Annotated in this window: 42 protein-coding genes (1 of these 42 running past the window's edge); 23 read left to right on the forward strand and 19 right to left on the reverse strand. The window is 32.2% G+C overall.

Going from position 1 to position 57,671, the window contains the following annotated elements:
* The 3 genes from MRU_RS00005 (at position 1) to MRU_RS00015 (ending at position 4,775) form a co-directional block, all read left to right on the forward strand.
* Complete coding sequence (locus MRU_RS00005; protein ID WP_012954809.1) at positions 1–1,167, forward strand: Cdc6/Cdc18 family protein; 1,167 nt, start codon at positions 1–3, stop codon at positions 1,165–1,167.
* Positions 1,168–1,658: 491 nt separating this feature from the next.
* Complete coding sequence (locus tag MRU_RS00010; RefSeq protein WP_012954810.1) at positions 1,659–2,363, forward strand: ABC transporter ATP-binding protein; 705 nt, start codon at positions 1,659–1,661, stop codon at positions 2,361–2,363.
* A 144-nt stretch (positions 2,364–2,507) separates the two neighbouring features.
* Positions 2,508–4,775 (forward strand): ABC transporter permease, encoded by a 2,268-nt coding sequence (locus tag MRU_RS00015; RefSeq protein ID WP_012954811.1) that lies wholly within the window; start codon positions 2,508–2,510, stop codon positions 4,773–4,775.
* 457 nt (positions 4,776–5,232) lie between these two features.
* Here the strand turns inward: MRU_RS00015 and MRU_RS00020 are convergent, their stop codons facing one another.
* The 5 genes from MRU_RS00020 to MRU_RS00035 form a co-directional block, all read right to left on the reverse strand.
* Positions 5,233–7,470, reverse strand: coding sequence for an Ig-like domain-containing protein (locus tag MRU_RS00020; RefSeq protein ID WP_012954812.1), 2,238 nt, complete (start codon positions 7,468–7,470; stop codon positions 5,233–5,235).
* Between the two features lie 274 nt (positions 7,471–7,744).
* A complete protein-coding gene (gene pyrB / locus MRU_RS00025; RefSeq protein ID WP_012954813.1) occupies positions 7,745–8,704 on the reverse strand; it encodes an aspartate carbamoyltransferase in 960 nt (319 codons plus the stop codon).
* A gap of 140 nt (positions 8,705–8,844) precedes the next feature.
* On the reverse strand, positions 8,845–9,348 hold the full coding sequence (locus MRU_RS00030; RefSeq protein ID WP_012954814.1) for a flavodoxin domain-containing protein: 504 nt from the start codon (positions 9,346–9,348) through the stop codon (positions 8,845–8,847).
* A gap of 54 nt (positions 9,349–9,402) precedes the next feature.
* Positions 9,403–9,543 carry a DUF3985 family protein gene (locus MRU_RS11280; RefSeq protein WP_083777612.1) on the reverse strand — a complete coding sequence of 47 codons (141 nt, stop codon included), beginning with the start codon at positions 9,541–9,543 and terminating at the stop codon, positions 9,403–9,405.
* A 72-nt stretch (positions 9,544–9,615) separates the two neighbouring features.
* Positions 9,616–10,422, reverse strand: a complete 807-nt coding sequence (locus MRU_RS00035; RefSeq protein WP_012954815.1) for a fumarylacetoacetate hydrolase family protein — start codon at positions 10,420–10,422, stop codon at positions 9,616–9,618.
* A gap of 460 nt (positions 10,423–10,882) precedes the next feature.
* Between MRU_RS00035 and MRU_RS00040 the strand changes: the two genes are divergently transcribed.
* Positions 10,883–12,334, forward strand: a complete 1,452-nt coding sequence (locus tag MRU_RS00040; protein ID WP_012954816.1) for a sodium-dependent transporter — start codon at positions 10,883–10,885, stop codon at positions 12,332–12,334.
* A gap of 68 nt (positions 12,335–12,402) precedes the next feature.
* Here MRU_RS00040 and MRU_RS00045 read toward each other — a convergent pair whose 3' ends face one another.
* Positions 12,403–13,152 carry an EFR1 family ferrodoxin gene (locus MRU_RS00045; RefSeq protein WP_012954817.1) on the reverse strand — a complete coding sequence of 250 codons (750 nt, stop codon included), beginning with the start codon at positions 13,150–13,152 and terminating at the stop codon, positions 12,403–12,405.
* Positions 13,153–13,255: 103 nt separating this feature from the next.
* Entirely contained in the window at positions 13,256–14,119 is an 864-nt protein-coding gene (hisG, locus tag MRU_RS00050; RefSeq protein WP_012954818.1) for an ATP phosphoribosyltransferase, read from the reverse strand.
* Positions 14,120–14,767: 648 nt separating this feature from the next.
* On the opposite strand from hisG, the gene MRU_RS00055 reads away from it, so the two are divergent.
* The 16 genes from MRU_RS00055 (at position 14,768) to MRU_RS00130 (ending at position 37,233) form a co-directional block, all read left to right on the forward strand.
* Positions 14,768–14,974 carry a histone family protein gene (locus MRU_RS00055; protein ID WP_143714343.1) on the forward strand — a complete coding sequence of 69 codons (207 nt, stop codon included), beginning with the start codon at positions 14,768–14,770 and terminating at the stop codon, positions 14,972–14,974.
* 345 nt (positions 14,975–15,319) lie between these two features.
* On the forward strand, positions 15,320–16,339 hold the full coding sequence (locus MRU_RS00060; RefSeq protein WP_012954820.1) for an AP2 domain-containing protein: 1,020 nt from the start codon (positions 15,320–15,322) through the stop codon (positions 16,337–16,339).
* 583 nt (positions 16,340–16,922) lie between these two features.
* Positions 16,923–17,243 (forward strand): hypothetical protein, encoded by a 321-nt coding sequence (locus MRU_RS00065; RefSeq protein ID WP_012954821.1) that lies wholly within the window; start codon positions 16,923–16,925, stop codon positions 17,241–17,243.
* 783 nt (positions 17,244–18,026) lie between these two features.
* Positions 18,027–19,490 carry an ATP-binding protein gene (locus tag MRU_RS00070; RefSeq protein WP_012954822.1) on the forward strand — a complete coding sequence of 488 codons (1,464 nt, stop codon included), beginning with the start codon at positions 18,027–18,029 and terminating at the stop codon, positions 19,488–19,490.
* 318 nt (positions 19,491–19,808) lie between these two features.
* Entirely contained in the window at positions 19,809–23,654 is a 3,846-nt protein-coding gene (locus tag MRU_RS00075; protein ID WP_012954823.1) for a C1 family peptidase, read from the forward strand.
* 86 nt (positions 23,655–23,740) lie between these two features.
* Positions 23,741–24,247, forward strand: coding sequence for a hypothetical protein (locus tag MRU_RS00080; protein ID WP_012954824.1), 507 nt, complete (start codon positions 23,741–23,743; stop codon positions 24,245–24,247).
* Positions 24,244–25,182 carry a toll/interleukin-1 receptor domain-containing protein gene (locus MRU_RS00085; protein WP_012954825.1) on the forward strand — a complete coding sequence of 313 codons (939 nt, stop codon included), beginning with the start codon at positions 24,244–24,246 and terminating at the stop codon, positions 25,180–25,182. The genes MRU_RS00080 and MRU_RS00085 overlap by 4 nt, the downstream gene beginning before the upstream one ends.
* A gap of 27 nt (positions 25,183–25,209) precedes the next feature.
* On the forward strand, positions 25,210–26,085 hold the full coding sequence (locus tag MRU_RS00090; protein WP_012954826.1) for a toll/interleukin-1 receptor domain-containing protein: 876 nt from the start codon (positions 25,210–25,212) through the stop codon (positions 26,083–26,085).
* Between the two features lie 268 nt (positions 26,086–26,353).
* On the forward strand, positions 26,354–27,565 hold the full coding sequence (locus tag MRU_RS00095) for a DUF11 domain-containing protein (protein WP_048812321.1): 1,212 nt from the start codon (positions 26,354–26,356) through the stop codon (positions 27,563–27,565).
* Positions 27,566–27,734: 169 nt separating this feature from the next.
* Positions 27,735–33,740, forward strand: coding sequence for a lectin like domain-containing protein (locus MRU_RS00100; RefSeq protein WP_048812322.1), 6,006 nt, complete (start codon positions 27,735–27,737; stop codon positions 33,738–33,740).
* Between the two features lie 426 nt (positions 33,741–34,166).
* The gene (locus tag MRU_RS00105) at positions 34,167–34,724 is read left to right on the forward strand and encodes a YdeI/OmpD-associated family protein (protein ID WP_012954829.1); all 558 of its coding nucleotides are present in this window, start codon (positions 34,167–34,169) and stop codon (positions 34,722–34,724) included.
* A 100-nt stretch (positions 34,725–34,824) separates the two neighbouring features.
* On the forward strand, positions 34,825–35,079 hold the full coding sequence (locus tag MRU_RS00110; RefSeq protein WP_012954830.1) for a hypothetical protein: 255 nt from the start codon (positions 34,825–34,827) through the stop codon (positions 35,077–35,079).
* Between the two features lie 20 nt (positions 35,080–35,099).
* Entirely contained in the window at positions 35,100–35,543 is a 444-nt protein-coding gene (locus tag MRU_RS00115; protein ID WP_143714271.1) for a hypothetical protein, read from the forward strand.
* Between the two features lie 169 nt (positions 35,544–35,712).
* Positions 35,713–36,471: a hypothetical protein gene (locus tag MRU_RS00120; RefSeq protein WP_012954832.1), complete on the forward strand. Its 759-nt coding sequence runs from the start codon at positions 35,713–35,715 to the stop codon at positions 36,469–36,471.
* Positions 36,461–37,042, forward strand: coding sequence for a hypothetical protein (locus MRU_RS00125; protein WP_012954833.1), 582 nt, complete (start codon positions 36,461–36,463; stop codon positions 37,040–37,042). The genes MRU_RS00120 and MRU_RS00125 overlap by 11 nt, the downstream gene beginning before the upstream one ends.
* Entirely contained in the window at positions 37,039–37,233 is a 195-nt protein-coding gene (locus MRU_RS00130) for a hypothetical protein (protein ID WP_048812323.1), read from the forward strand. The genes MRU_RS00125 and MRU_RS00130 overlap by 4 nt, the downstream gene beginning before the upstream one ends.
* A gap of 4 nt (positions 37,234–37,237) precedes the next feature.
* Here MRU_RS00130 and MRU_RS00135 read toward each other — a convergent pair whose 3' ends face one another.
* The 3 genes from MRU_RS00135 to MRU_RS00145 are packed head-to-tail and all read right to left on the reverse strand — an operon-like array spanning position 37,238 to position 39,504.
* Positions 37,238–38,257 (reverse strand): DNA cytosine methyltransferase, encoded by a 1,020-nt coding sequence (locus tag MRU_RS00135; protein ID WP_012954834.1) that lies wholly within the window; start codon positions 38,255–38,257, stop codon positions 37,238–37,240.
* A gap of 12 nt (positions 38,258–38,269) precedes the next feature.
* A complete protein-coding gene (locus MRU_RS00140) occupies positions 38,270–39,298 on the reverse strand; it encodes a DNA cytosine methyltransferase (RefSeq protein WP_012954835.1) in 1,029 nt (342 codons plus the stop codon).
* Between the two features lie 20 nt (positions 39,299–39,318).
* Positions 39,319–39,504, reverse strand: coding sequence for a CopG family transcriptional regulator (locus tag MRU_RS00145; RefSeq protein WP_048812324.1), 186 nt, complete (start codon positions 39,502–39,504; stop codon positions 39,319–39,321).
* Between the two features lie 185 nt (positions 39,505–39,689).
* Here MRU_RS00145 and MRU_RS00150 point away from each other — a divergent pair, with 185 nt between their 5' ends.
* Positions 39,690–40,475, forward strand: a complete 786-nt coding sequence (locus MRU_RS00150) for a 5-methylcytosine restriction system specificity protein McrC (protein WP_083777613.1) — start codon at positions 39,690–39,692, stop codon at positions 40,473–40,475.
* A 609-nt stretch (positions 40,476–41,084) separates the two neighbouring features.
* Entirely contained in the window at positions 41,085–41,555 is a 471-nt protein-coding gene (locus MRU_RS00155) for a hypothetical protein (protein WP_012954838.1), read from the forward strand.
* Between the two features lie 306 nt (positions 41,556–41,861).
* Here MRU_RS00155 and MRU_RS00160 read toward each other — a convergent pair whose 3' ends face one another.
* The gene (locus MRU_RS00160) at positions 41,862–46,277 is read right to left on the reverse strand and encodes an Ig-like domain repeat protein (protein WP_012954839.1); all 4,416 of its coding nucleotides are present in this window, start codon (positions 46,275–46,277) and stop codon (positions 41,862–41,864) included.
* Between the two features lie 363 nt (positions 46,278–46,640).
* Positions 46,641–47,618 carry an adhesin-like protein gene (locus tag MRU_RS00165; RefSeq protein WP_012954840.1) on the reverse strand — a complete coding sequence of 326 codons (978 nt, stop codon included), beginning with the start codon at positions 47,616–47,618 and terminating at the stop codon, positions 46,641–46,643.
* A gap of 211 nt (positions 47,619–47,829) precedes the next feature.
* Between MRU_RS00165 and MRU_RS00170 the strand changes: the two genes are divergently transcribed.
* Positions 47,830–48,927 carry a hypothetical protein gene (locus MRU_RS00170; protein WP_012954841.1) on the forward strand — a complete coding sequence of 366 codons (1,098 nt, stop codon included), beginning with the start codon at positions 47,830–47,832 and terminating at the stop codon, positions 48,925–48,927.
* Positions 48,928–49,005: 78 nt separating this feature from the next.
* On the opposite strand, the gene MRU_RS00175 is transcribed toward MRU_RS00170, so the two are convergent.
* From MRU_RS00175 to MRU_RS00205, 7 genes are all read right to left on the reverse strand, one after another.
* Positions 49,006–49,281: a hypothetical protein gene (locus MRU_RS00175; RefSeq protein ID WP_012954842.1), complete on the reverse strand. Its 276-nt coding sequence runs from the start codon at positions 49,279–49,281 to the stop codon at positions 49,006–49,008.
* A 100-nt stretch (positions 49,282–49,381) separates the two neighbouring features.
* Positions 49,382–49,654: a zinc-ribbon domain-containing protein gene (locus MRU_RS00180; RefSeq protein WP_012954843.1), complete on the reverse strand. Its 273-nt coding sequence runs from the start codon at positions 49,652–49,654 to the stop codon at positions 49,382–49,384.
* A 398-nt stretch (positions 49,655–50,052) separates the two neighbouring features.
* The gene (locus tag MRU_RS00185) at positions 50,053–51,867 is read right to left on the reverse strand and encodes a BspA family leucine-rich repeat surface protein (protein WP_012954844.1); all 1,815 of its coding nucleotides are present in this window, start codon (positions 51,865–51,867) and stop codon (positions 50,053–50,055) included.
* 88 nt (positions 51,868–51,955) lie between these two features.
* A complete protein-coding gene (locus MRU_RS00190; RefSeq protein WP_012954845.1) occupies positions 51,956–53,299 on the reverse strand; it encodes a HEAT repeat domain-containing protein in 1,344 nt (447 codons plus the stop codon).
* A 269-nt stretch (positions 53,300–53,568) separates the two neighbouring features.
* Positions 53,569–55,485 carry a hypothetical protein gene (locus MRU_RS00195; RefSeq protein WP_012954846.1) on the reverse strand — a complete coding sequence of 639 codons (1,917 nt, stop codon included), beginning with the start codon at positions 55,483–55,485 and terminating at the stop codon, positions 53,569–53,571.
* Between the two features lie 22 nt (positions 55,486–55,507).
* Positions 55,508–56,857 (reverse strand): arsenate reductase/protein-tyrosine-phosphatase family protein, encoded by a 1,350-nt coding sequence (locus MRU_RS11155; RefSeq protein WP_012954847.1) that lies wholly within the window; start codon positions 56,855–56,857, stop codon positions 55,508–55,510.
* A 429-nt stretch (positions 56,858–57,286) separates the two neighbouring features.
* A protein-coding gene (locus MRU_RS00205) for an ATP-binding protein (protein ID WP_012954848.1) crosses the window boundary here: on the reverse strand, positions 57,287–57,671 show its 3' portion. 851 nt of this gene lie beyond the right edge of the window; 385 of the gene's 1,236 nt are visible here — the last part of the coding sequence; its start codon lies off the right edge, out of view — the gene reads right to left on this strand; the stop codon is at positions 57,287–57,289.

The following is a 57,671-nucleotide window of genomic DNA, read 5'->3' on the forward strand; positions in this document are numbered from 1 at the left end:
ATGACTAATATTTTTGAGGATTTACAGGAAGAAAGCGTGGGAGTGAGTATTTTTAAAGATAAAAAACCTTTAGATCATCGTTTTTTACCTGAAAATTTGCCTCATAGAAAGAAACAGATTACTGAAATTGCTAAACATTGGATTGAAGCATTAAATGGAAACACCCCTTCAAACATTACAATTTATGGTAAGACAGGAACTGGAAAGACTGCTGCTGCTAAATTCGCTAAAGAGCAGCTTATTGAAGCATCTAGAGATAAAAATGTCTTCATTAAAGTCGAATATATCAGATGTACAGACTTCACTACAGAATACCAGGTCCTTACCTATCTTTGTCAAAGGCTAGGCCGTGATGTTCCTAACCGTGGATGGACCAAGGGGGAGATTGTAAACACCTTTAGAGACATTTTAAGAAGAAATGCCTTTGGCAGAAATCTTATTTTAATTGTCATTTTAGATGAGATCGATATTCTTCTTGAAAAGGACGGCGACGGAATCTTATACACCCTTACAAGAACTGATAATATTGCCATTCTTTCAATAAGTAATTATCTTGACTTTAAGCAATTCATTAAGCCAAGGGTTGCAAGCAGCTTAAGGGATAAAGAAATAGTGTTCCCGCCTTATGATGCAGAGCAATTAGCTGATATTTTACATGAACGTTCTGAATTGGCATTTGAAGAAAATACACTTGAAGAAAGCGTTATTCCATTATGTTCAGCTATGGCTGCTAAGGAAGAAGGTGATGCAAGATATGCTCTTGACCTATTGGAGAACGCTGGAGACATTGCTGTTGAAGAAGGATCTGAAATCGTTAAGGGAAAATATGTGCGTCAAGCTAAGGATGTCATTGAGTATAATAAGGTTAAAGACGTTATTATTACACTTCCAACCCAACAGCAAAGGGTTCTTGCAGCTATAATGAAATTAACTCAAGACAATGAGGAAATCACTTCAGGTAAGCTCTTTGAAGTCTATAAAGATATTTCTAAAGGAGACAGTGTTACCTATAGAAGAATCTTTGATTTCATTAACGAATTGGAGATGTTAGGAATTATCTCTACCAACACCATATCCAGGGGCAGAGGTAAAGGCAGGACCAATATTATTAAGTTGCAGACTGATTCTAAGTTGATTCAAGATAACTTATCTGCTGTTCTTTATTAGATAGATTCCTTATAATCTGGTATAATACTTATTTTGATTTTTTTTTATTATATCAGGTTTTTTCTTTTTTTTTAATTATTTTTTCTTATTATTTTTGTTTTTCTTTTTTTTGGATGATTTTCATCTTTTTTTGTTTTTTATTGTTTTTGTGTGGTTTTCAATTTGTATTCTTTTCTTTTTTTGTTTTTTTTTTTAATTTTTCCCATTTTTTAACATCTTAATATTTTTCTTTTTCTTTTTTAGACACTCACCATCATAGATAATTATCCTAAAACTTAATGTTTGTAAATAAATCACAAATAATTTAATAAAAAATGAACATATATTATAATATTTGTATAAATAATCAATTATCGGTTTTTCATATTACTAATAACTTAAATATATTAAGATTAATCATTTTTTAAGATATCACTTTATTAATTAGCTATTTTTGTCTAGAATGAGAGGGTATTTTGAATTAATAGTAAAAAATTATTGAGGAAATTTAAATGACTAGACTTATTGAGTTTAAGAATGTGAACAAGGAGTATAAATCTGGAGATTACATTTTAAAAGCTATGGATAATGTGAACTTTACAATAGATGAAGGAGAGTTTGTAGTAATTCTTGGACCTTCAGGTGCAGGTAAGTCCACCCTTCTAAACCTTTTAGGAGGCCTTGATTCAGTTAGCTCAGGTGAAATAATCGTAAATGGCAGTCATATTGAATCATTCGATGACGATCAGCTTACAAACTATAGAGCCCGTAATGTAGGCTTTGTTTTCCAGTTCTATAACCTTATTCCTAACTTGACAGCCTTGGAAAACATTGAATTGATGAAGGACGTTGTTGATTTTGACATCAATGGATTGGCTGTATTGGATGCTGTTGGGCTAAAGGATCATGCCGATCATTTTCCAGCACAATTGTCCGGTGGAGAGCAACAAAGGGTGTCAATTGCAAGGGCAATTGCTAAGAGACCTAGTATGCTTTTGTGTGATGAGCCAACAGGAGCTCTTGATTCAAAAACAGGGGCTTTGATATTGGCTTTGCTTCAGGACATGTGCGAAAAGCTCAATACAACTGTTGTCATAGTTACTCATAATGCAATTCTATCAGAAGCTGCCAATAAGGTTATTAGGATAAAGAATGGACAGATTGAAAGTGTAATTGTAAATGAGATGCCTAAAAAGGTCTCTGAATTAGAATTGTGATTTTTATACTTTTAACTAGAAAGAAATCATGATTAAAAGTGCTTATGAATAATTTATTTGATTTATTTGATGATTTATTATTATTTTTATTGTAGTTAGTTTGGTATAAGCCGTAAATGTTTCTTGATTGGGATTTGTGATTATATGCTTAAAAGAAAGATGCTAAGAGATATTTGGAATTATAAAGTTCAATTTATATCCATTTTCATAATTGCATTCATAGGCGTATTTGTATTTGCCGGACTGACTGCAGAGGCAGATGGTTTTGAAGCCTCCATAGACTCATTTTACCAGAGGAGCAATTTAGCTGACGGATGGATATACTCAAACTATCTTGTTGATGACTTTCTAAAGCAGGTCTACTTGCTTGGCGCAACCACTAGTATGGAGAGACAGTTGGTTGTAGATTCCCAAGCTGAATTAGATGGCAAGCCCGATATTACGCTGCATTTTGTTGAAAACAACACCATATCTAAATATTATCCTCTTGAAGGCAATGAATTAAATATAAGCGATTCTGAAGGTGTATGGTTAGATAAAACTTTCGCTGATGCTCGAAATCTGAAGATAGGGGACACCATTGCATTTGAAAGCAATGGAATTAAAATAGAAAAGAAGATTAGGGGATTAGGCTATTCTCCAGAGAATGTTTATAGCTTAGTTCCCACTCAAACAGTTCCAAATTATACGGCAAGGGGCTTTGCTTATATGTCCTATAAGGCATTTCCATCAGACAATATAACTTATAATGTTCTTAATGTTAAGTTTGATGGACGCCCTGAAATCTTCTCAGAGCTATTGTCCTATCGTTTAGATGGATATTATGAATTGTATCTGCCCCAATCAAATCAATATAGCGTAAATGCGGTTTCAGATTCAATCGCTCATCAAAGTTCATTAAACGCTGTTTTCCCAATTCTTTTCACTTTGATTTCAATGCTGATGCTTTCAGTGACTATGAAAAGAATCATCTCTAATCAAAGAACTCAAATCGGTGTTCTTAAGGCTAATGGATTTAGCAATAGGTCAATAGCTATCCATTATATGTCCTTTGGCTTTTTATTAGTCACATCAGGGTCAATATTAGGTGCAATTTTAGGGCCGATCGTATTCCATTTCGTTGTTCATGAATCCAGAATTTATTATTTTAAGTTCCCTGTTTGGGCTTATGTGGGACTTGAGAGATTCATATTTGTAATTGTTATAATATCATTGATTTCACTTATTGTTTCATATCTTTCAATTAAAAGCATTGTCAATGAGCCTCCATCTCAAATAATAAAGCCTAAGCCTCCAAAAATGGTCAGTTCTGGTTTCATTGAAAAGCTAGCAATCTGGAAAAGGCTTTCATTTAACATAAGGTGGAATTATAGGGATATCAAAAGAAACAGGTTCAAATCACTAATGACAATCGTTGGCGTGATGGGATGCACTATACTTTTGATTTCAGGCTTTGCAGTTTATGAGCAGATGGAAATTTCAAAGGATTGGTATTTCAATGACGTTAATCATTTTGAATCCAAGCTGGTGATTGATGATAATACAGACTTATCTCAAATAGATTCAATAGCCCATAAGGTTAATGGGGATGAGATAATGGAGTCCTCCATTGAAATATTAAAGGGTGATGCCAATTTTGCTTCCCTTTTGGTTTTAAATGACACCGATCTTATCACAATGACCAATGACAATCGTGAGAAGATAGATATTCCAAAAAATGAGGTTTCAATTTCAAAGAAGATGGCTGATATTCTGGATTTAAAGGTTGGAGATACTATAGATTGCCATCTATTAGATTCCAATAAGCTTGTTAAGATTAGGATTGATAGGATTCATTCAACCCCATTTACTCAGGGCCTTGTCATGTCTGCCGATAAATATGAAGAGTTAGGCTTTAATTTTACTCCAACAAGCATAATCACTTCAGAGCATGTCAATAAGTCTTATGATGGAGTCAAATCCACAATCTATTCAGAAGATATGGTTCGAGGATGGGACCAGATGCAGAAAACCAGCATGATGATAATAACTTCAATATTGTTTTTAGCTATTGTTTTAGCTGTTGTGATTCTTTATAATATGAATCTTCTTTCTTTCATAGAGATGGAGAATGATATTGCAACACTTAAGGTTTTAGGATTTAAGAGCAAGTATCTCACTAAATTGCTAGCTACTCAGGGCTTTTTCTTTATTATTGTTGGTTTTATTTTAGGTCTTCCTGTAGCTTATTATATTTTAACATTGTTGATGCCTGCATTTGGAAATAAGATCTATTTGATTCCTAATATTTCTGTTTTGAATATGGCCTTTAGCTTTTTGATAATTGTATCTGTGTTTATTGTTATGAATTTATATTTCTCTAGGAAGATTAGAAAGCTAGACATGGTTGATGCTCTTAAGACTTTTGAGTAGTCTTTTAGGCATATTAGGCATATATTTTCTTAATTTGATTAGAGGATTTTTTGTCCTCTTACTTTTTTTATTCTTGATTTTTTAATTAATTCGGTGTTCTATAATTATATCATGGGTATCCATATATTATATTTTCCAAATTAATATATTTTGACGAATTAAAACAACAAACTCTTCTTTTATTTTAATAGTTTAACTTTTTCTCTTAATTTAATTGCTCGTATTTTTAATAATTTTTTAGTTAATTAATCTTATCCTTGAGATTATTGTAAAAATGCATTTTAAGGGCTTAATTTGATGATGAATGGAAAGATTTATAAAAAGAGTTTTTGAATGATCATTCGATTTAAAAATTGTAAGATTAGAGTAAAAAGAGTTTTTGGAATTATAGATATTTGCTTAGAAAAAAAAAGAAAAAGTGATTTTGAGCCATACAGCTCAAAATACTAATTTAAACTTATTTTATAGTAAGTTTTTTACTTGCACTGGTAATAGTTGCATAAGTATCGTCGCCTGCGTATTTAGCAGTGAAAGCATAAGTGCCTTTATTGGTAATGCTTACTTTAACTTTAGCAACACCTTTTGCATCGGTCTTAGCAGTGTAAGTTTTCTTATTGATGGTAAAGGTTATTTTCTTACCGGCTATTGGACTGCCTGCAGTTGTCTTAAAGGTAGCGCTGATGTATTTGTTTTTAGCGGATGCTTTGTAGCTAGCGGCAGTTCCGGTTAATTTAGCCTTTTGTTTTTTGACAGTAATTTTTGCAACTGCAAATGATCCGTTGGTTTTTTCATCACCGAGGAAACAAATAGCAAAGGTGTAATCACCTTTATATCCAAGGTTTATTTGCAATTTGACTGTACCGTTTTCATCACTGGTTCTGTTGTAGATTCTACCATTGAATCCGATTTGTACAAACTTGTCTGATAAGGCTTTGCCCTTGTCATCGGTTAATTTTACTACGAAGTATTTACCGATTCTGCCATCAATTTTAGAGTCGAAAGCAGTTGTGGTCATATCTTCATAGTTGATGACACTCACAGTCTTTTCTTCTTTAAGGAACTTGTTAATTAAATCTTTGACTGCAGTGGTAAGGTTATCAACGAATGGACTGATATCATCAATTAATGAAGTGATGTTATCAATTAATGAAGTATCGTTTCCTAAGATTTTGGTCCAGTTGATAGTTAGGGTTTCTCCTCCTAATAGGTCTGTCCAGTTGATGGTGAAGCTGTCTCCACCGAGGAGGTCTGTCCAGTTGACTGTTAGGCTGTCTCTGCCGAGGAGGTCTGTCCAGTTGATGGTTGTGCTGTTTCCTAAAAGATCTGTCCAGTTGATGGTGAAGCTGTCTCCGCCTAATAGTTCTGTCCAGTTAAGTGTTAGGCTTTCGCCACCTAATAGTTCTGTCCAATTGAGGGTTGAACTTTCTCCAAAGAGGTCAGTCAAGTTAAGTGTTAGGCTTTCTCCGAGGATTTTTGATATGTTAAGTGTAGAACCTTCTCCAAGGAGATCTGTCCAGTTGATGGTTGTGCTTTCGCCTAATATATTTGAAAGATTGAATATGGAATCGTCTCCGAAGATGTCTGACATGTTAAGAGCTAAGTCTTCTCCAAAGAGATCTGTCATGTTAATTGTGAAATCGTCTCCGAAGAGTTCTTCTAGTTTGTTTGTTAAGTTTTCTCCAAAGATTGCTGTTAAGTTATCTCCAAAGATGTTTGTTAGGTTAAGTTTGAAATCTTCTCCTAAAAGGCTTGTCATATTAAGGTTAAAGTCTTCTCCTAAAAGGCTTGACATATTGAATGTTAAATTGTCACCTAACAGTTCTGTCCAGTTGATGGTTGTGCTTTCGCCACCTAAAAGGCTTGACATATTGAGTGTTAGGTTATCTCCTAATAGGTCTGTCCAGTTGAAGGTTAAGCTGTCTCCGTTAAGAAGGTCTGTCCAGTTGACTGTTAGGCTGTCTCCTCCTAATAGGTCTGTCCAGTTGACTGTTAGGCTGTCTCTACCTAATAGGTCTGTCAAATTAAGGGTAAAGTCTTCTCCGAGAAGGTCTGTCCAGTTGACTGTTAGGCTGTCTCTACCTAATAGGTCTGTCCAGTTGAGGGTTGTGCTTTCTCCTCCAAGTAGGTCTGTCCAGTTGACTGTTAGGCTGTCTCCTCCTAATAGGTCTGTCCAGTTAAGGGTGAAGCTATCTCCACTTAAGAGTTCGCTCCAGTTAAGGTTTAAGTTGTCTCCACTTAAGAGTTTGCTCAAATTAAGGTTTAAGTTGTCTCCACTTAAGAGTTTGCTCAAATTAAGGCTTGAGCTTTCTCCTCCAAGTAGGTCTGTTAAATTGATGCTAAAGCCAAGCAAACCGTCTTGGACGATTTTTTCATCATTAGCGATTTGAACCTTTTCTTCAGATATGATAGTTTCATCTGTAATTTCGGTTTCGTCTTTTATTTCAGTTTCAGCTGTTTCATTTATGACTTCATCGTCAGCAGCTTCCACCTCTTCAATATTATTTGTATCGGTTTCTATTTCTTCAAGGTTATTATCAACCGTTTCTATTTCTTGGATTTCACTATCAACTGTTACTACTTCATCAGCAGCAGGTGCTTCAATTGTATCAGTTATGTCTTCAGATGCGCTTGCCGCACCGATAGCGAGTAATGAAATAAGGAATAGTGAAATAATTAAAATCATACGATTTTTCATAAAATGTTTCCTCCATTATTTTAAAGGTATATATAATTATTATAAATATTTTTATAACTTTTTTTAAAACTCGATAGTATATTATTAAAAAAATTCTAATTTTATATGGTATTAGTGTGATTTTGTTAAAATTTTTCTAATTTTCTATGATTTTTGATGTATTTTTTTTGATTTTGTTCAATAGTTTTGTTTATGAGTTTTGATGTATTTTTTTTGATTTTGTTCAATAGTTTTGTTTATGAGTTTTGATGTATTTTTTTGTTCAAAATTTGAGCTATTCGTATCTGTGCCTAATGAGATTCTTTAATATGGCCATTCTTACAGGAATTGCATTTGCAGCCTGTTCAAAGTACTTATTGTATTTTGTATTGTCAACATCATAGTCTATCTCATCTACTCTAGGCAATGGGTGCATTACAATCAGTTCCTTGCCTTCGAGCAAGTCTTTGTTGATAAGATAAGCTCCTTTGATCTTTTCATACTCTTCAATATCCGGAAATCTTTCCTTTTGAATCCTTGTGACATACAATACATCAATCTCATCTATGATGTCTTTCAGGTTTGATGTTTCCTTATATTTTATATTGTTCTTTTCAAGGTCAAGGAGGTTTTCCTTAGGCATCTTTAGCTCTTCAGGGGATACGAATGTCATTTTAACATCATACATCCCTAAAGCATATGAAAGTGAGTGTACGGTACGGCCGTATTTTAAGTCTCCAAGAAGTGCTATGTTAAGGCCATCGATCTTGCCGAAGTGCTTTCTGATGGTGTATAAGTCTAATAGGGTTTGGGTAGGGTGTTGGCCTGCACCGTCTCCTGCATTTATGATTGGAACGTCTATTACATCAGATAAAAATCGTGAAACACCTTCAAGGTCGTGTCTTATTACGATTGCATCGCAGTAGCTTTCAAACATCTTTGCAGTGTCTGCAATGCTTTCTCCTTTGGCTACACTGCTGTTTGAAGTTTCTCCAAGTGAGATGCAGTCTCCGCCTAATCTTTTCATGGCGGTTTCAAAGGACAATCTGGTTCTTGTTGAAGGTTCGTAGAATAATAGTCCGAGTATCTTTCCAGAGAGCTCTTCTGATTTTTCTTTTGATTGAGCGATGTCTTCAAGCTTTTCAGCTTCATCTAGGATGAATTTTATATCTTCCTTTTCAAAGTCTTTTATTGAAATTACATTATTATGGCCAAAAATAATATTACACTCCTTAAGTTTACACTTGAAATACAAGTCTTATATTTAGTTTGTATTATTTGATTTAAAATTCTTTTTATTTCTTATTTGAAAAATATGAAAAGGGAATTATTTTTAGATAGTTGAGCATATATTTTTTAAATCATTGATTCTTTCTTATTGATTTTTGCTAGTTGTTATTTCTTTTTTATTGTTCTTTTATTGATTTTATCTGCAAATTCATCTACAAGCTCCCAATCAATACTTGGTGGCTCCTTATTTTCCTTTTTAAACCTTTTTAAATTGGAATTTATTATGCGTTTAGTAATCATGTCTCCCTTATTGGGGTTTATTTCAGCTCCAAAGCATGCAGTTACAAATGCTGATTTTACTATCTCCTCTGAAAATGATTTGTTCAGATATTCTTCAGCCTTGCCTTGGTTTGTGCAAGTGATATATAGGCCGTAATTTATTCCTTGCAATGTTTTATAGTTTTTATTTACAAAGGATTTTATTTCCCCTTGAATGCGGCCGTAATGGATGGATCCTGCTATGATTACAAAGTCGTATTTTAAAAGACAGGCTGATTTGGCTCTAGCTATTGGTATTGTTAGGACTTCTCCATCTATCTTGTCCACTAAGGCCTTTGCAATCTTTTTAGTAGTTCCAGTTTTGCTTGCATAAATAATGGCTGTTTTCATTCTATCAGTTTATTTCTTTGTTTTTTTGATAATTATTCTATTATTTTAGATTGTTTAAATAATTCCAAGTAGGCATAATATGAGGAAAATAATAAGTAAGAGAGCTATTATTTTTATTCCTTCTTTAGCTACTTTGAATAATACATAGATTAAAAGTATAATGAGTAATATTTCAATTATTGTTGCAATTAGCATTTAATCACCTAAATTGAGTTTATTTTTACTATATTTTTATATTATTGATTTAAATTCATTCTAATGAGTTTTTTATTCTTCTTTTATTAAATAGTTCTTTAAGATTCCTATCTCTTCAATAGAGACTTCTACAGTTGAACCAGCATCCATTGGACCTACACCTGGAGGTGTGCCGGTTGCAATTATATCTCCTGGATTGAGGGTAGTTGTCTGTGATATGAATTCAATTATCTCCTGTGGGGAGAAGATCATCATGGAAGTGTTGGAATTCTGCTTTATCTCTCCGTTTACCTTTGTTACGATTCTTTGATTTAATGGGTCAAGGTCTGTTTCAATAAAAGGCCCTATTGGGGCAAATCCATCACAGCTTTTTCCTCTTGTCCATTGGCCATCTCCAAGGGTGAAATCCCTTGCGGTGACATCGTTTATGATTGTGTAGCCGAATATATAATCATCAGCCTCTTCTTTAGATACCTTTTTTGTTGCCTTTCCAATGACAACTGCCAATTCCCCTTCATAATCCACTTGCTTTGAAATGTTAGGGAAGATTATATTCTTTTCTGTACTGTTTAATGCAGAATTTGGCTTTATGAAAATTACAGGCTTTTTTGGAAGCTCTAAATTTAATTCTTTGGCATGGTCTTTGTAGTTTAGGCCAATGCATATGATTTTAGATGGATTTACTGGAGCTTCTATTTCTATATCTTCTAGACTATATGATTCTATCATATTTTCCTTTATTTCATCTAGATTAGAGTTAAAATAGTCTAATATGTCTCCTTTAAGTTCGATTATCTTTTCTCCATCGTAGAATCCTATTTTGATTGAATTGTCTTTGCCCAATTCATTGATTTTCTTTTTGAATCTTAAAAACTTCATTTAATCACGGCTATAAAACTAATTAATTTTTAAGCATTTCCATTTTTATTTTATTTTTAATATTATTTACATTTGTTTATATGATTGGGTGGTAGTTAAATTTATATTTCTTGTGTGATTCATTTTGTTGAACTAGTTCATTTGATTTTATTTTTGTGGTGTGGTTCTTGGTTGAACTGGTTCATTTGATTTAATTGTTCCTTTTTAAGAAATTAATTTATTAATTAACAAGGCAATGTTTTATTTTTTTCTCTTTTGTTCATTTTTTTTAATTTATTTTATATATTTTAAAACAAAAGTTATTATTGTAAGTTGTTTATTTAGGAATGATAATTTTTACTATTTTTCAATGTTTTTAATTTTTAAAAAAGGATATTAGATTATCATACTTAAAGTACCTTAAAATAATCAAATATTTATATTAATTAAATAACAATTTAAAAAGCATTTAAGTGATAGAATGAATCAAAATGCCCAGTGGAATTCAATTATAACATTTATATTGGCAATGATTGGCCTTACCATAGGCATAGGGAATATTTGGCGTTTCAGCTATGTATTATACTCTAATGGAGGAGGATCCTTCTTCATACCTTATTTTATTGCAATAATGGTTATGGGAATTCCTTTCTTGATTTTAGAGTATGGATTAGGCTTTAGCCTAAAGAAGAGTTTTTCAAAGCTGATGCATGATATACGCCCGGAATTTGAGGTAATTGCTTGGATGTTGGTCATATTCGTATTCATCGTTGTAATTTACTATATGGTTATCATAGGCTGGGATTTTGTATATTTCCTAAACAGCTTTAGCTTCGGTTGGGGAAGCGATCCCAATTCATTCTTCATGACTTATGTTGGTGGAACTAGGGAGATATCCCAGATTGGAAGGCTTCTTCTTCCTACATTAATTTGCACAACAGTCTTATGGATTATTTTTTGGTTTGTATCCAATCGTGATGTGGATGAAGGAATCGGAAAGATTTCAACCATTCTAATGCCTTTGCTATTTATAATAATGATTTTTATCTTTTTATACTCATTCACATTGCCAGGATTTGACATTGGAATAAAGACATTGCTTAAGCCTAATTGGTCTCTTCTTTTAGACATTCACATCTGGCTTGCAGCATTCGGACAGACAATATTCACCTTAAGCATAGGCCAGGCAATGGTCTATACCTATGCAAGCTATTTGCCTAGGAATTCCAAATTGGTCGATGAAGTATTGCTTGTGGTTATTACAAACACCTTATATGAGGTTTTCATTGCCATTGGGGTCTTTTCAATACTTGGATATATGTCCCTAAAGTCATCAATACCTATAGAAAAACTAATCAGTGAAGGAACTGGACTGATATTTGTTGTATTTCCAAAGATATTTAGTGAGATGGGTTTTGTAGGTCAGATTATAGGTCCATTGCTATTTTTATCAATACTATTTGCAGGATTTACTTCCGCATTGGCATTGTTTGAGCCTTTCCTATCATCCTTATGTGATAAGTTTAATTTAAGTAGACGCAAAGGGGTTACAATACTTGTAATTGTTGCAGTGATTTGCTCCATTCCTTTTTCAACAGGAATAAGCAGCTATTTGGTTGGGATTGTTGACAAGTTTGTAAATGACTTTGGAATATTGATTTTGATTGGTGTGCAGGCCATTATATTTGGATGGTTCTATGGTGTTGAAAAGGTCATGCCCGTTTTAAATGAGCTTTCTACTTTTAAGGTAGGCAAATCATGGGTTTTTACAATAAAATATCTATTGCCTGTTCTTATTATTATCATTTGGGTAAATGGTGTTGTGGGACTGTTCAGTAATACCAATAGCTTTGAATTGATTGTAGATTTGATTATTACTTTTGTTGTGGTTGGATTCTCTGTTTTGTTTACTAAATTAGGTGTTAAAGAGTAATTTAAGTGGTTTTAGGTCTTTAAAATAATTTTTTTATATTTTAAACCTTATGATGGGTAATTTAGATATTATAATTTAACGTTAGGATTTAAATACTGGCCATGCTCTATAGACCTTTTTCCATAGTGAATGGCAAATTGAGGACATCTATGTAGACAAGCAAAGCACATGTCACACTTTTTTCTCTTCCAGACAGGCCGTTTATTCTCTATTTTTATTGTATTGGTTGGACAATTGTTTCTGCATATTCCGCAGCCTATACAATTGTCATCTAGCTTAAAATTGCTTGTATTACGGATGAAGTCATATCCAACCTTGTATATGAATCCGCTGAATATTTTATTTTCATTTTCAAGGTATTTTCCTGTTTTTCTTAAGAGTATTAGATTGTTCACTTCCTCTAATCTTTTCTCTCCATATTCTTCAGCCTGTTTTATGTAGTTTTGGTCTGTTAGATCAAATTTAGGAACCCAATTGTCTACCATCTTTACATTGAAGAATCCATCTATCTTTTTAAAGTATTTTGAAACTATGCTTTTAATGTTTCCAACAGTGCTTCCATATGTGGCTACAAGGAAGATATATGGCTTTTTATTATAGTTAAGGCGGAGTTTCTTAAGGAATATTCTAACAGAATCTGGTATTCCTAGCGAATAGATTGGGCATACAAATCCTATTATTTCATCTTCTTTCACGTCAAATGTGAATTTGTTTTCCCTTATGCAGTCTGGGATTGAGATAATCTCTTCTTCATTGCTTTTAGCTATTGTCTCTGCTACATATTTGCTGTTTCCAGTTCCTGTATAGTAGAATATCATTTATTTCCTCTAGTTTAGTGGATTATTAAGATGTATGGCTTTTTTAAGTTTAACTATATGATTTTTTAATTCAATTCGGTAATTATCTTTTTTTAATTTACGATTATTGAATAATCCTTTCTATAGGAACTACCAAGATATCACGTGCGCCAGCATTTCTAAGCTTGTTAACTAGGTCAAAGACTTCATCCTCTCCAACCACTGCTTGTACGGCCATGGTTTCCTCTTCGGAAAGCACTTGAGATATAGTAGGTCCGCTCATTGCCGGCATGACCTTTTGAACCTCACAAAGGTTTTCCTTTGCGACGTTCATCATAACCAGTTTCTTTCTTTCCGCTTCAAGCACACCTTGAATGCTGGTGCTAACCGCTTCTACAAGGTTATTTTTTTCTGTGTATGAATTTTTGTTAGCTATCAATTTAATTGAGCTTTCAAGGATGACATCAACTATCTTCAAATGATTCATATTTAGTGTTGTTCCTGTGCTTGTAAGGTCTGTTATAGCATCTGCTATTCCAATGAATGGAGCTATTTCAGTAGATCCTGTAAGCTTTACTATCTTTATGTTCAGATTGTTTTCTTCAAGGTATTTTCTTGTAAGGTTTGGAAATTCTGTAGCTATTGTCATTCCATCCTTCAAATCATCTTTTGTGTTTATTTCGGAGTTTTCAGGAGAAGCTAAAACAAGCTTTGTTGCACCGAATTGGAGGTCTGTTAATATTTTAACATCTGCTCCTGCCTCTTCTATCAGGTCATAGCCTGATATTCCCATATCACAAATTCCTTCGTCTACAAATTCTGGAATGTCTGCTGCACGGGCAAACATCACGTCTATATTTTCATTGTAAGTTGATGAGAATAATTTTCTGTTTGTTGAATCCTTTAAGCCTAGTCCTGCCTTTTCTAGTATTTTTATGGAAGGTTCACTTATTCTTCCTTTGGAAGGGACTGCTATTTTGATTTTCATTTTATTCACCTATTGCTTTAGTTAATGATTTTATAAATCTTTTAAAGTTTTAAAATTGTTTTATTTCTATTACTTTTATTTTAATTTTAGTATTATTTAATTATTTAGTTTATTTTTGATTATTTTCATTTTATTTGGTCATCTTTTCATTGATTTTGGGATTTTTTTTATTATTTTTGTTCATCTTTTCTTTGATTTTTTTTATTATTTTTGTTCATATTTCACTATTTTTAATAATCGTTTTCATAGTATTTTTTCATCAAAAATTATTTTTAAAAAAGCATATGGAATGTATGATAAAGTATATAAACTTTTTGTTTTTTGTTTTAAATAATCAATTTAACTTGAATTTAGATTTTATCATGTTTTTAGTCAAATTTTTTGATTTTATGCCCTTTTTAGCCAGTTTTTTAGAAAGTTTTAAATATAATGATGTTAATAAGAATAGTATGTGCTTATGAAATAAGGCGTCTAAGACAATATTTTTACAAAATATTTATTTAGATTCTTTATTTTTAAAATTTTTATATAAATATGATTTTTTAAAATTTTCTTTTGAAAAACCGAAATCTCATATTTTGAAATGATGATAATATAAAAATTTTTATAAGTATATATTTTTATTTAAAAAAAATTAAGGAGATGTTAATTATGAGTATTCCTGTAGCTCCTATTGGAAGAATCATTAAAGACGCTGGTGCTGAAAGAGTAAGCGAAGATGCTAAAAAAGAATTAAACGCATACGTAACCGCACAAGCTGAAGCTGTTGCTAAAAAAGCAATCGAATTCGCAGCTATGGCAAAAAGAAAAACCGTCAAAGCTGAAGATATCGAATTAGCAATCAAAAACTTATAATTAATAAAAAATAAGAAATAATTTTTTAATTATTTCATTTTTTATTTTTTTCTATTTTTATTATACTTTTACTTTAATCTTATTTTAACTTATTTTCTATTTTAAAAACTAATTTTTATCAAATTATTGATTTAACTTTAAAAAATTCCCTTTTGATTAAAACAAATATTTTTTTATATAATAATTTACAAATCTAAAATTATAGGATTATATAATCGATTATTTTTGGGCAATAAATTATTTTTAAAATCAATATATTAGAATTTGCCAGGTTTTAAATTCATTTTTAAGGATTTTATCATGGCTTTTAAATAAGAGTAAAAAAATTAAAATAAGGGATTTAAGATGGGAAGAAGAAAAAAACAAGATTCTACACTTGATTCTTATTTTCCAGATTCTGATTTGATAGAGGAAAAAAAGAAGAAGGATGAAGCATGCAAGATCTGTGGCAATCCTATAGAGGACGCCACCTTTCAAAGATGTCGCAAGTGCTTAAACAAGCTTGCACTGATAGATGACTTAAGGGAACTATTGGAATACGTTTCTCCAGGTGAAAGCTTTAGGGAAATTGACCTAATCAATAAAGGCTTTAAAAGCTTGAAACTCAACATTCTCATTTCTAAATTTTTAAAAGAACAGCTCATTTTAATTAATCTCGACGGTTTATTTACTCTTAACAATATTGATTTTTTAAATGCCTTTATTAAAAAATATGGCGAAAAGGAAAAGCCACTTAAGGAAACAGATTACTTAATAGTAAGGGATGACAAGTCTGCCTTTTATATTGATGTCAACAACTATTCAGATTATATAAAGATAAGGTTCAATCCTAGGATTAACAAGTGGCAGGTTGATTTCTTTAATGAAAACGGCCTCGCAAATACCAAGTCCTTTATTGATTCCAATGATGCAAATAAGGAAGCCATCTATTACATTAAGCAGTTAGGTGTTATCGGATCTTCAGCTGATGATAAGAAAGAGGAAAAGTCTGATAAAAGATTATACTCTTCTCATGAGGGAATCTATTACAGCCCTAGCCGTGGAATGTGGGGAGCTAAAGTCAAGGGATATAAGGGATTTAAGTTCATTGGACACTTCAGCAGCGAAGAGGAAGCTTATGAGGCAAGATGCAAGTATTTGGAAAATAAGGAAAGAACCAGACAAAAGTATATTTCTGAAAAGAGAGGATTGAAATCCGGCCTTAGGAATCAAAGCTCTGGAGAGCTGATTTACTTTAGCAAACAGAAGGGCAAATGGATTGTAAGGCTTAAAAATAAGGAAGGCCAAATTGTTAATGTAGGCCAGTTTGACACCGAAGAGGAAGCTAATAAAGCTAAAGAGGAGTTTATTAAGGATAATAGTTAATTATTAATTTCTTAATCTCTTATCATTTAATCTAATCAGATATTTCTTCTTTTAAATTTTTTATCACTTCTTCATCTAATTTGGTCAGTTCAGATATTTTTTCTACTGACATTTTTTTTAATAGCTTTTCAACCATTTCTATTTTTTCTAATATTTTTGATTTTAAAGAACCTTGATTTAACTTATTTTAATTTATTTGCATATATAAGTCTTTTTGAATAAAATAGACGGTTTACTATTTATTAACAATGGTTTACCAATTTTTAGAAAAGTTTATAAGATATGGTTTTAATAAAAAAAAGGTAATTACCTTTAAAAAATTTTTAAAAAATAGAAAAATTGATTTTTTTAAAGGCCATAATTATTAAAAATCGATAAAAGGATTTACTAGAAAGTTAAATATAATATTGTGTGAGAAAATAGATATGAAATTCTGTTTTAAGGTTTTAATTTTTAAAAAATTAAAAAGATTTGCTTTTTTACCGTTTAAAGGCAGGTCTTTAACAGTATTAAAATATTACTTTCTATAATGTATTTTAAAGAAGTTTTGGGGACTTTTTTTAAAAAATTATTGTAGGATAGCATGAGTGAATTAAAGTTGGATTTGGTATTCGATGACTATCAAATCAAAAGGGCAAAACCTGCAAGGGGTTCATCTGTTATTCATGTGAATAAGAGATGGATAGGAAAGGAAGTGTCCATAATTCCACTGCCATTTGACGTGGATGAAAAGTTTATTGATGAAACTAAAGGGGAAGACGGTTTATATCATTTAGAGTTGGCTGTTAAGGAGATCTTTTCCAAAACAGTATCAGATCGTAAAGATGTAGGATTCTTTTATCTTAAGGAGTCTTTGCTTGGATTGTTTTTCCTCATTATAGAAGCGCCTGATATTGTTTATTAGGGGCTTGTCAGTAATTGATACTTTCTATAAAATCATTTTTTTCTTTTTTTCTTTTTTTATTATATCTTGTTTCTATTTTTGTTATAGGCTTAGTTATTTATTATTATTTAGTTGTTTATGGGATGACTATTAGTTATCTATCGATTTATGAGATTTAGTTATTCTTTAATTATAGTTTATTCTCTTTTTAACTATCACTTTAATATAATATATTCACTATTTAACTACAACTTTACTATATTCTATCTACAAATTAACTATCATTTTCATATATGTTATTTATAATTTACTTCATAATTATCAATAACTTAGTTATAAATTTACCATATATTTAAATATCTTAATGAACATAATATATCATGTGAAATTTAATTTAAACTAAAAATTTAAATATTTAAAATTTCATAAAGAATGTATAGATAATTTAAATTATCTAATCATGTTTATAAAGCTTAATTAAGTTTTATAATTTTCACTAAAAATTAGTTCTTCTTTTTTTGGTGAATTTCAAATGTTCGTAAGCAACTTACTTTTTGTAAGTTGCTTTTTTTTATTGACTATTTTTCTTTTAGTACTCTTTTTAATTTGTTTTTATACAATTGGATAATAATTTTTCGATTTTTTCTATTTTTAGATATGCATTTATATCTTGGTGTCCAGTATATTGGATACCTCTTTATAAATAGGTGTTCAGTTTACTTGATATCCTTTTATAAATAGGTGTCCAGTATATTGGATACATTTATATATTAACAATTTTATATAATTTATTAGGTGAGAAAAATGTATGAAAAAGAAGATATTTTAATCGATTATATTAATAATGAAATTAACACTGTTCCATTCAGCTTAAATGATAAACTTAAAATAAGAAATGAGAAGTTTCGTTGTCGTGAGGAGTTTTATGAGATAAAAAATTATGTGGATGATTTTTTAGAAGGTAACTATACCAATAGATACATAGTGTTACCTGGACTAAGGGGTTTAGGTAAAACAACCATTATTTACCAGTTATATCAATATTTATTAAGAGAAAAGGAAATCAATCATAATCAAATTCTTTATATCTCCTGTGATGATTTAAATGACTATATGGATATTAATATTTTAGATGTCGTTAACTGCTTCTTGAAGCTTCATCATAATTCTAATTTAAGAACTTTAGATAAGAAGATCTTTATTTTTATTGACGAGTCACAGTATGATTCTAATTGGGCAGGGGCTGGTAAAAGAATTTATGATAAGACTAATAATGTTTTTTTAATATTTACTGGTTCATCTGCATTGAATTTAGAATATAATGCTGATTCTGCAAGAAGATTATTGAAAAAAAGCATCACTCCTTTAAATTACGGTCATTTTTTAAAATTAAAATATGGTTTTCACTATGATGAATTCTCTGATGCATTAAGTGACCTGATATTTTTAGGTGATGAGAAGAAAGCCATTCAATGTGAAAGGGAAGTTTATTCTAAATTGTATAATTTAGAAGGCTATAATGATAATGTATGGGATGATTTTTTAAGAAATGGAGGATTTCCCATATCCTTTTATGAGAAAAATGATGATAATGTTTCTCAAAGGTTAAGGGAAGTAGTTAAAAAAGTCTTAATAAGCGATATTGCTAATATTTCCACTATTTCAAGTGAAAAGTATATTAACAGCATTAGGCTATTAAATTTTTTAGCGGTGCAAAAGCCAGGGGACATTTCACAAAATAAATTAGCTAATTTTTTAAATGTATCTCCTACAACTGTTAAGGGTATAATAGACCTTTTGGAAAAGACACATTTGATATTTCATACAGAGCCTTATGGTTCTGCCGCCAAAAGATCTAAAAAATCATGGAAATATTTTTTTGCTAGTTCTTCCCTAAAACATGCTTTAGTTAAGGATTTAGGTAGTTCTATGAGAGATGTAAAATCTTATGAAGGTATCTTATTAGAAAATCTTGTAGCATCCACTTTCTTTAATTGGACAAATAGGAAAAATATTTCCTTCAATCTATTTTATGATGCAAATGATGATGAAAAAAATAAGACTACTGTTGATTTTATTATTAAGGAAGGTTTTAATAAGCCAATTCCTATAGAAGTAGGTATTGGAAAAAAAGGCGATAAGCAAATTTCCAAGTCTATTAGTGATTATAGGGCTGATTATGGTATTGTTATATCTAATAAGACCAAGTTTATAGAAAGACAGGGAAATGTTATTTATTTGCCTCCAAGAAGCTTTTCTTTTTTATGAGATTGCTTTTGGGAAGCTTTTCTTTTTTATAAGATTGCCTTTGGGAAGCTTTTCTTTTTTCTATTTCTAAAACTTCTATCTTTTTTTCTTTCATTATTTTTCAAATCTTAGCTTATATTGATTAAATTTGATGCAAAATTATTGATAAAAATTCATAAAAACTTCCTAATAAATTAACATTATTCCAAATTAAATATATTTATATTATATATAAGAACTTACAAAATATTTAATAATTATAAAACAATTTATTGACTAAATAAAAAATTATTAAAAAACCTTTCAATAAGTTAATTAAATATAATTTTGGGGATTTTTATGAAATTATATAAAAATAGCATAATCATTTTATTATTAATTTTAATTTTATCGATTGGAGCAGCTGCAGCTGTAGAAAATGATTATTCTAATGCCGATTTAGATATTTCTAATGATTTTGTTTTAAGTGATAATTCTAATGAAATTTTAATAGATTCTTCTGGCTCTTTAGATGATTCTTCTAGTGCCTTAGTTTCAGAAGGTTCTTCTAATGGATTGGATTCATATTATTCTAATGATTTGGTTTTAAATGATTCTTTATCTTCTAGATCATCTGTGATTGAAGACTCTTGTTCTATTGACTCAACTACTATTGAAGATAAGGCCTTAGAAAAAAGCTTGTCTTCAAATGAATTGGCTGAAGGCACAAAGACATATACAGACCTGCTAAAGGATATAAAGAGTGCTAAGAATGTGCTTAACTTAAAATACGACTATATATACGATAGCACTATTGACAAAAGTCTTAAAAAAGGAATCGTATTAACCTTTGATGAAGACTATGAGCTTACAATCAATGGAAACGGCCATATTATAGATGGAAATGGAATTGCTGGTGGATTTAACTTTGAAAATGGTGAATTTGTCATAAATAACCTTAGCTTTCAAAACTGTAAGATATCCTCTCTAATCTTAACTAGCTGTGATTTCACTACAAATTATGTCACTTTTTCAAACAATTATGACAAGAGCTCTGGTGCATGCGTATATCTTGACAACTCTTATTTCTACAGCAGTCATGATAATTTTATAGATAACTATGCGCCTTCAGGATCAGCCATCTATGGCGAATGCAGTGTAATAGATGTTTATGATGGCTTATTTGAGTCTCAAAAACCGATTGACTGGTCCTTTATCTATGGATGGGATGAGACTGAAATATATATAGAAGACTGTTTGTTTAGAAACACCGTATCCAATTACTCAACTGCAGTATATGGCGATTATATAATAGAAATCTCCAACTCTCATTTTACTAATCTATTCTCCAAATTCACAGGAGGAGCCATTGGAGTAAGGAATGCTAGCCTTACCGTTGAAAAATCTGAATTTAACAATGTCTCCTCTTTAAGAAATGGCGGAGTCATTTATGCAGACATGAATGTGGATGAGGAAAAATCCAGCGAAGAGACAATCATTAAGGATTCTAGCTTTGTAAATTCCAAGTCTGACTTTGGAGGAGCTGTATTGCAGCTTGGAGGTAAATTAAAGATATACAGATCAAATTTTACAGAGAATACTGCCAACTACTATGGTGGTGCCATTTATACTTCCAATGTCAGCTTTTACACCAGTAAAAGCAAATTTTCAAATAATGTAGCAAATGAAATGAAAGGCTCTGCAATCTATTTTGACAATGGAGACTTGAAAATCGAAAATTCTAATGTCTTAAGCAATCCTTCCTGCGAAGGAGCCATTTATATTTACGATAGCTTTTATAATATAAGTGGCAGTACGTTTTCAAACAATGATGTGGCAATACATTCATTCTTTGACCGCACAAGAACTGTAAAAAATTCTAAAACAGGTAAAAGCACCACTGTAAAGTCCTCTCTAAATAATAATACTTGGGGCGGCGATAGAAATAAGTTAAACAATGTGGAATATCCTTATTTTGTATCCAATCTTGGTCAAGACATTATATTGAATCCAGTTAAAATTAATGCCACTATCAAGGACAAATACTTTAATCTGGTTGATTTGGGATTGGTGACACCTGTTAAGGACCAAGGAGACAGCGGAGCATGCTGGGCATTTGGAGGAGCAGCGGCCCTTGAGTCAGCAATCTTAAAGGCAACTGGAGTAAGCTTAGACATATCTGAAAACAATATACAGTCTGCAGGATTAAGATATAGCCTTTATGGAAAGCCTTCCCTTACCGAAGGAGGCTATGACTATACCGCCCTTGCATACTACTTAAGCTGGCTAGGTCCTAATAATAGCTCTATCGATGAGTATGACCAATTCGGTAAGATATCCCCTCAATTGTTCTCTGAAGATAATTATCATATCTTGGATGTGATTTTCCTAGACCCTGCAAATACAAGCTCAATAAAGGATGGATTAATCAAATATGGGGCATTGTCTGCCTCAGCAAATGGTGCAGATTCAGATTCCAATGACTTTTTCAATGAAAAGACCTATGCCCAATACTGCAATGATGATGAGGCTTCCGCCAATCACATCATAAGCATTGTGGGATGGGATGACAACTATTCCAAAAACAATTTCCTCATTACCCCTAAGGGAAATGGGGCATGGATTGTAAAGAATAGCTGGGGATCTGACTGGGGAAAGAATGGATACTATTATATCTCCTACTATGACGAAAGCCTAAGGTCCTGCTATGCAGTAGCCTATCTATTAAATAATACTCTTCGCTACAATAAGCTTTATCAATATGACTTGACTAATTACGATGACTTTGATGACGGCGATTATGATGGGGTTATCTATTCCAATAAGTTCACCTCAAATGGGGATGACCTGATTGCCGCTGTTGGAACCTACTTTGAATATGAGGATGACGACTATGTCATTTCAGTTTATGTAAATGGCAAAAAGGCCTATCAGCAAAAGGGCACATCTGCATTTGTAGGATACAATACCATTAAATTGAATAAGTATATCGCTGTAAATAAGGGAGAAACATTTACAGTTGCCATCAGCTCATCTGCCATGCCTTATGTTGATGATACTAGGATCCATCTTCCTAAGGGAAGCTCATTTTTAACCGTTGACGGCGAACAGATTGACTTAAGCCAAAGAGGCCAAATAGCTTGCATTAAGGTATATACCTTTAATGACACAAAGATAACTAGAGACCAAAGCACTTATTACGGTTCAGATAAGAAGCTAGCTATTGAATCTGAGCTTGAAGGTACTACAATCAGCCTAACAGATTCAAATTGTAAGAGCTTAGGCTCTGCTAAGGTCGTAGATGGAGTGGCTCAATTCGATTTGGTATTAGGCCCTGGAACTTATTTCTACACAAGCTCATATGCTGGAGAGAAAATAATAAATAGCTTTAAAGTCTTCAGCACAATCGGAGGAGTTTCTAATAAGAACATAGGATATAAGGCTACAGCAAGCTTTAGCCTATCCTTTAAAGATGAAAATGGAGAGATTTTAAACAATAGTCAATTCACTTACACATTGGATGGAAAGTCAAAGACTTTAACCACATTGGATGATGGAACTTATAATATCTCCTTTAAGAATTTGGCCATTGGAACACATAAGTTGTCTGTCAAGAACCTTATAAGCGGCCAGGTTTCCAATGCCACAATCAAGGTTGTCTCAAGATTCAGCGGCGCTAAAGACATTAGCATGTTCTATTTCGATGGCACATGCTATAAGGTTAGAATAATGGGTAATGATGCTAAGGCAGTTGGAAAGGGACAGACAGTAACTGTAGTTCTCAATAAGAAGACCTACAAGCTAAAGACAGATGCAAACGGATATATCAGCCTTAAGATACCTAATACATTAACTCCAAATGGCGCAAAGGCCAAGGTATACTCAATTAAGATGACTTATGCTGGTCAAAGCCTGTCCAAGAAGATAACTGTAAAGCAGGTCTTAAAGACCAATAGTCTCACTGTCAAGAAGAAAGCAAAGAGCTTTTCAATTAAAGTCACACTTAAGGGAAAAACAGTTCTTAAGTATAAGGTGCTGACCATTAAGTTTAAGGGAAAGACCTATAAGGTCAAGACCAATGCTAAAGGAATTGCAACTTTAACCCTTAAGAAAGCTGTTATTAATGGTCTTAAAAAGGGAGGAAAGTACACTTTCACTGTGACCTATCTTAAGGACACTATTAAGGCTACTGTGAGTGTTAAATAGGAATAAATTTGATTAAACTTTTATATGGCTATATTTTAGGTGTAAATTAGCGTTTAAATTAGTATTATGCTTCATAGGTGTAAAAAATGAATAAAAAATTGATTGAATATTTGATTATAGCAACAGTTATTATTTTAATCCTTTATGGTTGCTATTCTCTTATTGATTATCAATCCAACGGATATCAGTTTCGTATGGTGAATGCTACTGATTCAATGAATATATCTTGTCCTTCAAGTTCTGCCTATTCAGTCAGTGGAGACACAGTAGAATTTAGAAATGGATTAAACAGTTTCTATAATATGGACGTTAGCAAGCTAAACTCTTCAGATGGTAAAGTTAAAAATATATTGAATCAATATTCTAAGTTCCATAAGTCCGGTACTTTAGATTTAAAAAATGAGACTTGCTATGTGCTGACAGTAGAATTGGAAGACGATAAAGGATTTAATTATCATTCCATGATTATCTCTGTCGATTCATTTGATAAGGATAGTTTATCCTTTAATAAGGAAGCAACCGTTTATCTATTTGATGGAAACAATAGGGAATTTGTTGTAGATACTGTATATGGAAGTCAGGTGGTAATATGAGTCCATATGAACTGATAAAGGATGATGGTGAAGTGGTTAATCTTGGTGGTTCTCCTGATGAGAGTCAAGATTTTGATGTTTCTTTAGAAAGGCTAAATGATAAATCTTTAGCAGATTCAGATGGCGATGGAAAGCATGACGTATTCATCAGCTATTCAACTAAAAACTCAGATATAGCAAATGAGATATGCTACCTTCTTGAAAAGAACGGTCTTGAATGCTGGATTGCTCCAAGAAACATTTCATCTGGCAAAAATTATGTTGATGAGATAGCAGATGGAATCAAATCAACTAAAATAGTCGTTTTAGTATTTTCAAAATATTCACAGGAATCCAAATATGTAAACAATGAAGTTATGATGGCATTCAGCTATAATAAGCCTATTATTTCATTTAATATTGATCAAACAGAGCCTAATGACATTATGGGATATTATTTAAAGGTGGCTCAATGGCTGCCGGCATATCCAAATCCTAAAAGTCAGTATGAGACATTGGTTACTGACGCTTTAAAATTATGCAATGAAAGGCCAAGAACTGTAATTACAAGCTTAGACGGCTTCATTCCAGAAGACATATCCAAGCAAAAGAAAAATTGGATATCACTTATATTGCTGTTTACTCCAATCTATTGGGCTTCATTTATTTATATGGGCCTTGTTTCAAAGAAAAAATCATGGACATTGTTAGGATTTTTATATGCGATTCCAACAGTAATCGGATTGCTTTTGTATTTCCAGGTATTTACCAGATTATTCCTTATTTATCCGATATTTAGGTTATTTAATTTAATATTTATATTATGCTGGATATTGGCCATAATTCATGGATTGGTTATTAGAAATGAGTTTTTAACCAGATATTCTGTTTTAGGACTGATGTCTTTTGATAAGGATCTCTTTGAGTATCTTTATGGTATGTATTATAAAATGTAATCTGTTTAACAATTATGAGGCTTAATTATGAGTCATGATGTTTTTATATGCTATGATGAGGAAGATAAAGATTGTGCAGAGGCCATTTGCCGTATCTTTGAAGAGAATAATATTAAGACTTGGATTCGCTCAAGAGACGTATCTTCAAAGGATGCAGCCCGCAATCTAACAGAGGCTATAAGAAATTCCAAATGTTTTGTATTGGTCTATTCAAAGAATGGAAAGAACACCAATTATATTATAAATGAAACAGACATAGCATTTTCAAAAGAAATTCCAATTATACTCTTTAAGCTTGATGAGACAAGCATTCCAAAGGATTTGGAATTTATTTTAATAAGCAAAAAGAAGATAGTGGCATATCCTCATAGCAAAAGACAATTAAAGACTCTTGTAAAAGAGACTTCAGATATATTAGATAGACCAACAGATGATATTAAGCTTGATTCTAATTCAGTCAAGACAATTGAAAGGTCTAATCCTAAAAGAAAGGAAAACAATATAAAGAAAGCTATTGGAGCAGCGGCTTTAATAGCAGCAGTTTTAATTTTAATTTATTTATTTGTAATAGTGCCTACAGGCCAGAACATCACCGATAGCGGTGTATTCTCCATGGATGTAACCCATGTTGAAGTGGATGAATTGGCCAAAGGCAATAAGTATACGATATATGGCGAATCATATAATTTGCCAAGTGATTCTGATAGATACTTTATGAACCTTCAATTCTTTGATGATAAGGATAATGTGGTTTATGAGGTAAATTCAACAGCCGATGAGTTTAAATCAGGCATTATATGGAGTGGTGATATAAATAAAGGTGATATTAAGCATATTGGGTTTAAATTAACTGATATGGATAATAAAATACTCTCCCAAGAGGATTATAATCTTGGATTGTAGTTTCTGCATTTCGATGGGTTATAATCTTGGATTGTAGTTTTCTGCTTTGCGGAAAGGATTTAGTCGGATTGTAATATTTTATTATTTAGTTTTTTTAATTCCTATCAATTTTATATATTGGGTAATAATCTGTTGTTTGATCTTTTTAATTCCAATGAATTTTAAAATCGAATATTTTATTCGGTTTTTTTAATTTCGAAGAGAATTATAAGAAAATGAAAATGGACTATTATCTGATTTAATCAATAAAAAATAGATTATGGTGAAAATGAAATTTAAGCGTAGTTTAATATTGGCAGTGATTTTGATAATCCTATTTTCACTTGGAACTGTTGCAGCAAGTGAAAATATAGTTATTGATGAGTCTTCTGATTCCAATTTAGTTATAGACCATGCTAAGGATAATTATTTATTCAATGGACCTATAAAAGATAATTATTTATCTAGCAGTTCTATTAGTGATAATTATTTATCTAAAGGTGTTCTTGATGATTCTTATTTATCAAGAAGCGATTTGGATGATTCTTATTTATCTATGGATGATGGCAAAGGCTCTATCGATTTGACGAATCATAATCAACTATCTAATTCAGATGATAAACAGCTTAAAACTTCTAATTTAGAGGATGAAAAACAGCTTGAAAGTGTAAATAAAGGAGATAAGCTTCTTAAAGATTCAAATGACAATGTCGATTTGTTTATTAATATGGATGTAAAGACATCATTGACCAACAAGCAATATAACCGTGCAGGAAGCGAAGTTCCATGGATTATAACTGTTTCCTCTCTCAATGGAACCAGCTATAATACCCAAGTTCGTGACGTTTTATCTGAAAATTTACAGTATTTATCACATAATGCTACAATGGGAACATTCGATCCGGAAAATGGAATTTGGACTGTTGGTGACTTGGAATCTTCTAAAAATGCAAGCTTGACAATATTGACAAGATTGAAAAGAGATGGTACATATATAAACAAGGCTTATGCTACTACCGATTCAAATGATGTTAATCTATTGAATAACTTCCTAATCATTTCCATAAGGACCGGTTCATCAAAGATCACTTCTAACATTACAGAGACAAGTGATGAAAGAGAGGGAATTCAGCATAATGTTCATTATGCTAGTATGGTTGATACGGACTTTATATATAGATATGAAGAGGACTCTTCAGAAGACGATGGCGGCAATGAAGAAGGCCAATCTGAAGGAAATTCCCATACCAAGACTAGATCTTTAGGAAATAAATTGAAATTATTCAATGCTCAGAATATAGATTATCATTCTCTTTCCAAAAACATCGGTGGAGCATTAGGTTTTGGATATAATTCAAATGGAGGATTCCTTAATTCAAAGGACATTTATGAGGCTTTATTTGTTTATGACTATACAAGAATCCCTATTATTGTATTTGCAGCCTTTTTAGTTGTTTTAGCATCTATAGTTGGCTATGATAAGGTTAAATCTTCAAAATAAAATTTTCTTTTTTAATTTTTTATTATCAATTATTTAAATTAATATTATTAAAAATGAGAGTGTAAAATTAATTAAATATTGAATAGTTAATGAAATGAAGGTATTTAATTAATTTTATATTTAATTAACGATTAACGGAATTAGGTACAAATTTAATGGAATGAGGATTATGATAAATAAAAAATTGTTTTTTGTTTTCTTATTAATGGTTCTAGTGATTGGAACCATTTCTGCAGTTAGTGCAAATGAATGCGCTAATGACTTAACGATGGAGATAAGTGATGATAATATAGCTATTGATAGTTCTTCTGCTTTAGAAGGGGATGATTTAGCTATTGATAGTTCTTCTTCAGATTTAAGTAATGAAAATAATATAAATTCTATGAATGATAGTGTAATTAATTCTAATTCTATTAATTCTGATTCTATTAATTCTGATTCTATTAATTCTGATTCTATTAACCCTAATCCTAATATTGATGATGAAATAAATAACCATAAAGATAGCTTTTTAAAGGCTGTACAGGCCTCTAAAACCGGAACATTTACAGAGCTTCAAACTAAGATAAACAAGGCAAGCAAAGGCTCAACAATCTATCTGGATAAGAATTACCTCTATAATGATGACTTTAAAGGCAAATATGGAATAGTGATAAACAAGTCTATCACAATCGATGGAAAAGGCCATGTCATTGACGGTTTAAAGAAATCAAATCTGATTTTCATCAATGATGCTTCAAACGTTGTCTTTAAGAACATAATATTTAGAAAGGGCGACGGGGACGAGAATGGAGCTATAAATCTTATTGGCTCTGATCATATCGAGTTTAACAATTGCAGCTTCAATTATAACTATGGTGATAGGGGTGCTGTATTTTTATCCGGCAGCGATTACTCCTCCTTTGTAAATTGCAAGTTTAATGAGAATATTGGGGAGAACGGCGGAGCTCTTATATTGGCTGATAGTGATTATTCTCGCCTTGTCAACTGTATCTTTTTTGGAAATGAGGCATCTGACGGAGGAGCCGTATTTATAACTTATAGTGATTATTCTTACTTTTTCAACTGTACTTCAGAGGGCAATAGCGTAGATTATACAGGAGGGGCCTTTTATTTGGATTATTCCGATAATTCCTCTTTCATTGATTGCGTATTTGACACTTCCAGCGCTAAGGATGGCGGTGCCTTTTATTTAGGCGATTGCCATAATTCCTCTTTCATTAACTGTAGCTATTGGAATAATCAAGTTGATTATTATGGTGCTGTTTGTTATTTGGACAATTGCTATGACTCCTCTTTCATATCTTGTAATTTCACTGGAAATTCTGGTTCTAACCCTGAATTAGATGAAACACCTTCCATTGGCGGTGGCGTATTTTATATAAGCGAGTCTCACGGCTTGTATTTTACCCATTGTAATTTTTCCGAAAATGAGGCAAAAAATGATGGCGGTGCCATATATGCTTCAGATTCCGATGTTCATATTGATTCCTCTGTATTTGAGGAGAATTGCGCTTTATGCGGAGGTGCCCTTTATGCTATGAACTCTGATATTTTCATTGACTCATCCCTTTTTGAGAGTAGCGTTGGAGATAGGGGAGGTTCAATATTTGCAAATAAGTCTAATGTTTATTCTAAAAACTCCTCTTTTATTCAATACTATGAAATTGAAGATGAATATGTCTATATTCCTGCTTCTGGAGCATATCACCTTATGGAAGGAAATATTGGCGGAGCAATATACTCTCTTCAGTCTGTCTTGAATATTTCTTCTAATAAATTCAATAACAATTTTGGCTTGACTTCAGGGGGAGATATCTATTCCCAATACAGCATGATCTATATAGATGACTGCTCATTTTCAAATTCATTCTCCAATGGATTTGGAGGCTCATTAAGCTTCAACAACGACTATGTCCAAATCACAGATTCCAGCTTTGAAAACTGCAGCTCAAGGGATAACGGCGGAGGTGGAATCTACTCTATAAATTCCATTTTGAATTGCTCTGATTCAGACTTCACCAATTGCTATTCATATTTCGGCGGTTCAATCTGTTCCTTAAACACTGATCTATCCATTAATAACAATAATTTTTACAAAAGCTCTGCTGAATATTATGGCGGATCCATTTATTTCCTTTATGGAACTTTAGACATTAACGGCTCTCTCTTTTCAAATTCATACGGTCAGTATGGAGGCTCCATTTATATAAGAAGTCCTCAGACAATAAAGAACATTACAAATAATCAGTTTCTATTTTCTCAAGGCATAAGAGGCCCAAGGATATATATCGACCAATATTATGGAGAAATCTCCAATAGCGGCAATGTTTATACCGATGAATATGAAGAAAAGGGATTGTTTTCAGATTATGGAATGGGAATTTCTTTTGAAAGCAATGAAGGTTTGGTCCCATTGATTCACTATTACCCTTCAAACGAGTCATTGCCTTCATTCTATGACCCTAGAGGTGGTGGAGATTCAGAAGATGATTATGAAGATGAGGATGATGATTCAGATATAGCTGTTAAAGACCAAGGCATTGGAGGCAACTGTTGGGCATTTTCAGGAATTGCAACCCTTGAGGCATGCCTTGAAAAGGTAACCGGAGAGGAATTCGGCTTTTCAGAGGGCAATGCTAAAAACCTTATGGCCATATCATCCATTTATGGCTTGAACATAGACACAAACAATGGAGGATATGACACAATGTTCCTTGCTTATCTTGCAAGCTGGCTAGGTCCTATCTATGAGGAATATGATACATATAATCCATTATCCTCCCTATCCATAGATCTTCCTTCAGTATTCCACATTCTTGACATTGATTTCTTGGCTCCTCGTAAAAACAGCTTGGATAATGATGAGTACAAAAGGGCGATAATGAATAACGGAGCCGTTTCAGTGACCTTCGATTGGGTGGAAAATAAGGTTTCCAACGGATTCCATTCAGTTTCCATTATAGGATGGGATGATGATTATGATGACATTGACTCCTTAGGAAACTATGCAAAGGGCGCCTGGATATTTAAAAACAGCTGGGGCTATGAATGGGGAGATGGCGGTTTCGGATACCTTTCCTATAAGCAAAAGCTTTCAGAGGAGATAGCTCCATATATGCATGCATATACATTTTCATTTAAGGAAAATGACATTGGATATACTGACATATATCAATATGACTTTTCAGGATTAAGCGATTTCCTGATTTTAAATTCCACAAATGCCTATTATAAGAACAAGTTCATAGCAGAGGACAATGAATTCCTATATGCATTTTCCACATATTTTGATAAGGAGACCGATTTCACCTATTCAGTTTCCATAAATGGCAATGTCATTACAAAAACAGAGGATGGCAAAGACATATTGACTTCTATCCATCATTCTCCGGCTGGATATCATACCATTCCATTAGGCTATAACCTGACCTTGAAGGAGGGGGATGAGTTTGAGATAATCATAAAATTGCTGAATGACAATCAAAACAGGATTCCTGTTTGCCAAGCTGATGAATTGTACAGAACTTCACTGCCTTCAAATGCATCTTTCATGAGTTTAAACGGCAAGGATTGGATTGACTTGAGCAATTTAGCTTCATCCAATGAGTTCTCTTCACTTGGCATCAAGGCAAACACTTCACAAGTAGCTTGCATAAAGGCATTCACTTCCAATTGGAGAATGAATTCGGATTCCTCTATAGTGAACTCTAAGAATCATAGCATAATCACCTCAGAAGGAACAGAGTTAAGCCAATATGAAATATGCCAGCTTAAGGTAGGCTCATTTACAAGGGCTTCAGCCAATGAAACTATCATTATAGCCATGAGCATTCCAGAATGGAGAAATTATCAGGATGAATATGAAAATTATATAGAGGTTCATATCAATGATGAATTCTATTATGTAAGGGTCAATGAGGGAGTTGCCTATTTGGATATCAGCTTTGATAAGATTGGCCATTATGACTTTAAGGCCCAGTTCAAGTCCAATATATACTCATCTGATATTGTAGAGTTTGATTTTGAAGTAGTAAAGGATTCAATCTTTGATGTTGATGATTTGGATGCCTCAAACCCAGGAACTTTCAAGGAACTTCAGGATATAATTAGAAATGCTAAGAACGGTTCCATAATCAGTTTGGATAAGGATTATGCTTTCTCTAGTGGTGATGAGTCTGTTGTTGATGATTATATAGAGATAAATAAATCTCTAATTATTGATGGAAAAGGCCATATAATTGATGGTTCTTCTGATTCAGGCATTTTTAGACTAAGTTCAGGTGATAATCTTACTTTGAGAAACATTAAGTTTATGAATGCAGATAATGGTGCAATAGTTTCTAATGGAAATTTGACAGTTTCTAATTGTTATTTCATTAGTAATTGTGCTTCTGGTTCTAGTTCTACTTCTACTTCCAGTTCTGATTCTAGTTCTACTGCTTGTGGAGGTGCAATTTACTGTGAAGGCACTTGTTTTATAGTGAATTCTCTATTTGAATCTAATTCTGCAGATGCCGGTGGTGCTGTTTACTGTGAAGGCACTTGTTTTATAGTGAATTCTTATTTTGATTCCAATTATGCAGATCTTGGTGGTGCTGTTTGTTGTGATGGCAGCTGTTATATAGTGAATTCTCTATTTGATTCCAATTTTGCAGTTTATGGAGGTGCAGCTTCCATAGTTGGAAATGAATCATGTGAAATTATAGATTCAAACTTTATTGAAAATGAGGCCATCTATGGCGGTGCAATATACTTAGAAAGCTATTGTTATCTTTTAGATTCAAGTTTCAATTATAATTATGCAAACAATGGAGGCGCCATTTATTCTATAGCTGACCTTGACATTCATACCACTGGCTTTAATTACAATGAAGCCTATAAGGATGGAGGTGCAATCTATCTTGTAAACAGCACATCCTATATCAATGAAGGAAATTTCACTGAAAACAGTGCTAAAGAGAGGGGCGGTGCAATATGCGCACTTGAATTCTCAAATCTAACTATTAGATGGGCTTATTTCATGGATAACTCTGCTTCAAAGTATGGAAGTGCAATCTTTTCAGTAAATGCCCTTAACATTACAGATTCTGAAGTGACTGTAAGTTCTGGTAAGGTGGAACTTATCTGCTTTGCTTATGATTATGCTTCAAATGGCCAGGCATATGGAGATTTATACTTTGATGAAAATAGCTTTTATATCAGTGGTGCTCCTGAGATTTACTACTTCAGAGAAAAGATAGCTCATAAATTAGCCTTGGATCTTGAGTTCAATAATATAGAGCTTATCAGAGGAGGAGGCGTTGAGATATCCAGGGACTTGAATGATGATGGCTGGGAGGATAAAATCAATAACAATATGCTTGAGATATGCAGATTGGTTGATGACGATGATTATATGACTGTCCTTAGAATGAAGGAGATAGAAGTGATTCTAATAAACAAGAACAATAGATCTGACATTCAAAAGTTTAAGATTCCATTTAATGTCAAGCTTAATGGCTATTTCCTTAACACTTCTTCATTGAAGTATGGCTCTTATATCCTTACTGGAAATCTTTCTAAGGATCTTGCAAGCAATTGTATTGTAAAGAATGGAACTTTGAAAGTTTTAAGGAAAACTACCCTCTCTTCTCTGTCTACTTTCACTAAAGTTTATGGAAATAGTAAGAATCTTGTAGTTACTTTAAAGGACAGTAGTGGAAAAGCTATAGTTGGTGTTAATATTGCTGTTAAATTGAATGGAAAAACAATTAAAGCAAAGACTAATTCAAAGGGTCAGATTTCCATAGCCATTAGTCTTAAGCCAAAGACATATACTGCATATATCAGCTTTGCAGGCAATGACTATTATGCAAGCGCAAGCAAGAAGGTAAAGGTAGTTGTTAAAAAGGCAAACCCTAAATTGACTGCCTCTAAAAAGACCTTTAAGTTAAGGAATGCTAAAAAGTATACAGTCACTCTTAAGAACAACCTTGGAAAGGCATTGAAGAATGCTAAGGTCACTATTAAGGTGGCTGGAAAGACTTATACCGCTAAGACTAATGCCAAAGGTCAGGTAACATTCAATTTGAAATTGGCTAAAATAGGCAAGTTCAAGGCAGTTGTTAGCTTTGCAGGTAATAAGCTTTATAATGGCTTGAAGAAGGCGGTTGTTTTAACTGTTAAAAAGTAAATAGATTATTATTTTTATTTTATTTTTTTATTCTTTTTTTAAAATTTAATTATTAATTCTTTCTTAACCAAAAACTTTATATATAACAATAGTTATATTATTATATACAGCATATAACAATTGTTATATCTCGTAATTTTTATAATTTAATCATTTCTAAATTATAAAAATTTCTTTTTATGATAATATGCCTCCTCATATTATCGCTCAACCACAAATCAAACACACACAACCAAGGTTTTTTTTATCAACAATCCGTTATGATTTTAATAGCTGAGTCCTCGATTAACTTATTTTAAGCAGTTATTAAGGTCATATAATTTCTTTTTTTTAGTTTTCTATTTTTTTATTTGGTTCAATATTTTTTTTTTTAAACTCTCTTTTCTTTAAAAAATTATATTAAAAATATCGGTTCAATATTATAATATGGAATATGAGAATATACTGGACTTGAAGAGCTCTGAAGAGTTTAGGGAGTGGATGATAAAAAACCATTCCAGCCAAAGGGAATGCTGGGTCAACTGCAAAAGGGGAAAGGCCGATAAGGATGAGTTGTCCTATGTCGATGCAGCCTATGTGGCATTGTCATTCGGATGGATCGATTCCACCTATGGGCTGATAGATGGAAAGAGAATGCAAAGATTCTCTCCAAGGAGAAAAAACAGCAATTGGTCTCAGCTTAATAAGGAAAGATGTCGATGGCTTATAAGAAATGGCCTTATGACAGATAGCGGATATGAAAGCCTTCCCGATTTAGAGGAAGATTTTATTATAGATTCAGATATTTTAGATGAATTGAAGAAGGATAATGAGACTTGGAATAATTTTAAGAACTTTCCAGACCTTTATAAAAGAATAAGGATAGCTAATATTCAAAAGGAAAAAGATAGGGAAGCATTTGATAAAAAGTTGGCTAATTTTATTAAGGACACAAAGGACAATAAGATGAAAGGAAACTGGAATGATGATGGAAGGCTTATATGATTTTATTTTTTTATAAATAGTTTTATATGGTAAACCAAGGATTATTAGTTATTGTTTTTTAATATAAAGCATTAAATAGAAGGATAAATAATATTTATTCATGGCAAATGAGATAATTTTAAATATAGATGGCAATGAGCATCAAATTAAATATGATAATATGGAAGTAGATCATGTTTCTATAATAGATCTTGAAAAATTGGGACGTTCATTGATTTTAGAATTGGAAATAGATGGAAAGGTGGATAGGAACTCATTGGATGATGCTATCAACAGCTTTTTAGATACAATCTATGATGATATTAAGTATTTTGCAGTAGAGTATGCAGATGATAATGAAATAGAATTAATATGAGAAACCCTAAAGATTATATTATGAAGACTGATTATTTGATTATTCTTATGGCCTTATTGCTGATTTCTATAGTTTCACCTATAGCAGCTGCAGATAGCTTTGATTTTGATATTCCAGAGGGCTATCATATAGAGAATGCAAGCGATGATTTCGTACTATTGGAGAATGAGGACTATTATAGCATTTCAATTTCCATTATGGACAATTCCACAGACAGGAAGACTCTGATGGATATGCTTGAAAGGCACAGGTGCTATGACTTTAGAAATGGTGTCAATTATACCAAAGGGGATTTTTATATAGAGGAGAAGCCTTATTATCAGGAGTTCCAAATGGGAATTTTGTACTTTTGTGAAAATGGTAGAGATCTTGTTGTGATTGATTATAAGGGACCTTTAGGTATGGATTTGAATAATAGTCCTATAGATGGCATTTTGGATAGTTTTAAGTGGGTAAGTTATTAAATTTAAAAATAAATAGTAATACATTAATATTATTAGTAATAGACTTTAATTTATATTTTCTTTTTTTGAGGGGGTAGTGTTTAAAAAAAATAATATTAGTGCTATAATTTTTAAGTTTATTTTTTTTAATTAGATATTTACTTTAAAGAATTACAGAAGGGTGATATGTATGGGACAAGATGGTTTTAAAAACGAAGATTTAATGTTAGAAGCTTTAAATAATAAAAAATTTATGGATTTGAACGATAATTTAAAACAAATGATTTTAGATATGTATGGTGAAGAAATTTCTCAAGATTTTATTATTAAGGCTTATAAAAAAGGTGGAGTAAATAAAACAGATTTGACTATTGATATTAATTCTCAAAATTTTAATGTCAGTATAAAAAAAGGAACTGGAAATAGTGTCCATCAAGAAAAATTAGAAGAGTTTGTTTCTTTTTTAAAAGAAGAATATGGTATTTCTAATGTATTATCTGATGATATAAGGTTTTTTATTTGGGGTGATGGAACTTTAGATGGTACTGGTGAAGTTTCAGATAGATTAAGCGCTTCTGAATTTAGAAAACAATTCCCTGAAAAAATAAGAAATATTAGAGAATTTTTCTATACTGTTAAAAGAGATTTAATAGAACGTTTTGTCATTAAAGGACCTAAATCTAAATCTAGGCCTGATTTTATTTATTATGGAACACCAGATAAAGGTATTATTGTTGAATCTCAATCCGTTATTGATTGGTTATCGGATGATAAAAATGAAAAAAGCAGCTCCCCTATTCCTATAGGCAGATTAACATTCCAAGCATGGAATAGGAATATTAATGGTGGAGATAAATCTGAAAATAAAAGAGGGGTTATTCAATTAAAATGGAGTTCAGTTGGTAAGGATTTAGTTAAGATTTATAAGGAGAAAAAAGATGACAAATAGAGGAACTGCAGAAGGTACAGAAGAAGAAATATCCTTTGTAAAATTATTAAACAAAAAAGAGGACTTATCTTATTGGGATGTATTAAATTTAGATCATAATTGTCATTTTGCAATACATGTTTTATATCAAAAATTTAGTAAAATAAGTAATAAAAAAGTTTATCCTAAAGCAGATGTTTATATTGCTAAAGGTAATGTTCCTTATAGCTATTTAGAAGATAATGATTTCTATCTAAGCGAAGATAATACAGAAGACTTTGATTTGGAACCTATAAAATACACTGGCATTTCAGTCAAACTTCAAAATTCTAGTAGATATCAAATAACAAAAATGGGACCTAATACATTTAAAGATATTTTTGGTTGTTATGAATTGGGGGCTGGAGCTTCAATATATTGTAGAGATGTGGATGATTTAGAAAAAAATCCTCAAGTCTTAACTGGCTGGAATACTAATTTTGAAGACTTTATAAAGTATTTTAAATCTTTTGATGTAGTTTCCAGCTCAGATTTAGATATTTCTTCATATAAAAAATTAAAAGTTTTTCTAATCAAAAGATTGAGGAAATGATTAATAGTAATGAAGAAATTGCAGGATTTATATTTCAAGGAATAGGAAATTTTGAAGAACCCTTTACTGTCCATTATTTATATGAGAATGGTGAATTAAAAGATTCATGTTATATTCCATTTAAACCTACTACTGGATCTGGTAGGAGTAGAGGTGACTTTACTATTGTAATAAAACCTAAAGGGAGATAAAATATTAATTTAAATATTTTATCATTTCCTTAGCTATCAAAGTAACAACTGGAACAGTTACACTGTTTCCAATCTGCTTATAGCTTTGAGAATAATTATCTTTAATTTTATAATTCTCTGGGAATCCTTGAAGTCTTAAACACTCACGAACAGTTAATTTCCTATTTTCATTTACTAATACCGGGACATTATTGCCACCAGTACCCATTTTAGCAGTTAAACAAGGAGAATTGCCATCATTCCTAATAGAACATCTTGAAGGCCTAATTTCTGTAGCGAAAATGGGATAATTTTTATTAACTTTTTTATTTTTTAAGAATTCTTCATAATGCTTTTTTAGATGATCTGAAGCAATTCCACTTAACTCATGATCTTTAACATTTTTTTCCAATAAATCATTAATATTGGCTTTATTTTCAAAAGGTAATGGGAACTTGAATGTATTTACATTGTCTTTAAACCCAACTATGAATATTCTTTCCCTGTTTTGAGGGACTCCATAGTCTTTTGAATTTAAAACTTGGTAAAATATTGAATATCCTAAATTCCATAAGGATTCCTTGATAACTTTAAATGTTTTTCCCTTGTCATGGTTTGTTAAGCCTTTAACGTTTTCCAGTAGGAACATTTGGGGTTTTTTAGCTTTAAGTATTCTTTCAATTTCAAAAAATAAAGTCCCTCTGGTATCACAAAACCCTTTTCTATATCCTCCTATGCTAAATGGCTGGCATGGAAATCCTGCACATAAAATGTCATGATCAGGTATTTGATTTGCAGGAATCTCACTTATATCTCCATGAGGATATTCTCCAAAGTTCATATAATAAGTTTCATTGGCCCATTTGTCAATATCTGAACTAAAGACACATTTTCCACCTACTGACTCAAAGGCTAATCTGAACCCACCAATACCTGAAAATAAATCAATGAATGTGAAATCTTTATCGTTTTCTTCAGTTTCATCAAGATTTTTCTCTTTAAAATCTTCTAATGTGTATTGCATTGCTCTTTTTTTTGAAACCATATTAATTCCTTTTTAATTTAACTTTTTTATAATTTGCTTTCCAATCTCATAACCTAATAATGGAGGAACAGCGTTAGCTAGTTGTTGATGTTGTGCAGTTTTATTTCCTTTAATTATAAAACTATCAGGTATTGATTGTAATCTAGCTGCTTCTCTTGCTGTAATTACTCTATTGAATGTTGGGTGAATTATCATAGATTTAATAGCATGTTTGATAGTTATAGACGGTTTATTTGGATCTAAACGTCTGTAATTATTACTATGTGTTCCACCAACATCATAGATTTCTGGAGGAATATCTTGCCAATTACCTCCTTGAGGAACGTTTTCAATTCTTTTAAGCACTTTTTCATTATGTTTCATAGCGTCATGGTTATAGATTTTCTTTTCTCCATCAGCCATAAGCTCTTGAAAGCTATTTGTTGGCTCATCATAATATTCAAAATTTGTGTCTGGAATGTTGCCTAATGCTTCCATAACAGAAACTTTTTTATCTTTTGGTTTTGGGAATTCAACATCTCCAATTCTAGAACCAATGAAAATTACTCTTTTTCTTTTTTGAGGAACTCCATGTTCTGATGCATCTAGTATTTTATAGTTTGTTTCATAGCCTAATTTTTCGAATTCAGAGACTATAAGTCCTTTAACATCTTCACCATCAACATTTTCCATAGAAAGAAGGCCTACTACATTTTCAATAATAACAATTTTAGGATTAATAATTTTAACTGCTCTCACTACCTCTTGGAACAGTTCATTTCTTTTATCTCCAACTTCTCTCTTTCCACACATTGAAAATCCTTGGCAAGGTGGCCCTGCTATGATAACATCAACTTTATTTGTGTATTGTTTAAAAAAATCATCATCTAATTCTGTTAAATCTGCTAATATTCCCTCTGTGTTTTTATGATTATGTTGGAATGTTTCTATTGCAATATCCCAAATATCTATTCCAAATAACACATCGAAACCTGCCATTTCAAATCCTTTACTAAATCCTCCGATTCCACAGAATAGATCAATAACTGTTGGTTTTTCCATTTTTTCAAATCCTTTTTATTTTAATAATTGTTAAATATTTTTTCTTTTAGGGTTGTTGATATTAATGATTTTTCGCTTAGCCAAGCCATAGTTATATTTTTTATAACTTCTGAATCACTGTTTCCTAATTCTCCTTTAAGTTTTTGTAATAGTTCATACTGTTCTTTTGTAAAATTTACTTGTATTCTTTTCATTTCTTTACTCATATGTGCACCACAGTTGTGTATAATTAGAGTATATTATATTTGTTTTAGTATATAAACTTTAAAAGAGCATGTGAAAAATATTATTGTAAAAAAATTTAGGCAATTAATAAAATATTTTTAATCTCCTTTAATTATCATTGTAAATATTATTTTTTTTATTTCATAAAAACTTTATAATATTAAAAATAAAATTTTTATTATATTCTGCCAATTCTTACTTGAATGAAATCATAAAGACCACATTGATTCTACTTTTAAAGCAAGAGATAAGAAAAGAACAAAGACGGGGCATAAAGAACATACTTTTATACTTCCGTGATGTGGATACGCTGGATACAAATTCCATAAATTGGAAAATCCGCTATGATAGGAATAATCAGAATTATCAGATGATTGTCGGCATTTGCTATCTTACACTTAAAGGACTCCTCCAGTCTGATAGTAAGGGTGAAAAGAAGCTTATGAGCTTTTTGGATAATCAAAGGATGAATAGGCTATATGAGAAATTCATTTTAAATTATTATAAGAGAGAGCATCCTGACATCAAGGCTTCCTCTCCTAAGATAGAATGGCAATTGGACGATGATTTTGGTGAAATGCTTCCTCGTATGCAGACAGATATCACTTTAGAGCATAAAAATAAGATATTGATTATTGATGCCAAGTATTATTCAAGCACCACTCAGACCTATTATGATAAAAAGACCATTCATTCACACAATCTCTATCAGATTTTTACCTATGTGAAAAATAAGGAAGTTGAAGTGGCTAATGAAGCAAATGGAGTGGAACTTGACAATAAGGTTTCTGGAATGTTACTTTATGCAAGAACAAGAGAAAAAATATATCCAGACAATGATTATTTAATGAGTGGAAATAGGATAAGCGTTAAAACCCTAGATTTAAACCAGGATTTTACTTTAATTAAGAAACAATTAGACAGCATTATAGAGGTTTATTTGAAGGCTTGATTTTTTTCATATTGATAAATTATTGATAGAAAATTTCATATAATTTAATCAAAATAACACCTAATTAAAATACAAGTTACCACTTTTTCTTTTATTATATTAATCAACTCTTAAATTAAATCAATCACTATATGCAATATTATTTTTTTAAGATAGTATATCTACATCTAGCAAATAAAAATAATAAAAATATATAATCTATCCCCTATCACAAGTGATGAATAAACCCCGTCTGTCATTGAAAGCAAGAATTTTTTTTATTTTGTCCGATTAGTTTTCACACGTCTCTAGGCACCTTATTTACTTTAAACTATGCTTTTGATAAACTATTATACATGGAACATGTTATTTAAAAGTGCCAAACCCGTAAAACCTTTTTTTAAAGACATGTTCTTGAGATTATCCTATGCTATTTTTAACTCTTGGGATAATCTCCACCCACTCTTTTTTATTTTTTTATTTTTTTTATCCTAAAAGCCATTTTTTCCTTGATAGAAAGATATGGATAGATTTAAGAATTTATAAAACAAATATTAAACTAACTTTTATTAGTTTTTAGACTTTTAGACTTTTTAAAATTTTTATTTTTAGACACATAGGAGGATAAGAATGAATAATAAAAAGATATTTGTGGCCGGATTAGCCATATTGGCTATTGTTCTAATGGGATCAGTTGCTGCAGTTGATATGGGCATTCTTAGCGGAAGCCCAACCAAATTCAGCATTGACGGCATCGACTTCAATATTCCACAGGGATATGCAGTTACTGACAACTATACAAGAGTGAATGATACAGACACTGCTGGAAGCTCAAGCTATAGGGTTACCCAAGCAACCTTTGAAAACAATGTACATGATGCCATTTCAGTTCTTGTAGCTGATTATGATCATGACATGAGTGAGGATATCATATCTCAAAGAGGCAATAAGACAACTATAAATGGTGTGGACGGATATATGCAAACCCAAGGGGATTATACTACATTCAATTATCTTGTTGATGGGAATCTTGTGACAATCACTCTTACAAATGCAGATTTGCTTGAGGATATTATTGTTGGTAATCAGACAGATGACTGATTGTTTTTTTTTTAAGTGTGAATGATTTTTCCACTTAACTTTTTTTTATTTTTTAATTTTACTCATAATATTTTTTTTAACTTTTTTTATTTTTTAAAAAGAGAAGTTTAGATCTTTTTGATTGCTATTTTTTATAAAAAAAGAGTTTATTTCATTAATTAGCTATTTTTTAAAAAGAGTGTGTTAATTTTTATTCATTAGCTGGTTTTAAAAAAAGAGTGTGTTAATTTTTATTAATTATCGGTTTTTAAAAAGAGTTTTTTTATTAATTATCTTGTTTTAAAAAAAGAAAAAATTAGAAGTAGATTATTTTCTACTTCTTCTTACAAAAATTAAACTTGAAAGCACTATTAACAATGCCATTATAGGATTACCTGGAGCTGTTTTATCCATTGGCATCGGCTTATTAGCTGAATGTTTTGCTGGAGCTACTGGATTATCTGGACTTACTGGACTTATTGGAGGCACTGGATTATCCGGAGTCTCTGGAGTTACAGTAATAAATCCAGTTCCATCAGCCTCTAGGAATGTATCATCTCCATCGAATCTTACGCTAACGGAATAAGTTCCATTATAATCCTCTGGGACTGTCCATTCCACACTGCCTTCACCATTAGTGATTTGGGCAGTGACTTCAGTTCCGTCTGGCAATCTTACAGTTACATTTCCATTAAATAAGGATTCTTCTGCAGTGATTACTTCAATAGGAATTGTCACCTTATCTTTTGGTTTTGCTGTAATGTTTCCAACAATTATTTCAACTGGGATCTTGGAATCAACCTTAATTATAGCAGTATTGTTTGATGGGAGGTAGGTTTCGTCTCCTTCAAATCTTACTGTATAATTATATTCTCCATTATAATCATCTGGAACAGTCCATGTTGTGTTTCCAATGCCCTCTGTGATTTCTGCTGTTTGAATTGTGCCATCAGGCAGTTCAACACTTACTTTTCCATTGAATGGAACGTCATCATCAGTTTTTATTGTGATTGGAATTATGATTTCTCTGTTTGGCTTTGTTCCAATGTTTTCAAGGTCGATTGAAGTTGGGATCTTTTCGATTGTAATGTATCCTGTCTCGCTGGCAGATAGATATTTTCCATTGCCGTTGAAAGTGACTTTTATTGGATATTCACCTTCGTATCCCTCTGGTACAGTCCAATTGAGAGCAGCTTTTCCATCCTTGACTTGAACTTCAACGGTGGAATTGTCTGGTAAGGTTATATTGACATAGCCGTTGAAATTATCTCCATCATTAAGATGGTTGCTGGATAGAATGCCTTTAGCTGAACTGATATAAGCCTTTAATAAAGCCTTATTATCATTATTGGATAAAACACCCTTATTTAGATTGTTATCAGATAAAGCACCCTTATTTAGATTGTTATCAGATAAAGAACCTTTAGTTGAATTATCAGACTCACTACCATCATCTATAGCAACATTAACAGAAATAGTCACATCCTCTTTTGGATGAGCAGTAATGTTATCTATAATGATGAGTAATTTTATCTTTTCAACTGTTAGGGTGCTTGTTGCATTTGAAGGCAGGTAATTATTATCTCCATCGAAAGTGAGGGTGAGATTATAATCTCCTACATCCAAATTGTCTGGAACAGTCCAAGCTATGTTTCCTTTTCCGTCTTTAATCTCTACAGTTTCTTTAGAGCCATCAGGTAGATTCACTGTTATATTTCCATTGAATGGTACATCATTATCTGCTGTGACATTTACAGAAATATCTATCTCCTCTCCCGGATAGGCATTAGGAATGTCTGCTGTGATTTGAGTACTGATCTTTGCTATGACTTCAATATTGGCTGTGGCATTTGAATCCAGATAGTTTCCACCTCCAGGATAACTTGCGCTTATGGAATAATTGCCCTTATAATCATCTGGTACAGTCCAATTTACATTTCCTGTACCATTGATTATTTCTGCAGTTTTGTTTGTGCCGTCTGGGAAACTTACAGTTACAGTTCCATTTATAAGCTTAGCATCTCCTGCAGTTATGTTGATTTCTATTTCCACATCACTGTCTGGATAAGCAGTCACATTAGATAGGCTTATTTCAGTGTAATATGGAATAACTTCAATATTTCCTTGGCCTTCAGATTCTAAATAAGTTCCATTGCCTTCATAATATGCAAAGACACTGTAGTTTCCTGAAGCATAATTATCAGGAACATACCAGACTGTTTCTCCAATTCCGTTTGTGATTTCTACAGCTTCATTTGTCCCATCAGGGAAAGTAATGTTTACTGTTCCATTAATTAAGCCTTTATCTGCAGTTATGTTGATTATTATTCTCACAAAACTGTCTGGATCGGCAGTCACGTTTTCTAGGCAGATATTGGTCGGAATAGTTTTAGCAACGGTTTCTTCAGACCTAGCTTCTTTATTAGCAACTCCTGGACTTGAGACATTTACAATATTTGTGTATTTGCCTTCTTTGCTTATCTCAACAATAAATTCTAAGATGGCGCTTTCTCCAACGCTTATGTTATTGTTGTAAGTGAATGAAGAATTGTCCTTGTTGTAAGTCCAGCCTTCAGTGATAGAGGATTCATCCAGTATAAATGCAGGGTCCAGTTCGTCTTTGACAATAATGTTTGTTAAAGTTCTATCTCCAGTGTTATCTATAGTGACAGTGTATTTTACAGTATCTCCGATATATATTTCAGTGTCGTTTACTGTTTTTGTCACTGTCATATCCGGCTTGTAGACACAGACCTCTGGAGCTTCAGCTGTGATTTCAGGATAATCTGAACTTAATATAAGCTTAGCAAGGTTAGTGTAATTGCCTTTTTCATTGATTGTAACATTGAAGCTAAGGTTTAAGGTGTCTGGATTGTCGCTAAGATCGAAAATGAAAGCATTTTCTGTTTCATCATAATGCCAATTCTCTGAGATAGTGTCCTTATCCAATGCAAATGTATCATTGAAAAGGTCTTCAACCTTTACAGGGCCTTGATATCCGCTTAAATTAATGAAGATATTATACTCAACAGAGTCTCCTGCATCAATCTCTCTTGAATTGACTGATTTGTTCATGAGAGCTAATACAATGACTATTGAATCATCCTCTTTATCATTAATGTTAATATAGACATAATTGGAATAAGATCCTACCTTGCTTGTATTGAAGTAAAGCTTAAAGCTTGCAGATTCTCCTACCTCTAATGTTGAATTCAATGTAAATGAAAGGGAATCAGTTTCAATATTCTCTATCCATTTGCCTGTTATATCTTCATGACTGAGGTAAGTTAGAGCATCTTCATCATAGTCGTCGTTTACAACAAGTTCATAAGGATTAAATGTCTTATCTCCAGTATTGGTGATATTAACAATGAAAACCGCTTGTTCTTGAAGATTTACTGTTGAATCTAGGGCAGTTTCAGCGATATTTGCATCACTTATTCTGACATGAGTGACATCAGACTCAGCACTGACTTCAGGCAGGTCACCTATTTTAAGGGAAACTGTGTTGGTGTAATTTCCTCTTTCAGTGATATATACAGCAAAATTGAATTCAAATGACTCTGGAATGTCGCTTAGCATATATTCAAAGGCCTTTTCATCTCTATTATATTTCCAATTTGAGGAGATGCTATCTTTATCCAAATCGAAGTATTCGTTTAAAATGTCGGTGACCTTGATTTTAAAGTCATCAATGCCTAATTTATTGGCTCCTGTCATGTCGATGTAAACATTGTATTCAACAGACTCTCCCATATCAATTTCAGTGGCATTGACAGTCTTTTCAATTCTTGGAACAACTGTGACAGTGGCATTTGCCTCTACTTGAGGATTCGGATAGTTGCTATAGACATTATTGGTGAAATTTCCAATTTCTGTTGTTAAAAAAGATACTATTATAGCAGCAGATTCACCTATATCCAGCTGGTCCAAGCTAAAACCGTAATCTCCACCACGATTTGCAAAAGAGTCCCAATTTCCACTTATGTTAGTGAACTCATTTAGGAATAATGATTCTTCAGGATCTTCATAGATACGCAAATTACTTAATGGCCTATTTCCGTTATTGGTAACGTTGATTGTAAAGTTTGCTATTTCTCCAATGGTAACGATTGGATCATTGGCCACTTTTGTAATTGTTAAATTTGGAGCATAAACAGTCACTTCTTCGGATAAGAACTCTTGAGAGCTTGTTAGGTTGGAGCTTACATTGATTGTGTTAATGTAAGTGCCTGTTTTATTTCCTGTCATACGTATCTTGAGAAGGATGCTATGTTCAGGCTCTAATGCTTTTGTATAATTGAATACATTGCTCTCATTTTTCCAATTTGGATTGTCATCAGCAAACCAAATATATTCCCATATCAATCCATCAGGGAAGTTTTCAACAACACTGATATTGCCTATGCTTTCTTCTAGATTGTTGGTTATGTTGATGGTATAGTAGATAGTGTCTCCAATGTCGTAAAATCCGTCTACAGGCATATGGTTAGAGCTGTTATCAATTGTTTTTGTAACAGTGAGGCCAGTATTGGATTTTAGTGGGCTTTTAGTGATGGATTGGTTTAATCCATTATCTGTATCTACAAGATCTTGAGTGGGATTAGCAGATTCATCTATTGAAGCGTCATTCTGACTAGCAGAGTTGGATTCAGCCTTTAAAGCATTATTATTGTCATCAGCAAAGTTAACGTCTGCTATCAAAGCACCATTATTGTCATTGATTCCAATATCTTCGGACATATCATCGCTTGCACTTGCAATGTTAAGACTTAAGATAAAAATAATCGTTAGAACAATGATTAAGTATTTCCTTTTCGTTTTTTCACCTCCTTTTACAGTTAATTAATAAAAACAGAGTAAAATAAATATAATAAAATAATCTACTCATTAATATTTATTAAACTATTTAAATATAAATATTTTTAAAAATAAGGTGAAAGATGGAACTTATCAAGAAAAATAAGGTTTTAAAATACTTAACATAGAAAACCTAATTAAAGAATGCCATTATCAATCCATGTCTACTTAAGAAATGCTATAATCAATCCATGTCTACTTAAGAAATGCTATTATCAATCCATGTCTACTTAAGAAATGCTATTATCAATCCATGTCTAAAAATGAGTCTATTTCATGGATATTGTCAGATTCATTGTTTTCGATGGTGGAAGTCGTAATTTTGTATTTTTTATTGTTTGAGAATATTCCTCCACCTTTGTTTGATATGTTTTCGGTGATTATGGAGTCTTTGATGAATATTTCTCCATCGAAATTATGTATTGCGCCGCCATACTCATATGATTTGTTTTTATTGAGTGTGGAGGATATTATGCTTAATTTGTTCCAGCTGTGGATTGCTCCACCTATTTTTGCTATGTTTTTTGTGATTGTGGAGTTTTTTATGATTATTTCTCCAATATTATTGTATATTGCCCCTCCTTGGCTTGATGTGTTTTCTTCTATTGTGCTTTCGGTGATTTTTAACTCATTGCCATCGTTGAATATGGCTCCACCAAAGTCTTTTGCATCGTTTTTTCTTAATGTGGTGTTTTCTATGCTTAGAATGGCTCTATAGTTGTGGATTGCTCCTCCTTGCTTTGCGGTGTTTTCATTTATTATTGATTCCTCTATGCTCATCTTGCCTTTATAGTTGTGGATTGCCCCTCCATTTGATTTGGCATTGTTTTTTGTGAATGTGGACTTTATTATTTCCATTTCTCCTTCGTCATTGTATATGGATCCGCCATATTTTGATTGGTTTTCTTTTATTGTGGCTTCTATGATTTTTATTTTGCCCTTTAGGTTGTATATGGCTCCTCCTATTGTATTTGTTTTTCCATTTTTTAATCTAATGTTTTTTATTGTGATGTTTTGGGCTGTGGAATAGAATATTCTTGTTTTTTCTTTGGCGTTAATGATATGGCCATTTCCATTGATGACTAGATTGTCTATGTTCAGTTTAATTCCATCTGAATATTTTTGCTCTTCTTTGTCCTCTAGGATTATGTCTGAGTCTAGATTTATTTCCTTTGCACCACTATGAATCAATTCATCAAGATATTTGAAATTATTAAAGTCCATTATATCACCACTTAATACTATTTTTGTATTTTATATTACTTAATTTATAAACATTGGACTTAGGATTATGAGCTTTAGATAAGATTTAAACTTAAATGATTTTTTAACATTGGTGTTAAGATTATAAACTTTGAATTAGATTTAAACTTTAAGGATTTTTAAAAGTAATTTTAATTAATAGAAAGTCAATAGTTAATAATATGGTGTTTTTATGAGCAAAAGTTTTAGAGACCTTGAATTATTGATAGAAAATTGCGACGATGAGATAGTTTTGGATTCAGACATTGTTTTAGGAGATGGTGAAGGCCCTATTTACTTAGAAGGCATTAATTTGGATAGTGATGTAATTATTGATGGGAATGGACATTCAATTGATGCATGTGGGAAAGTGAGAATATTTTATTCTTCAGGAGAACTTACAATTAAAAACATTAGCTTATTGAATGGATACTCTGATGAAAGCGGAGGTGCCATAGTGGTAGATGGGGGAAAGATGGACATAATTGATTCTATCATCTCTGGAAACTATTCTGCTGATGATGGAGGGGCTATACACATAGAGGAAGGTGAATTGGCCCTTATAAACTCCACAGTTAAGGAGAATAAAGCAAAGGAATTCGGTGGAGCAATCAATAATTGGGACAGCTTGAAGATTGTAAACTGTGAAATAAGCTCAAATGAGGCACGTTTTGGTGGAGCAATCCTTAATAATGATGGCAATTTAGAGATAAGCGATTCTCTTTTTAAAGACAACAAGGCAGATAAGGGAGGAGTTATCTATAATCAAGATGGTGACTTTTCCGTTGAAAAAACACTCTTTGAGAAAAACAAGGCATCTGCTGATGGCGGAGTATTCTATAATGAAAATTGTGATATAAGCGTTATTGAATCCAAATTAAATGACAATCAGGCAGATAAAGGTGGAGTTATCTATAATAATGGTGTCTTTATCATAAAGGACTGTGAACTTATAAATAATAGGGCAAATGATGGAGGATCTATTGTCAATTATGAGGCAGAGCTTAATGTAATGGGTTCCAGTCTTAGTGGAAATCTTTCTAATTATGGCGGGGCCATATACACTTATGATGGTGAGATGAGCATTGACGAGTCTAGATTTGATGATAATAGGGCAGAATGTGGTGGAGCTATCTATAGCGAAAAGTGCATCTGGGATGTTTCTAATTCAGAGTTTAATTCAAATAAGGCTAAAAACTCTGGCGGTGCTATATTATTGAAGAAATCTAAATATGAAGTTGATAATGTTAGTTTTAGGGATAATGAGCCTGATGATGTTTCAAACTTTTAGAAAAAATTTGATTATAATTTTTTCTTTCGGCCTACTACTTTTCCAAACTGATTATTCAAACTTTTAGAAAAAGTTTGATCAAAATTTTCTTTTTCGGCCTACTACTTTTCCAAACTGATTATTTTCCCTAATCAAGTCACCATCAATATAGTATTTAGGCTTTCCATACATTCCTTCTTTTATATAGTTTCCTTCTATTCTATAGACGGGTTTTCCAAACGGATTATTTTCTCTTACTATATCTCCGTCTATATAATAAATAGGCTTTCCAAAGAGACCTTCCACTATATAGTTTCCTTTTCTTGAGCTTACTGGCTCTCCATACATTCCTGCAGTGGTAATTAGGTCATCCATTATGTCTATAATTTCTCTCGCTTCTTTATTTAATTCATTATTATCCTCATTATCCTCATTATCCTCATTATTTTCGTATTCTGACTTAGGATAATTTATTTCAGACTCTTTTTTTTAGCGGATTGTATTCTTTATAGGCAATGCTTTCTTTTATTATCTCATCTTCTGTTGCTATTTTGTCTTTTATTGGTGAGTCGATTCTATTTAGATAATCATTATAGGATTCGCCCTTTTTTGGATTGTATTTCTTATGGGACTCTTTTAAATCCTTATTGTGCTCTTCTTTACGCTTTTCCAGATTGGAACCGCATTCTATGCAGAACTTTTGGTTCTCTTCTATCAATTTAGCTCCGCATTTAAAACAGTATTTCATTTTATTCCTCTTTTATTGGGTTGGGTTCTGTATTTAAAACAGTAATTCATTTTATTCCTCTTTTATTGATTCACTTCCACAAGCAAAAAGATTTTATTCCTATTTAGTCATCTTCTTAATATCATCGGGTTTATTGCCTTCCATATTGCAATTATTCAATTGGATATTTGAAACGTATGTAAATATAGCTCCTCTTTCCCCTTCTCCAATGTTTTCATTGATTGTGGAGTTGTCGATGGTCAGATTGCTTTCATAATTGTCTATCGCCCCTCCATTAATTGCGCTATTATTGCTTAGTGTGGATTCTTATCTAAAGTGATGTCTGAATCTAAAATGATTTCCTTTTCTCCTATGCGTATCAGCTCATCTAGATATTTGAAGCCTTTAGCTTCATCGATTTAATTTTCATCTGCTTCATTCTCATTAATCAGGGAGCATAGCTCATTAAGCAATGGACTTAAGTCCCTATGTGTCCATCCCTTCCAAGATGAAAGGTTGTCCCTTATGTTTCTATATATTACAATTGCAAGGTCATACTTGTTCATTGTGTCAAATGCATGCTTTTCTCCTCCATGGAAATTAAAATAGCACTGTTCATTGTCTGCTTCAACATCAAAGGTCCATCCCTCTCCATTGAAGTCAACATGGAAGTTTTCATCATTCTTTATTGCATTTACTATTGAGCTAAGGCAATCATAGGGCACATCTGTGATATATGATGCCCTGCTGTAGATGTCTCCCAGCTTGACCAGGCACCATCCTGTTCCATAGATGTCTAGAAACTTGATATTTAGGTCAATATGGTGCAATGGCTTATTTTTGTCTTTTATTTCTTTTTTAAGGGGATTTTCCTTCACATTCGGACATTCATTGAAGATTCCTCCGGCGATTACATCATTTGAGAGATTCCATGACTTTAAGGCAGAAACGTCACTTAAGGACTTGCATCTGTCAAACATCCTCTCTACAGTTGTGACATTTTCCAGATTCCAGTTTTCAAGCCCATTCAGGCTTTCTATAGAGGAGCATCCGTCAAACATGCTTCTCATTATTATGACTTTGGAAGGCTTCCAGTTAGATAGCGGAGTGAGGTCCTTTAGGGATTTGCAGTTTACAAACATATAGACCATGTCTTCAACATTTGAGACGTTCCAATCCTTTAATGGGCTGATGTCAGTTAGGGATTCGCAGTTCCAAAACATGCGCCCCATTTTTCTAACATTGCTTGTGTTCCAATTGCTTAAGGCTGAAATGTCAGTTAAGGATTTGCATCCCCAAAGGAGACTTCCCATATCTTTTAGATTAGAGCTGTCCCATGATCTGATGCCATTTATATCATTCAATGATTCGCATTCTGTAAAGAGACTGGTCATGTTTGTAACATTGCTTGTGTTCCAATTGCTTATTGGTCTAAGGTCCTTTAATGATTTGCAGCCTGCAAACATGCTCCACATCTTTGTAAGATTGGATGTGTTCCATTCCTTTAGTGAATCTATGTCATTTAGGCGGTAACAGTCATTGAATAGGGCGGTCATGTCATTGACGTTAGAGACATCCAGATACCTTAGACCGTCGCAGCTTGTCAAGCTGGAGCATCCTCCAAACATATTCTCCAAGCTTAATAGATTGGAAGTGTCCCATGTTTCAAGTCCGATTACGTCAATCAGGGACTTGCAGTCTGCAAACATTGATTCGATAAATTGGACTTTGCTTGTAATCCCTTGGGCTATGATAAGGCGCATTCCTTCCAGGTCTCTATATTTGTTTGATATATAGCTCTCTCCAGACAGGTCTTCACTGATATAGAGAATGTCCTTTTTGTCTTCTATCTCTTTCCAATCGGTGATGTTTGTTCCATCTTTTAGGATGATTAGGACTTGGTATGGACTTATATTAAATATGCTGTCAGTTGTGGTGTTTAGTTCTTTAAATCTTTTTAGATGGTCTATGGTTTCTTTAGGTCTGTTTTGCATTCGTTCTTCATCAGTTTTCTGTGGAGTTTTTTTCTCTTTAGGTTCTTTATTTTCATTTGGGATTTTGTTATCGATTGGTTTTAAGTTGTTGTCTTCTTTTTTGTCTTTTATTTTGTTATCGATTGGTTTTAAGTTGTTGTCTTCTTTTTTGTCTTTTATTTTGTTTTCAGTTGATTTTAAATTATTATTTTCTTCATCATCAGATTTTAATATTTTATTTAATTCCTCTCTAAAATCCATATTAACACCTATTTAATCTAATATTTCTTTTCTTAATTTCAACTAATCTTCAATTAAAATTTCATAATTTAAATTATTATAATCCTTTTTAATCACTTTTATCAGTAATTTTATCACTGGCAGCTAAACGAACATCAATATTGGAATCATTCATTGCAATATCTTTTAAAATATCTGTGTTTTCTATGTTTCTAATTGCAAGTCTTCTGATTTTCCATTCTGGGTCATTTTTAGCTATTTTTCTTAGAACTGACTCATCATTTATCATTCTTACTGCAAGTTTTCTAAGCTCAAATATTGGGTCGTTTTGAGCTATGTCTTCTAAAATACTTTTATCTTTTATTTTGCTTAATGCCTGCCTTCTGACATGCCAGTTTGAATCGTTTAAAGCAATATAAATCAATGCAGATTCATCTTCAATGTTCTTTATTGATTCCAGTCTGACTCTCCAGGCAGGTTCATTAAAGGCAATTTCTTCTAAAAATGTTTCATTAGTTATTTTGCCCACTGCATTCCTTCTTATTCTCCAACATGTGTCTTTTTTGACTATTTTTGTCATAACTTCTTCATCATCTATTCTTCTGCAGGCGCATAACCTGACTTTCCAATCGAATGCATTGAGGGCGATATCTACTAAGATAGCTTTATCATTTATTTTTTTCACTGCTTCGTAACGTGTGCTTGGATTAGGGTCATTGCATGCCATATATGCCAATACCTTTTCATCGGTGATTTTATTAAGGGCATTTGAACGAATCTGCCAATAAAAATCATTCTTTCCCATCTCTGCTAGGGTTTTTTCATCTGTGATCTTTTTGGATGCTTCCAGTCTGACATAGAAATCTGGGTCATTTAGGACGATTTGGGATAGGATCTTCTCATCATCAATATGTCTGGTGGCTTCCAATCGTTTAAACTCGCTACGGTCTTTTAGGGCAATCTCTGCTAGGGCTTCACCATCATTTATTTTTTTTGCAGCTTCCATTTGAACAGAACTGTCCGGGTCGTTTAAGGCCAGTTCTTTTAAAACGAAAGGGTCATCAATTCCTTTAACAGCTGCACGGCGAACTTGATATTCCTTGTCATTTTGAGCAAGGTCGATTAGGACATTTTGGTCTTTGATTCTTTCTGCTGCCTTGCTTCTAGGGCTGGCCTTAAGCTTGCTATATGCTATATCGATTAAGACGTCTTGATTGTCGATTTTCTTTACAGCCTCACTGGAGCTTTCCCAATGGGGATCGTTGTAGGCAATGTCGATTAGGACGCTTTGGTCATTGATCTTTTTTACGGCATATTTTCGAACGATTCCCTCTTCTTCCTTTCGGGCAATCTCCTCTAAAAGGGCTTGGTCATCTGTTTTTCTTATTATATCAATTCTTTTCATCCAATTGATATCTTTGTATTTTGGTATTAATCTATCGAGTAATTCCATAAAATCACCCTTTTAGTAAGTCTTTTAATAAGAATTTTTCTTATAATTTTAAGTTCTTTTATATCTACTAATTTTTAAAGATTTATTTTTAAGTTCTTTTATATCTACTAATTTTTAAAGATTTATTTTTAAGTTCTTTTATATCTACTAATTTTTAAAGATTTATTTTTAAGTTCTTTTATATCTACTAATTTTTAAAGATTTATTTTATTATTAATTTTTATTATTTAAACAGATACCATATAAGTTCTAACAATGATTTGCTTTAGCTAATTTAAATCATTAGGATAATTGTCCGAGAAAGTGCAATCAATCAGATTTGGAGTTTTATAGGAAGATATTGCTCCTCCAAAATTGCTGTCCTTTAAATAATTGCCAATGAACTCTGTCTGAATTATTGTAACCTCTTCATCGCCAATGGTTCGAATTGCACCGCCCCATGCGCCATCAGTATCATCCAATCCCATATTTTTCTTAAATGATGATTGCTTTATCACCATTCTTTTTTTATTAAAAATTGCCCCTCCAAAGGATTCATCTTCTAATTGGAGGATTGGAATAAACCTGGCCTTAAATAATGATTCTTTGACAATGTTTTTTAAAAATTTAGTTGAGACAATCTCTAAATCTTCTTTATTATATATTGCCCCTCCAATATGGCCTTCATTGCCCTTAAAGCAAGTATCTATTATGGATAATTTCTGATGATTGTATATTGCTCCCCCTTCATTTGATTTGTTGGATTCAAATAATCCATTGCTTATTGTAAGATGTCCTTTATTATTTATGGCTCCTCCCTTGCTTTCGGAAATATTATCGATAAATTTGCAGTTTTCTATTTTCAAATCAAGGCCTTTATAAACCTTTATTGCTCCCCCTTCATTGTTTGACATGAAATAATTGTCAAAAGCGTGTCCATTTTTAAATATTATGTTCTTAAGAGTGATATTGTTTCCTGTAACTAAAAATATCCTTGACCTGCCTGATGCATCGATTGTCTTGCCCTTTCCATCAATCACCATATTGTCCCTGTCAAGTTCGATTCCCCCTTCATAAAAATCGAATTCATCGCTAAGCAAGCTAATGTCCTCATCAAAAGAAATTGTATCGGATATATTAGAATGAATCAGCTCATCCAAATAGCTAAAATTAAACTCATTTTCCATTCCAAGATAAAAAACCTTGCCTACGGAAAAAATAAAGTTTTTATATTTTTTCTCGGCAGTTAGGATTCCCTCATTAAAAATGCTGACAGTCTTATCCTTTAGGATTATTTCTTTTAAGACCATATTGGACCTATTGCATATATTATGGCAATTTTCTTTTTTAGAGTGATTGTTTTCAAAAATAGTTCCTGTAATGTTGCAATCCTTTCCATGATTATAGACAGTGGTATAATCGCTGATATTATTGGCGATTTTTCCTTTTTCAATGCTTAAGATTCCAATTTCCCCATCATTTTCAATAACTGCGCTGTCTGATTGATTTGACTCGAAATTAGAGCTGTGGATTGTCATGAGATTGAAATTATGAACTATCTTTTTTAAGTCTTTAAAATCACAGGATGTGATTGTCAGATAACTGTCATTGTATATGACTGATCCTCTTTTTGCAGTTTCGTTTTTGAATTTGGAATCATCTATTGATATTTCACCTATCTCATTATGAATCTCACCGCTTATATGGGAGCTATTGTTTTCAAATCTGCAGTCTTCTATTTTTATTTTACATAAATATTTTAATTTTGGAATATCAATGCCTAAATTGTATATTGCACTTCCAAAAGGTGATGAGTTATTAATGAAGGAAGTGTTTTTCAGCAAAAGATTATCTGAATTACCGACTGCTCCGCCGACATCATGTTCGCCGTTCATTCCTCTTTTTTCACCTATGGCAATGTTTTTTATTATAAAGCTGTCTTCTATCTTCGCATCTCCTCCATTGATGAAGGCAGCCCCTGTAACTGCAATGTTATTTTCCATTGAAACATCCTTTAAGGAAACATATCCTCCATTGCTTATTGCTCCGGCAGTAAATGCAAGATTATTCTTAAAAGTCGTCTTTTCAATAAAAAGATTTCCATCATTGAGGATCGCCCCTCCATTCCTTGCACTGTTATTTTCTATAATGGAGTTTCTTATGGTCATTTCTGCCATTGTTTCGTAATTACTATCAGGAGCTGTCATTTCTGCTATTTCCTGGTCACCATCAGGATATTTTTTTATTGACTATTGCATTGCCCTCATATTTAGAGCCCCTATTGTTTTGCACTGATATATTTTCCAGCGTAACTTTGCCCTTATTGCAAATGACTCCATCAGACTCGACAAATCCGTTTTTTAAAACAATATTTTTGATGGTGATGTTTTTCCCTGTGATGTTAAAGATTCCGCATTTTCCTTTTGCGTCTATGGCATGGCCCCTGCCATCAATTAGAGTATCATCCACATCTAGAATGATTGGGCTGTCTCCTTCCATATGAATAATATCTGAATCTAAAGTGATGTTCTTTTTATTGCTATGTATTAAATCATCTAAATATTTGAAAGAATTTATTTTGGAGGATTTTTCATTTAGATATTCTTTATTGGATTGTGTATTCTTTTCTTCTTTATTGGCGGTTATGGTTGTGTTCTTGTTTTCTTCTTTATTGGAGGTTATGGTTGTGTTCTTGTTTTCTTCTTTATTGGAGGTTATGGTTGTGTTCTTGTTTTCTTCTTTATTGGATTGTATGTTCTTATTTTCTTCTATTTCGCAGTTAAAGGCCATATTGTCCTTTTCTAAACTATTTAGTCCAAAAATTTCATCAATTGCATCATTGATCTTGCTAAAGCAAGTTTCAAAGGCATCCAAATCAGACCAAAACGGGTCTTGAATATCTAAATTAGAAAATCCTGCAAATTCATTAATGGTTACAACTTTATAAACATGATAATAATATTTTAAGATATTTCTGATATAGGTTGTAGAACTTAAAATTAATGTAGAATCATCTAAATCATAATCTTCAATATTTGCTGTGCAGTGGCTAGATAGGTCAATATCATGATTTTCGCATACTTTTATTGCATTTGGAACGGCTTTATTTCCACTGATTGCAGATAAACCTGCAGAGTAAGCTTTAATGCCTTTGACTTTTTTATTAAAGATAGCTTCGGCTATGGGGCTAATGGAAATGTTTGCTCCGTCAACAAAAAGAATTTTATCCACTTTTATATTATTTTTTAGCTTATCAAGCATTTCATTTGGACTGTTTATCTTTTTATCATTCTTGGATTTGGAAAATTCATTTTTCCTATCTTTAGGGTCTTCTTTGTTTGGTTTGGGCTTGTTTTCTTTGTTTGATTTATTCTCATCTCTATCTATAGAATCCCCTATTATCATTATCAAATCGTTTTGATTTACAATATCTCCAGGATTTACAAGTATATTTTCAACTACACCACTTTTATCTGCAAAAATCTCACTTTCCATTTTCATAGCCTCTAAAATACAGACTACATCACCTTTTTTAACGGAATCTCCGATTTTTACATTGATTTTCAATACCATTCCCATTATATCCGATTTAACTTTCTCGACCCCATGATAAACACCTAAGTAATATTAAATATGGTTATGATATTAATTAAATTTATTTAGATTATTTAAGGTTTATAAATAGCATATTCATAGTTTATATCATGTGTTGGCTTATGAATTCATTATTTTTATAAATGAATATTGTTTCTAACTATATTGTATTTATAAGTGTCTATATTTTTCAACTGCATAGTCTTTTTAAGTGTCTATATTTTTCAACTGCATAGTCTTTATAAGTGTCTATATTTTTCAACTGCATATTATAAAAACGGCATTGATTTTCATTTGTAGTGCAAACTAATTTTTTTATTCATCTATTAATATATGCTTTTCTTTAGGAAATGAGATATCTTTTTAGCAGAATTGTATAGAAAAAATAAATTATATTTATGCGCACATAGCTAATTATACATCATCACCACATAAAAAATCAACAATGTTTAGATGCCTTACTCCGTCTTTTGAAAAATCATGATTTTCTGTTGTTATCAATATTGACTCGTATTTATCAGGTATTCTTAATAATGGATTAATTTCACGATTTAGAGTTTGCTCGCTTGTCAATCTATAGGAGACTTGAATATATTTATATTTGCCAGATTTTTCACATACAAAATCTACTTCTGTTTTATCCTCATTTCTGCCAACATTTACTTTGTATCCTCTTCTTAATAGTTCTACATAAACAATGTTTTCTAATATTTTAGTTACTTTCAATATATTATCTTCGATTAATGCATGATGAAAGCCATGATCGGTTAAATAATATTTTCCAAGGATTTTCATTTCT

It is taken from the genome of Methanobrevibacter ruminantium M1 (genome assembly GCF_000024185.1).
In the GTDB taxonomy this organism is placed as follows: Archaea; Methanobacteriota; Methanobacteria; order Methanobacteriales; family Methanobacteriaceae; genus Methanobrevibacter; species Methanobrevibacter ruminantium.

Excerpts from the sequence above, each read along its gene's own strand:
- MRU_RS00075 (WP_012954823.1), top strand. The coding sequence starts at position 19,809 with ATGAAATTATATAAAAATAGCATAATCATTTTATTATTAATTTTAATT.
- MRU_RS00060 (WP_012954820.1), top strand. The coding sequence starts at position 15,320 with ATGGGAAGAAGAAAAAAACAAGATTCTACACTTGATTCTTATTTTCCA.
- MRU_RS00155 (WP_012954838.1), top strand. The coding sequence starts at position 41,085 with ATGAATAATAAAAAGATATTTGTGGCCGGATTAGCCATATTGGCTATT.
- MRU_RS00065 (WP_012954821.1), top strand. The coding sequence starts at position 16,923 with ATGAGTGAATTAAAGTTGGATTTGGTATTCGATGACTATCAAATCAAA.
- MRU_RS00130 (WP_048812323.1), top strand. The coding sequence starts at position 37,039 with ATGATTAATAGTAATGAAGAAATTGCAGGATTTATATTTCAAGGAATA.
- MRU_RS00115 (WP_143714271.1), top strand. The coding sequence starts at position 35,100 with ATGAAGACTGATTATTTGATTATTCTTATGGCCTTATTGCTGATTTCT.
- MRU_RS00170 (WP_012954841.1), top strand. The coding sequence starts at position 47,830 with ATGAGCAAAAGTTTTAGAGACCTTGAATTATTGATAGAAAATTGCGAC.
- MRU_RS00195 (WP_012954846.1), bottom strand. The coding sequence starts at position 55,485 with ATGACAGCTCCTGATAGTAATTACGAAACAATGGCAGAAATGACCATA.
- MRU_RS00120 (WP_012954832.1), top strand. The coding sequence starts at position 35,713 with ATGGGACAAGATGGTTTTAAAAACGAAGATTTAATGTTAGAAGCTTTA.
- hisG (WP_012954818.1), bottom strand. The coding sequence starts at position 14,119 with ATGAAAATCAAAATAGCAGTCCCTTCCAAAGGAAGAATAAGTGAACCT.
- MRU_RS00035 (WP_012954815.1), bottom strand. The coding sequence starts at position 10,422 with ATGAAGTTTTTAAGATTCAAAAAGAAAATCAATGAATTGGGCAAAGAC.
- MRU_RS00010 (WP_012954810.1), top strand. The coding sequence starts at position 1,659 with ATGACTAGACTTATTGAGTTTAAGAATGTGAACAAGGAGTATAAATCT.
- MRU_RS11155 (WP_012954847.1), bottom strand. The coding sequence starts at position 56,857 with ATGGGAATGGTATTGAAAATCAATGTAAAAATCGGAGATTCCGTTAAA.
- MRU_RS00015 (WP_012954811.1), top strand. The coding sequence starts at position 2,508 with ATGCTTAAAAGAAAGATGCTAAGAGATATTTGGAATTATAAAGTTCAA.
- MRU_RS11280 (WP_083777612.1), bottom strand. The coding sequence starts at position 9,543 with ATGCTAATTGCAACAATAATTGAAATATTACTCATTATACTTTTAATC.
- MRU_RS00070 (WP_012954822.1), top strand. The coding sequence starts at position 18,027 with ATGTATGAAAAAGAAGATATTTTAATCGATTATATTAATAATGAAATT.
- MRU_RS00140 (WP_012954835.1), bottom strand. The coding sequence starts at position 39,298 with ATGGAAAAACCAACAGTTATTGATCTATTCTGTGGAATCGGAGGATTT.
- MRU_RS00100 (WP_048812322.1), top strand. The coding sequence starts at position 27,735 with ATGATAAATAAAAAATTGTTTTTTGTTTTCTTATTAATGGTTCTAGTG.
- MRU_RS00175 (WP_012954842.1), bottom strand. The coding sequence starts at position 49,281 with ATGGATGACCTAATTACCACTGCAGGAATGTATGGAGAGCCAGTAAGC.
- MRU_RS00180 (WP_012954843.1), bottom strand. The coding sequence starts at position 49,654 with ATGAAATACTGTTTTAAATGCGGAGCTAAATTGATAGAAGAGAACCAA.
- MRU_RS00030 (WP_012954814.1), bottom strand. The coding sequence starts at position 9,348 with ATGAAAACAGCCATTATTTATGCAAGCAAAACTGGAACTACTAAAAAG.
- MRU_RS00190 (WP_012954845.1), bottom strand. The coding sequence starts at position 53,299 with ATGGAATTACTCGATAGATTAATACCAAAATACAAAGATATCAATTGG.
- MRU_RS00135 (WP_012954834.1), bottom strand. The coding sequence starts at position 38,257 with ATGGTTTCAAAAAAAAGAGCAATGCAATACACATTAGAAGATTTTAAA.
- MRU_RS00125 (WP_012954833.1), top strand. The coding sequence starts at position 36,461 with ATGACAAATAGAGGAACTGCAGAAGGTACAGAAGAAGAAATATCCTTT.
- MRU_RS00095 (WP_048812321.1), top strand. The coding sequence starts at position 26,354 with ATGAAATTTAAGCGTAGTTTAATATTGGCAGTGATTTTGATAATCCTA.
- MRU_RS00040 (WP_012954816.1), top strand. The coding sequence starts at position 10,883 with ATGAATCAAAATGCCCAGTGGAATTCAATTATAACATTTATATTGGCA.
- MRU_RS00185 (WP_012954844.1), bottom strand. The coding sequence starts at position 51,867 with ATGGATTTTAGAGAGGAATTAAATAAAATATTAAAATCTGATGATGAA.
- MRU_RS00105 (WP_012954829.1), top strand. The coding sequence starts at position 34,167 with ATGGAATATGAGAATATACTGGACTTGAAGAGCTCTGAAGAGTTTAGG.
- MRU_RS00145 (WP_048812324.1), bottom strand. The coding sequence starts at position 39,504 with ATGAGTAAAGAAATGAAAAGAATACAAGTAAATTTTACAAAAGAACAG.
- MRU_RS00160 (WP_012954839.1), bottom strand. The coding sequence starts at position 46,277 with ATGTCCGAAGATATTGGAATCAATGACAATAATGGTGCTTTGATAGCA.
- MRU_RS00085 (WP_012954825.1), top strand. The coding sequence starts at position 24,244 with ATGAGTCCATATGAACTGATAAAGGATGATGGTGAAGTGGTTAATCTT.
- MRU_RS00020 (WP_012954812.1), bottom strand. The coding sequence starts at position 7,470 with ATGAAAAATCGTATGATTTTAATTATTTCACTATTCCTTATTTCATTA.
- MRU_RS00045 (WP_012954817.1), bottom strand. The coding sequence starts at position 13,152 with ATGATATTCTACTATACAGGAACTGGAAACAGCAAATATGTAGCAGAG.
- MRU_RS00080 (WP_012954824.1), top strand. The coding sequence starts at position 23,741 with ATGAATAAAAAATTGATTGAATATTTGATTATAGCAACAGTTATTATT.
- MRU_RS00005 (WP_012954809.1), top strand. The coding sequence starts at position 1 with ATGACTAATATTTTTGAGGATTTACAGGAAGAAAGCGTGGGAGTGAGT.
- MRU_RS00165 (WP_012954840.1), bottom strand. The coding sequence starts at position 47,618 with ATGGACTTTAATAATTTCAAATATCTTGATGAATTGATTCATAGTGGT.
- MRU_RS00110 (WP_012954830.1), top strand. The coding sequence starts at position 34,825 with ATGGCAAATGAGATAATTTTAAATATAGATGGCAATGAGCATCAAATT.
- MRU_RS00090 (WP_012954826.1), top strand. The coding sequence starts at position 25,210 with ATGAGTCATGATGTTTTTATATGCTATGATGAGGAAGATAAAGATTGT.